Annotated in this window: 46 protein-coding genes, 1 tRNA gene, 3 pseudogenes, 1 CRISPR repeat array and 1 riboswitch (1 of these 52 running past the window's edge); of the genes and pseudogenes, 15 read left to right on the forward strand and 35 right to left on the reverse strand. The window is 51.7% G+C overall.

Translation table 11 applies throughout. From position 1 onward, the window contains the following. Both FKW19_RS10520 and FKW19_RS10530 read right to left on the reverse strand, forming a co-directional pair. Window positions 1-1,402, reverse strand: partial view of an ABC-F family ATP-binding cassette domain-containing protein gene (locus tag FKW19_RS10520; protein WP_089179166.1) — the 5' portion only. The gene continues 221 nt to the left of window position 1, outside the view; 1,402 of the gene's 1,623 nt are visible here — the first part of the coding sequence; its start codon is at window positions 1,400-1,402; its stop codon lies off the left edge, out of view. A gap of 414 nt (window positions 1,403-1,816) precedes the next feature. After that, window positions 1,817-1,975: a hypothetical protein gene (locus FKW19_RS10530; protein ID WP_238331205.1), complete on the reverse strand. Its 159-nt coding sequence runs from the start codon at window positions 1,973-1,975 to the stop codon at window positions 1,817-1,819. 123 nt (window positions 1,976-2,098) lie between these two features. On the opposite strand from FKW19_RS10530, the gene FKW19_RS10535 reads away from it, so the two are divergent. Further along, complete coding sequence (locus FKW19_RS10535; RefSeq protein ID WP_089179167.1) at window positions 2,099-4,612, forward strand: TonB-dependent siderophore receptor; 2,514 nt, start codon at window positions 2,099-2,101, stop codon at window positions 4,610-4,612. Between the two features lie 100 nt (window positions 4,613-4,712). Here FKW19_RS10535 and FKW19_RS10540 read toward each other — a convergent pair whose 3' ends face one another. Continuing rightward, the gene (locus FKW19_RS10540; RefSeq protein ID WP_089179168.1) at window positions 4,713-5,783 is read right to left on the reverse strand and encodes an NAD(P)-dependent alcohol dehydrogenase; all 1,071 of its coding nucleotides are present in this window, start codon (window positions 5,781-5,783) and stop codon (window positions 4,713-4,715) included. Window positions 5,784-6,089: 306 nt separating this feature from the next. On the opposite strand from FKW19_RS10540, the pseudogene FKW19_RS10545 reads away from it, so the two are divergent. Next, a pseudogene (locus FKW19_RS10545) lies at window positions 6,090-6,554 on the forward strand (DUF1348 family protein). A gap of 379 nt (window positions 6,555-6,933) precedes the next feature. Continuing rightward, window positions 6,934-7,278 (forward strand): alpha/beta fold hydrolase, encoded by a 345-nt coding sequence (locus FKW19_RS15730; protein ID WP_238331206.1) that lies wholly within the window; start codon window positions 6,934-6,936, stop codon window positions 7,276-7,278. A 64-nt stretch (window positions 7,279-7,342) separates the two neighbouring features. On the opposite strand, the gene FKW19_RS10555 is transcribed toward FKW19_RS15730, so the two are convergent. From FKW19_RS10555 to FKW19_RS16025, 3 genes and pseudogenes are all read right to left on the reverse strand, one after another. Then, window positions 7,343-8,698 (reverse strand): MFS transporter, encoded by a 1,356-nt coding sequence (locus tag FKW19_RS10555; protein WP_089179169.1) that lies wholly within the window; start codon window positions 8,696-8,698, stop codon window positions 7,343-7,345. A 284-nt stretch (window positions 8,699-8,982) separates the two neighbouring features. Next, window positions 8,983-9,375, reverse strand: a complete 393-nt coding sequence (locus tag FKW19_RS10560; protein WP_089179170.1) for a hypothetical protein — start codon at window positions 9,373-9,375, stop codon at window positions 8,983-8,985. 121 nt (window positions 9,376-9,496) lie between these two features. Next, a pseudogene (locus tag FKW19_RS16025) lies at window positions 9,497-9,653 on the reverse strand (3-oxoacyl-ACP reductase); the annotation flags it as partial. A gap of 436 nt (window positions 9,654-10,089) precedes the next feature. On the opposite strand from FKW19_RS16025, the gene FKW19_RS10570 reads away from it, so the two are divergent. After that, window positions 10,090-11,163, forward strand: a complete 1,074-nt coding sequence (locus tag FKW19_RS10570; RefSeq protein WP_089179171.1) for an alkene reductase — start codon at window positions 10,090-10,092, stop codon at window positions 11,161-11,163. Between the two features lie 35 nt (window positions 11,164-11,198). Then, a CRISPR array of direct repeats spans window positions 11,199-11,532; the repeat unit is 29 nt; unit sequence CGGTTCATCCCCGCGTGTGCGGGGAACAC. 71 nt (window positions 11,533-11,603) lie between these two features. Here FKW19_RS10570 and cas2e read toward each other — a convergent pair. From cas2e to FKW19_RS10625, 11 genes are all read right to left on the reverse strand, one after another. Further along, window positions 11,604-11,945: a type I-E CRISPR-associated endoribonuclease Cas2e gene (gene cas2e / locus FKW19_RS10575; RefSeq protein WP_089179172.1), complete on the reverse strand. Its 342-nt coding sequence runs from the start codon at window positions 11,943-11,945 to the stop codon at window positions 11,604-11,606. Beyond that, window positions 11,926-12,885 (reverse strand): type I-E CRISPR-associated endonuclease Cas1e, encoded by a 960-nt coding sequence (cas1e, locus tag FKW19_RS10580; RefSeq protein WP_089179934.1) that lies wholly within the window; start codon window positions 12,883-12,885, stop codon window positions 11,926-11,928. The genes cas2e and cas1e overlap by 20 nt, the downstream gene beginning before the upstream one ends. Window positions 12,886-12,901: 16 nt before the next feature. Continuing rightward, complete coding sequence (gene cas6e, locus FKW19_RS10585) at window positions 12,902-13,591, reverse strand: type I-E CRISPR-associated protein Cas6/Cse3/CasE (RefSeq protein WP_089179173.1); 690 nt, start codon at window positions 13,589-13,591, stop codon at window positions 12,902-12,904. Beyond that, window positions 13,588-14,370, reverse strand: a complete 783-nt coding sequence (gene cas5e, locus FKW19_RS10590; RefSeq protein ID WP_089179174.1) for a type I-E CRISPR-associated protein Cas5/CasD — start codon at window positions 14,368-14,370, stop codon at window positions 13,588-13,590. Before cas5e ends, cas6e begins: the two co-directional genes overlap by 4 nt. A 5-nt stretch (window positions 14,371-14,375) precedes the next feature. After that, the gene (gene cas7e, locus FKW19_RS10595; RefSeq protein WP_089179175.1) at window positions 14,376-15,431 is read right to left on the reverse strand and encodes a type I-E CRISPR-associated protein Cas7/Cse4/CasC; all 1,056 of its coding nucleotides are present in this window, start codon (window positions 15,429-15,431) and stop codon (window positions 14,376-14,378) included. A gap of 19 nt (window positions 15,432-15,450) precedes the next feature. Continuing rightward, a complete protein-coding gene (casB, locus tag FKW19_RS10600; protein ID WP_089179176.1) occupies window positions 15,451-16,011 on the reverse strand; it encodes a type I-E CRISPR-associated protein Cse2/CasB in 561 nt (186 codons plus the stop codon). Next, window positions 16,011-17,663 carry a type I-E CRISPR-associated protein Cse1/CasA gene (casA, locus tag FKW19_RS10605; protein ID WP_089179177.1) on the reverse strand — a complete coding sequence of 551 codons (1,653 nt, stop codon included), beginning with the start codon at window positions 17,661-17,663 and terminating at the stop codon, window positions 16,011-16,013. The genes casB and casA overlap by 1 nt, the downstream gene beginning before the upstream one ends. Window positions 17,664-17,731: 68 nt before the next feature. Further along, window positions 17,732-20,446, reverse strand: a complete 2,715-nt coding sequence (locus tag FKW19_RS10610; RefSeq protein ID WP_089179178.1) for a CRISPR-associated helicase/endonuclease Cas3 — start codon at window positions 20,444-20,446, stop codon at window positions 17,732-17,734. A 305-nt stretch (window positions 20,447-20,751) separates the two neighbouring features. Continuing rightward, window positions 20,752-21,033 (reverse strand): hypothetical protein, encoded by a 282-nt coding sequence (locus FKW19_RS10615; RefSeq protein WP_231621198.1) that lies wholly within the window; start codon window positions 21,031-21,033, stop codon window positions 20,752-20,754. A gap of 27 nt (window positions 21,034-21,060) precedes the next feature. Then, window positions 21,061-21,462 carry a hypothetical protein gene (locus FKW19_RS10620; RefSeq protein ID WP_193561040.1) on the reverse strand — a complete coding sequence of 134 codons (402 nt, stop codon included), beginning with the start codon at window positions 21,460-21,462 and terminating at the stop codon, window positions 21,061-21,063. Next, a complete protein-coding gene (locus FKW19_RS10625; protein WP_089179179.1) occupies window positions 21,459-22,553 on the reverse strand; it encodes a Rieske 2Fe-2S domain-containing protein in 1,095 nt (364 codons plus the stop codon). Before FKW19_RS10625 ends, FKW19_RS10620 begins: the two co-directional genes overlap by 4 nt. 326 nt (window positions 22,554-22,879) lie before the next feature. Then, window positions 22,880-23,112, reverse strand: a riboswitch (cobalamin riboswitch). Between FKW19_RS10625 and FKW19_RS15965 the strand changes: the two genes are divergently transcribed. The 3 genes from FKW19_RS15965 to FKW19_RS10635 all read left to right on the forward strand — a co-directional run bounded on the left by FKW19_RS15965 (window position 23,096) and on the right by FKW19_RS10635 (window position 25,512). Further along, window positions 23,096-23,224, forward strand: coding sequence for a hypothetical protein (locus FKW19_RS15965; RefSeq protein WP_255446457.1), 129 nt, complete (start codon window positions 23,096-23,098; stop codon window positions 23,222-23,224). Its footprint overlaps the riboswitch before it by 17 nt. A 245-nt stretch (window positions 23,225-23,469) precedes the next feature. Beyond that, window positions 23,470-24,453 (forward strand): DUF1852 domain-containing protein, encoded by a 984-nt coding sequence (locus FKW19_RS10630; RefSeq protein ID WP_089179180.1) that lies wholly within the window; start codon window positions 23,470-23,472, stop codon window positions 24,451-24,453. A 27-nt stretch (window positions 24,454-24,480) separates the two neighbouring features. After that, window positions 24,481-25,512: a methionine synthase gene (locus FKW19_RS10635; RefSeq protein WP_089179181.1), complete on the forward strand. Its 1,032-nt coding sequence runs from the start codon at window positions 24,481-24,483 to the stop codon at window positions 25,510-25,512. 19 nt (window positions 25,513-25,531) lie between these two features. Here the strand turns inward: FKW19_RS10635 and FKW19_RS10640 are convergent, their stop codons facing one another. From FKW19_RS10640 to metF, 3 genes are all read right to left on the reverse strand, one after another. Then, window positions 25,532-26,020 carry a hypothetical protein gene (locus FKW19_RS10640; RefSeq protein ID WP_123809140.1) on the reverse strand — a complete coding sequence of 163 codons (489 nt, stop codon included), beginning with the start codon at window positions 26,018-26,020 and terminating at the stop codon, window positions 25,532-25,534. Between the two features lie 196 nt (window positions 26,021-26,216). Beyond that, window positions 26,217-26,774 carry an epoxyqueuosine reductase QueH gene (locus tag FKW19_RS10645; RefSeq protein WP_238331207.1) on the reverse strand — a complete coding sequence of 186 codons (558 nt, stop codon included), beginning with the start codon at window positions 26,772-26,774 and terminating at the stop codon, window positions 26,217-26,219. Between the two features lie 13 nt (window positions 26,775-26,787). Further along, the gene (metF, locus tag FKW19_RS10650; RefSeq protein WP_089179183.1) at window positions 26,788-27,840 is read right to left on the reverse strand and encodes a methylenetetrahydrofolate reductase [NAD(P)H]; all 1,053 of its coding nucleotides are present in this window, start codon (window positions 27,838-27,840) and stop codon (window positions 26,788-26,790) included. A gap of 226 nt (window positions 27,841-28,066) precedes the next feature. Here metF and FKW19_RS10655 point away from each other — a divergent pair, with 226 nt between their 5' ends. Then, window positions 28,067-28,954, forward strand: a complete 888-nt coding sequence (locus FKW19_RS10655) for a LysR family transcriptional regulator (protein ID WP_089179184.1) — start codon at window positions 28,067-28,069, stop codon at window positions 28,952-28,954. A 420-nt stretch (window positions 28,955-29,374) separates the two neighbouring features. On the opposite strand, the gene FKW19_RS10665 is transcribed toward FKW19_RS10655, so the two are convergent. The 5 genes from FKW19_RS10665 to FKW19_RS10685 form a co-directional block, all read right to left on the reverse strand. Then, complete coding sequence (locus FKW19_RS10665; protein ID WP_089179187.1) at window positions 29,375-29,659, reverse strand: LysR family transcriptional regulator; 285 nt, start codon at window positions 29,657-29,659, stop codon at window positions 29,375-29,377. 39 nt (window positions 29,660-29,698) lie between these two features. Further along, window positions 29,699-31,171, reverse strand: coding sequence for an efflux transporter outer membrane subunit (locus FKW19_RS10670; protein WP_089179188.1), 1,473 nt, complete (start codon window positions 31,169-31,171; stop codon window positions 29,699-29,701). Window positions 31,172-31,173: 2 nt separating this feature from the next. Next, window positions 31,174-32,352, reverse strand: a complete 1,179-nt coding sequence (locus FKW19_RS10675) for an efflux RND transporter periplasmic adaptor subunit (RefSeq protein WP_089179189.1) — start codon at window positions 32,350-32,352, stop codon at window positions 31,174-31,176. Continuing rightward, window positions 32,342-35,533 carry an efflux RND transporter permease subunit gene (locus FKW19_RS10680; protein WP_089179190.1) on the reverse strand — a complete coding sequence of 1,064 codons (3,192 nt, stop codon included), beginning with the start codon at window positions 35,531-35,533 and terminating at the stop codon, window positions 32,342-32,344. Before FKW19_RS10680 ends, FKW19_RS10675 begins: the two co-directional genes overlap by 11 nt. Before the next feature lie 256 nt (window positions 35,534-35,789). Continuing rightward, window positions 35,790-36,533 carry an SDR family NAD(P)-dependent oxidoreductase gene (locus tag FKW19_RS10685; RefSeq protein WP_089179191.1) on the reverse strand — a complete coding sequence of 248 codons (744 nt, stop codon included), beginning with the start codon at window positions 36,531-36,533 and terminating at the stop codon, window positions 35,790-35,792. A gap of 150 nt (window positions 36,534-36,683) precedes the next feature. On the opposite strand from FKW19_RS10685, the gene soxR reads away from it, so the two are divergent. Beyond that, window positions 36,684-37,133: a redox-sensitive transcriptional activator SoxR gene (gene soxR, locus FKW19_RS10690; protein WP_089179936.1), complete on the forward strand. Its 450-nt coding sequence runs from the start codon at window positions 36,684-36,686 to the stop codon at window positions 37,131-37,133. 83 nt (window positions 37,134-37,216) lie between these two features. Further along, window positions 37,217-38,119: a LysR family transcriptional regulator gene (locus FKW19_RS10695; protein ID WP_089179192.1), complete on the forward strand. Its 903-nt coding sequence runs from the start codon at window positions 37,217-37,219 to the stop codon at window positions 38,117-38,119. A 98-nt stretch (window positions 38,120-38,217) separates the two neighbouring features. Here FKW19_RS10695 and FKW19_RS10700 read toward each other — a convergent pair whose 3' ends face one another. Then, entirely contained in the window at window positions 38,218-39,423 is a 1,206-nt protein-coding gene (locus FKW19_RS10700) for an MFS transporter (protein WP_089179193.1), read from the reverse strand. A gap of 465 nt (window positions 39,424-39,888) precedes the next feature. Between FKW19_RS10700 and FKW19_RS10705 the strand changes: the two genes are divergently transcribed. From FKW19_RS10705 to FKW19_RS10715, 3 genes are all read left to right on the forward strand, one after another. Further along, a complete protein-coding gene (locus FKW19_RS10705) occupies window positions 39,889-40,236 on the forward strand; it encodes a cyclophilin-like fold protein (RefSeq protein WP_089179194.1) in 348 nt (115 codons plus the stop codon). 52 nt (window positions 40,237-40,288) lie between these two features. After that, a complete protein-coding gene (locus FKW19_RS10710; RefSeq protein WP_089179195.1) occupies window positions 40,289-40,645 on the forward strand; it encodes an MmcQ/YjbR family DNA-binding protein in 357 nt (118 codons plus the stop codon). Window positions 40,646-40,750: 105 nt separating this feature from the next. After that, a complete protein-coding gene (locus FKW19_RS10715; protein WP_089179196.1) occupies window positions 40,751-41,494 on the forward strand; it encodes an SDR family oxidoreductase in 744 nt (247 codons plus the stop codon). A gap of 30 nt (window positions 41,495-41,524) precedes the next feature. Here the strand turns inward: FKW19_RS10715 and FKW19_RS10720 are convergent, their stop codons facing one another. The 3 genes from FKW19_RS10720 to FKW19_RS10730 all read right to left on the reverse strand — a co-directional run bounded on the left by FKW19_RS10720 (window position 41,525) and on the right by FKW19_RS10730 (window position 44,179). Beyond that, a complete protein-coding gene (locus tag FKW19_RS10720) occupies window positions 41,525-42,742 on the reverse strand; it encodes an MFS transporter (protein WP_123809141.1) in 1,218 nt (405 codons plus the stop codon). A 28-nt stretch (window positions 42,743-42,770) separates the two neighbouring features. Next, window positions 42,771-43,505 (reverse strand): carboxymuconolactone decarboxylase family protein, encoded by a 735-nt coding sequence (locus FKW19_RS10725; protein WP_089179198.1) that lies wholly within the window; start codon window positions 43,503-43,505, stop codon window positions 42,771-42,773. An 89-nt stretch (window positions 43,506-43,594) separates the two neighbouring features. Beyond that, the gene (locus FKW19_RS10730; protein ID WP_089179199.1) at window positions 43,595-44,179 is read right to left on the reverse strand and encodes a flavodoxin family protein; all 585 of its coding nucleotides are present in this window, start codon (window positions 44,177-44,179) and stop codon (window positions 43,595-43,597) included. Window positions 44,180-44,346: 167 nt separating this feature from the next. On the opposite strand from FKW19_RS10730, the gene FKW19_RS10735 reads away from it, so the two are divergent. After that, window positions 44,347-45,267 (forward strand): LysR family transcriptional regulator, encoded by a 921-nt coding sequence (locus FKW19_RS10735; RefSeq protein ID WP_089179200.1) that lies wholly within the window; start codon window positions 44,347-44,349, stop codon window positions 45,265-45,267. Between the two features lie 300 nt (window positions 45,268-45,567). After that, on the forward strand, window positions 45,568-46,551 hold the full coding sequence (locus tag FKW19_RS10740; protein WP_089179201.1) for an aldo/keto reductase: 984 nt from the start codon (window positions 45,568-45,570) through the stop codon (window positions 46,549-46,551). A 74-nt stretch (window positions 46,552-46,625) separates the two neighbouring features. On the opposite strand, the gene FKW19_RS10745 is transcribed toward FKW19_RS10740, so the two are convergent. The 6 genes and pseudogenes from FKW19_RS10745 to FKW19_RS10765 form a co-directional block, all read right to left on the reverse strand. Next, window positions 46,626-47,513 carry an aldo/keto reductase gene (locus tag FKW19_RS10745; protein WP_089179202.1) on the reverse strand — a complete coding sequence of 296 codons (888 nt, stop codon included), beginning with the start codon at window positions 47,511-47,513 and terminating at the stop codon, window positions 46,626-46,628. Between the two features lie 61 nt (window positions 47,514-47,574). Further along, entirely contained in the window at window positions 47,575-47,916 is a 342-nt protein-coding gene (locus FKW19_RS15735; protein WP_238331351.1) for a cytochrome c, read from the reverse strand. 641 nt (window positions 47,917-48,557) lie between these two features. After that, window positions 48,558-48,935 (reverse strand): annotated as a pseudogene (locus tag FKW19_RS15740) (cytochrome c); the annotation flags it as partial. Between the two features lie 57 nt (window positions 48,936-48,992). Then, the gene (locus FKW19_RS10755; RefSeq protein ID WP_089179203.1) at window positions 48,993-51,248 is read right to left on the reverse strand and encodes a xanthine dehydrogenase family protein molybdopterin-binding subunit; all 2,256 of its coding nucleotides are present in this window, start codon (window positions 51,246-51,248) and stop codon (window positions 48,993-48,995) included. A 2-nt stretch (window positions 51,249-51,250) separates the two neighbouring features. Then, window positions 51,251-51,715 (reverse strand): (2Fe-2S)-binding protein, encoded by a 465-nt coding sequence (locus FKW19_RS10760; protein WP_089179204.1) that lies wholly within the window; start codon window positions 51,713-51,715, stop codon window positions 51,251-51,253. A gap of 751 nt (window positions 51,716-52,466) precedes the next feature. After that, window positions 52,467-52,543 (reverse strand) — tRNA-Met (locus tag FKW19_RS10765). Between the last annotated feature and the right edge of the window lie 3 nt (window positions 52,544-52,546).

Consider the following 52,546-nt stretch of genomic DNA (forward strand, 5'->3'; position numbering starts at 1 on the left):
CATCAAGCACCAAAAAGTTCGGCGGATCGTACAGCATCAATGCCAAAACCAAACGTGCCTTTTCCCCTCCGGAAAGGACGCGGCATAATTTATCAATATCATCGCCAGAAAAGCCAAAACTTCCCGCTAATGACCGCAATGATCCTTGAGATGCAAGCGGAAAAGCATCATTGAGAGTTTCAAAAATAGTACGGTCACCATCCAATAGATCCATGGCATGCTGCGCAAAATATCCCATCTTGACGCTACCACCAAGGGTAACCGTGCCAGCATCTGGTTCTGTGCTTCCAGTAACAAGCTTCAACAAAGTTGATTTCCCTGCCCCGTTGATACCCAGCACGCAACAACGCTCTTGCCGACGGATCAACAGATCAAGGTTTTTGTAAATCACTCGGCTGCCATATGCTTTATCCACACCACGCAAGTTAACAACAACATCACCGGAACGTGGAGCAGGAGGAAAAGTGAAGGAAAGCGTTTGGCGGCGTTTTGGTGGCTCAATACGGTCAATCTTATCTAATTTCTTAACGCGGCTCTGTACTTGTGCAGCATGAGAAGCCCGTGCCTTGAAACGTTCGATAAATGCCACTTCCTTGGCCAGCATAGCCTGTTGGCGCTCAAACTGAGCCTGCTGCTGCTTTTCATTTAAGGCACGCTGCTGTTCGTAAAACTCGTAATCACCTGAAAAACTGGTGAGCACACCGCCATCAATTTCAATTACTTTATTGATAACGCGGTTCATGAAAGCACGGTCATGCGAGGTCATCAGCAAAGCGCCATCATAACCAGCCAGAAATTGTTCCAGCCAGATCAGGCTTTCCAAATCAAGATGGTTGCTTGGTTCATCCAACAGCATGACATCTGGTTTCATTAACAGAATACGTGCAAGTGCCACACGCATTTTCCACCCGCCAGAAAGACGGCCTACGTCACCGTCCATCATTTCCTGACTAAAGCCTAATCCATGCAAAACTTCGCGCGCGCGGCCATCTAGCGCATAGCCGCCTAACTCCTCAAACCGCCCTTGCACTTCGCCAAACCGTTCGAGAATGGCATCCAGTTCATCCAAACGTTCTGGATCTGCTAGCGCAGCCTCCAGCTCGGCCAGTTCAGCTCCAACCTCGGCAACCGGGCCAGCACCATCCATAACCTCTGCCACAGCGCTGCGGCCGGCCATCTCCCCCACATCCTGATTGAAAAAACCGATTGTGATGCCCCGATCAATCAAGACATTCCCTTCATCGGGCTCTTCCTCTTTTGTAATAAGACGGAATAGTGTTGTCTTACCGGCACCATTTGGCCCGACTAACCCGATTTTCTCACCTTTTTGGAGCGAAGCAGAGGCATCGACAAAAATGACACGATGGCCATTGTACTTGCTGATAGTGTCAAGACGGATCATTGGGCCTCAGATAACTAAATGGAATAAGCAAAACCGGAGGCCCCTTATTGCGTAACCCTTGCTGAGCGTAAATAGGGAAGCTCAAATTTACATATGGAGGGGCGTAACTGCGCGTAATCTGGCCCAATTACCAAGAATATCAACAGAACAATGAATATATATTTTCTTAAATTGTTTTTGTTATTTTATTAACTATAAAATCACTGGCATATTGTGCCGCAGCGCTAAGTTGCGTTTCCTGCAAATAGATCATTCCTGCTTCCAACTGCATCTCAGGTAAAAATCATAACTTTGTTTTGGGATCAATAATATCGCGCCAAGCTCTCTTAGCATCGTTACGGAAAGCAGGGTAAATGCATCTGCAAGATTTACAAAAACAAAATCATAATATTTGGTCACTAAGCCAGACAAAAATTATTGGCAGGATGCAAGATTTTTAAGTTCAGAATCAATTCTTCTACCCGCAATAATAAAGCGTTCACAAATAGGATCTGCAATCAGACCGCCTTTATTTCTAATAAAACAGTTTATACCTACCAAAGTGGGTTCTCTCAAATGTTGCAAATCCGCCACAAATTTAAAGTTCCTCCATATAATACAAAAAAATATGTTGAAAACATTAATCTACTTATATGATCGTGTATATGAATTCTATGCGTTTTTTAGGAGCTTATTGTGCGTTCATCCCGTTCGATCATGGCTCGTCCAGCTAACATCACACGCCCTCTCTTTTTGGGAACAACCTCCATATTCTGCTTATTGGCTGAACCAGTACATGCCCAGAATGAAAGCAGCTCCTTACCTAAACAGCATCAAACCACAGGGAAAAAAGCCCCTTCGACTTCCCGCGCCCGGCAATTAACAGTATCCGATCCGCATCCTGTTGCTGCACAACCCGCAACTGGCGGTACTGAAGCTGTTATTGTGACTGGCACCCGTGAAATTGGCAAAAAAGCACGAGATAGTATTTCGCCTGTAGATATCATTACGGCACGCCAGCTTTCAGAAACAGGCATGCCCTCCCTCCGTGAAGCACTCACCCAACTTGCCCCTTCTTTAACCATGCCAACCAGTGGTTACGATGCAGGAGCCCTTACATCGGCCTTCAGTCTGCGCGGGCTAAGCCCGAATGAAACTCTTGTGCTTGTGGATGGTAAGCGTCGGCACACCACAGCCAATATTTATGCAGACCCCGGCCCTCAACAGGGAAGTACGCCTGTTGATGTAGACATGATTCCACTTGCTGCCATTGATCATGTTGAAATTCTGCGAGATGGCGCATCAGCCCAGTACGGGTCAGATGCTGTGGCTGGTGTGGTGAACATCATTCTTAAAAAGCAGGATCATGGCTTTCATGCCCAATCCCTTACGGGCATCACGGCCTCAAAGGATGGGTTTGAGCAAGGCATTTACATGGATGGTGGCGCAAAGCTGACAGATCGCGGGTATATCCATGTCAGCGGTGATTATGTGCATGAAGATCACACATATCGCAGTGCGCCAGACCTGCGCACGAACACAAAAATCAACAAACTTCTAGGCCAGCCTGAACAAACGCGCGAGACTGTAGCTGTAAAAGCCGGATATCATATACTGGATAATCTGGAAGCTTATGCGGTAGCCACCTATGCGCACCGCCATGCTGAATCCTTCCAGAATTATCGGACAGCCAGCTCTTTGGATAATTACCCGGCTTATGCCGCCATTTATCCAAATGGTTATTCCCCTGTCATGACGATGGATGAAAATGATTGGGAAGTAACGGCAGGCCTACGTGGCGAAATTGATAACTGGCACTGGGATCTGTCATCCGTTTACGGGCGTGATTATGACCGGATCGGAATTGCCAATTCAGCCAATCTTGCCCTTTCAACAGATACAGGCCGCACACCTACAAATTTTAATGCTCAGGGCTACAATAATGAGCAATGGAGCAACACGTTTGATCTCAGCAAAGCCTTCCATATTCCCGGCTGGCCGTATGCTATCAACGTAGCTGGAGGTGCATCCTATCGCTATGAAAGCTACAGTATTGGCACAGGATCTCCAGATTCCACCTATAGTAGCGGGTCTGATGCATTGCAGGGCACAGTAGCTGCCAATGCAGGCAATTATAGCCGCGATGTTATTGGTGGTTATATTGATATTGCCACTCATCTTGCCAAGAACGTGCAACTCGATCTGGCGGGCCGTTACGAACATTATACAGATGTAGGCGATACAGAAACAGGCAAGGCAGCGCTGCGTTATGATCCTCTGCCATGGCTTGGCCTACGTGCGACAATATCAAACGGGTTTCATGCCCCCACATTGGCGCAAGAATATTACAGTGCTGTTGCTGTTTCTCCCACAGCGGCTCGCGGCATTATTGCAGCAAACTCACCTGGTGCGCGTGCAAATGGCGCCAGTGCGCTTAAACCAGAACGCTCCACCAATGTTTCTGGCGGTATTGTGCTTGAACCCGTCAAACGGCTGCATATCACGGCAGATGTTTACCAGATAAACCTACGCGATCAGATTCTGCCGGGCGGTAACGTATATGGTACGGATGCTCTTTCTGCTTTGCAAATGAACGGATTTACACTTCCGGCTGATGCCGCCACGTGGGGCAGTTCTCTTTCCACCCACTGGTTTGCAAACGTGGCCAGCACGCGCACGCAAGGGCTGGATATTACCGCCACGTATCCAACGGAATTAAGCCCTACAATAGGCCGTATTGACTGGGATGTGGGTATCAACCTGAACCGCACGCGCCTGACACACCAAAGCAACGCAGCAGATGGCACGCCCCTGCTTACGGCCCAAAGTATTGCCTACATCACAACAGCTTATCCACGTAGCAAAATGATCTGGGGTGGCCGCTTTACCAGCAGTGATGGCAAATGGACTGTAGGCGTGCATGAAATACGCTGGGGGCAAACCACTTCAGAACTTACTGACTATACAGGGCCAACCAATAGCGCCAGCGTAAGCGCTTATTCCTTTACGCAATTCCATAACACGCCCAAATTTGTAACTAATCTGGACATTACCTACCGGGTTATGCCGCAACTGTCCTTTACGCTTGGGGCAAACAACCTGTTCAATGCCCTTCCCTCACGCGTGCCAGACAGTAACCGCTACCTCGGTGTGCCTCAGTATTACATGAGCACATCACAACTTGGTATTAATGGTGGTTTTTACTACTTAAAAGCGGATGTGAGGTTTTAGAAATATCGCATCCATCCCGCATCTACGGGGCCACTATGATCTGGCCCCGTAGAAAAATAGCTGCAAAACTATGCTGCACGAAAGCTGTAATACCCTCGTGTTAGGCTGCAGCACTGTTCGGCATAGAAGCCATATCTATAACAAAGCGGTATTTTACATCAGAACGCAAAACTCGCCCATAAGCCTCGTTAATCTGATCTGCGCGCACAACTTCGATATCACTTGTAATATTGTGTTTGCCGCAAAAATCCAACATTTCCTGTGTTTCCTGAATGCCACCGATTGCTGAACCCGCAAGGCTTCTCCGCTTAGCCACAAGGCTGAATGCGCCTATAGACATCGGCTTTTCTGGCAGACCAACAAGAACCATGTGTCCGTCCTGCTTGAGCAACGCAAGATAGGCATTAATATCGTGCTCGGCAGAAACAGCATCCAAAATAAAATCAAACTGGTTGGCTTCTGCTGCCATGGCCTCTGCATCCCGCGAAATAACTACGTGATGAGCCCCCAAGCGTTTGCCATCTTCCACCTTATTTGCAGAGGTGGTGAAAAGCGTTACTTCCGCCCCCAGTGCCACAGCAAACTTTACTGCCATATGGCCAAGCCCACCTAACCCAACAATGCCAACCTTATGGCCAACCCCCACTTTCCAATGCGACAGCGGAGACCATGTGGTAATGCCCGCACAAAGCAAAGGCGCTGCGGCAGCCGGATCCAAATTTTCTGGTACGCGCAGCACAAAACGTTCATCCACCACAATTGCGCGTGAATATCCACCAAACGTATAGGCATCCGTTTTGGGAAAATCTGGGTCTGGGCTATTGTAAGTCCACGTTGGTCCGGCATCGCAGTATTGCTCTAACCCGGCTTCACAAGAAGCACATGTCTGGCAGGAATTAACCATACACCCCACACCCACCAACTCACCCAGCTTAAAGCGCGTAACATCCACACCCACGGCAGCAACTCGCCCGATGATTTCATGCCCGGGCACACATGGATAAGACGCAGGGCCCCATTCGCTCCGAACAGTGTGAATATCAGAATGGCAGATACCACAATGGGTGATATCAATCTGCACATCGAGAGGGCCGCAATCACGACGCTGGAAGGTAAAAGGAGCCAGCGGAGTAGTCGCGCTGGAGGCAGCGTAGCCGACGCAAGTAAACATAAAACACCCCTATTAAAACTGAAAACAGGTTTCAGATAACCAGCCAAAACTAACAGAAATTTCCTGCCTGATGTAAGCACATCAACTTGACCTCTGCATTGTCATTTTGGACAGGCATATAACATCGGCGCTTCCTGTGTTGTATGCGCAGCAAAAATTGCTCCCGTAAAATGAAATACATATAAATAATAAATTCTTTTTCAAAACATCCATGTTCAGACTATAATTCTTACTCACTAGATAACCTGTGAATTCAAACACTGTGCTGTAGCAACGTTAAATGCTGCATCAGATCAGGAGTCCACTATGTCACGACCGCCCTTTCCACCTTTTGATATCGAGAGCGCAACACGCAAAGTCCGCCTTGCCGAAGATGCTTGGAACTCCCAAAACCCTGAACAAGTGGCACAGGCCTATACTGTAGATAGTCAATGGCGCAACCGAACGGAATTTATTCATGGCCGTAATGAAATAGTAGATTTTCTAAAGCGCAAATGGAAAACAGAGCATGAGTATCGTCTCATCAAGGAACTCTGGGGTTTTCGCAATAACCGCATGGCTGTTCGCTTTGCGTATGAATGGCATGATGACGCGGGACAGTGGTTTCGATCTTACGGCAATGAGGTATAGGAGTTTAACCCCGATGGCCTGATGCTCCGCCGCTTTGCATCAATTAATGATTTACATATCGAAGCAGAAAACCGCTTGTTTCATTGGCCCCAAGGACGTCGGCCGGACGATCATCCTGAGCTTTCCGATCTTGGACTTTAGCAGCATAAAAAGAGAACATTTTCCAAACTGCTATTTAATAAAGTCGAGTTTCTTCATAAAATTAGCTACTACCCCACAGGATACTTCTGTTTATGGTTCTGAATTACAGGGTTTTTCATACCCATGGCCTGTTTGGGAATTTTCGTTTCAGTCCCAGCAACAAACATTACACATGGCTTACATGAATATCTAACCGGGGCATCCTAAGGAACAGGTGGTTGTGCTTCTGCATGGTAAAAACTTCTGTACAGCAACATGGGAAAACACAATTCATGTTCTTACTAATCGAGGATATCGGGTTATTGCTCCAAACCAGATTGGGTTTTGAAAGTCCAGTAAGCCACGAGCCTATCAGTTCAGTTTCGGGCAGCTTGCCTGCATGTACCGGAGGCCTGATGCCGATATTGTCGCATGGAATTCTGCTTTGCTGTACGACATGACCGCAACACAGCCGGTTATCTATGAGCTGCCACGCCTCAAATCCCCTACAACCTTGATGATCGGGGACAAGGATGTGACCGCAATAGGGAGTGATAGCGCGCCTTCTAACGTAAGTGCAAAGTTGAGGCATTACCCTGAACTTGGCGGGGCAGCGGCATCCGCCATTCCTAATGCAAAACTGGTTGAATTTCCCAATGAAGAGCATACACCCCAGCTACAGTATCCAGAGGTCTTTCATAAGGCGTTTCTAGGCACTCATCTAAATGCTCACAGTCTTCAATAACCGATCCTCACGGACAAAGCGTGGTTTATTATCTGGCTTTCACAACCTCTTCTGTTTTTTGGTGCTATTGCTTATCCCGGATAACACGGCGAGAAACACTGAGAAGAGCACCGGTAAGGGCAAATCCTGTTGCCAGTTCCAGGCAATGAACAGCCCCAGAACTTCCTTCTGATAAACCAAAAACCAGTGCCACCAAAGCTGAGCCCAGCGCCCAGCCCATCGTACGCGCAACAGCTAACATGCCACTGGCCGCGCCACTGCGCGTTGTCGGGCCAGAAGTCATGACTGTAAGATTATTGGGTGTTTGATAAAAACCAAACCCAATGCCGCACAACCCCATCCGCCAAGCGACATCCCAAAATGGTGGGTGAGCAGGCATAATGCTCAACATGGTTAATCCAGCCGCCAGAATAGTCAGCCCAATACTGCTTAAAACAGATGCGGGGTGGCGGGCTGCCAACCGCCCAGCAAAAGGTGCGGCCACGGCAACAAGCAACGGCCAAGGCGTAACAAGCAAGCCAGTTGTAACCGCAGACTGATGCATAACTGTTTGAAACAGAAATGGCAGAGCAACATAGGCTAAAATTTGTGCTGCATAGGCACAAACAGATGTGAGGATTGAGAGCGAAAACAGGGGGATGGCTAGAAGATCAAGGGGGAGCATAGGGGCCTTCTGGCGGCGCTGCTGCATATACAGCATAACGGCGCACAAAAAGCCTGTTCCAATCTCAATACCCGCCCATCTGGGCTCTTTCTGCCCAAGCGCATCAACACCAAGAACACCGAGCCCCAGAGCACCAACATTTAGCAAAGCGCCCAGCCAATCAAATGTAAATGAACGGCGCGGGCTATGTGGTGCTACCCGGAGGAAAAGTGGAACCGCTATAAGACCGATTGGTAGATTGATCAGGAATAACCAAGGCCAGGTGGCAACAGATAAAACCGCAGCAGCCAATGTGGGGCCCGTAGCGGCTGAAATAGCAACTGCAAGTGCAATTGTTGCGAAGGCTTTATGCAAAAATTCTCGCGGGTAAACGCTTCTTACGAGTGCGCCGCTTAATGCTGCCATACAGGCACCACCAACGCCTTGTAAAACGCGTGAACCAACAAGAAGACCAATGGACCCTGAAAGCGCACAAGCCAGAGAAGCCGCAGTAAATAGGGCAAGACCAAAAGCGTATACTCTTTTAAGACCAAGAGATTCAGCCAATGCCGCAGCAGGTAGCAAACTGACCGCAACAGCAAGTTGATATCCGTTAACAATCCAGACAGTCAGCGTTTCGCTACATGAAAGATCTCGTGCAATGGTAGGAAGGGCGATATTGGCAATGGCGCCATCTAGCCCTCCCAACACAATTCCGAGCACAGCGCAAAGCATCACCAAGCGGCGTTGCGTATCGGAAACCGGTTGGTTATTCATGAGATGAAAGCACTATGTTTGTGAGTGTTTGCACGTGATGTGGCTTAAGTATTGAAGGGGCCATGAAAGCTACCGGTTTCCTGATCATGCATATGCTGCTGTGAGCCGTGAAAGAAAATACGAGCATTTTATCATATTCGACAATTCGTATTTACAGACAGCACATGTCACATTGCTTCTGTGGCTCATATTTTTAAAGAAAACAGCCAAAACTTGTATCATCTACGATACTGCGCAGCAGGCACGATTTTCCTTTGTGTGTCCCCAAAAATAAATTCATAATGCTACTGTCTTATTCCGCTACTGGAGCTAAAATTCGCAGTGGAAAAACTATGGTTCAGCACAATACCATTGTTGAATACGATAGTAAGTGTTTTGCTTTTGTTGTTTGTTCTTGCTCCAAGCATACCCAGACCAACAACATCCTGAGCTATTGAGAGACCATCTTCTCTCCCGACCGTAAAACTATAAACCCAGAACTCATAGCCGTTTTCGTAACCTTTCTGCCCCGGTTCACCATAAATTTGATGTACTTGGAATGAAGTTGTCACGCCATCATGAATATTCTGGTTAACTTCCGTAAGTGTTGTATGTTTTATGGAAGCATCACCTGTAGATGTGCAGGCACCCGTAATGGCAATAATAACCATGGCCACGGCGGTTCTGATGATCTTCATTCTGTAATCGGTCCTTTTAGATGTGTATTTTCTGTATACTCTATTGTGTTATATCAATACAGATGGTCTATCTGGATGTTACCATTGGCTTGCTAAATGTGATTTTCTCACCAACTCATTCCCCCAGTTCCTTCGCCATGCAGAGTGAGATGACTTCGGTTGTGCCTTTCATGGCCGAGTAGAGGCCATGATCCGGTAGGTAGAAACGTGTGGCGGCTGGGGTGATGTTGAGAATACGGCCCCTTGAAATGAATATTGCACTGATTGTCGCGCTGCTCCTGAACTAGAAATGTTACAAAAATTGTGTGGTCTGAAATATCCAGTTACAGCATGTACAGTTTTGCTGTGTCAGTGCCTATCTGCTCGGTATCTGGCAGACAGAGTGACCCACATTTTTCAGATTGGGCAAAAAGTAGGAAGATAACCCTGCTCTCTCCAATTCTAGAACTTCCTGCTGGCAGTAGTTAACGTTGATAATTATAACAATAACAAAATTTTATTATTTATTTTTCATGTAAAAACGCTGTTATGAAGCAAGCGTTTCTCTCCAACTTCGGAAATATGAAAAAATTTAATACTTTAGAATTGTATTAAAATGGAACGAGCATCCATCTACAAGTTCAGACAGCATCGCTTCGAGACTAGCGCCATGTTGTAATCAACGAGAGATTTCCCCAACTCATAAGAACTGCGCTTTTTAGGAAGGATAATGTCATGCCCAGCCTGTTTGAACCGATTAAATTGGGAAGCATTTACGCTAAAAACAGAATTCTCATGGCACCGCTAACGCGCGGTAGAAGCACCCGCCAGCATGTTCCAACCCCCATTATGGCCGAGTATTATGCGCAACGTGCCACCGCTGGTCTGATCATCTCGGAAGCAACCGGAATCAGCCAAGAAGGTCTTGGATGGCCCTATGCGCCGGGCCTGTGGTCACAAGAGCAAATAGAAGCATGGAAGCCCGTTACTGCGGCAGTGCATGCAAAGGGCGGAAAGATTGTGGCCCAACTCTGGCACATGGGCCGCATGGTGCATTCCAGTGTAACGGGCCAGCAACCTGTATCCTGCTCAGCAACAAAGGCACCTGAGCCACTTCATACATATAACGGCAAGCAGCCTCCCGAAGTTGCCCGCCCCCTTACCAAGGATGACATTGCCCGTATTCTGAATGATTACGAAAAAGCCGCCCGCAATGCACTGGAGGCTGGCTTTGACGGTGTACAAATTCACGCAGCCAACGGTTATCTGATTGATGAATTCCTGCGAGACGGCACCAACCATCGCTCTGACGAATATGGTGGCTCTCCTGAAAACCGTATTCGCTTTCTGCATGAAGTCACGAAACGAGTAATCGCCACGATTGGCGCGGACAGAACATCTGTCAGGCTTTCACCAAATGGCAATACACAAGGCTGCATCGACACCCATCCCGATCAGGTTTTCGTACCCGCCGCAAAGCTTCTGAACGATCTCGATATTGCATTTCTCGAACTGCGCGAGCCCGGCCCTCATGGCACATTTGGCAAGACCGATCAGCCGAAGCTGCATGCTCCGATCCGCAAAGTTTTTACAAAACCATTGGTTCTGAATCAGGATTACACACGGGACGAAGCGATTGAAACGGTCGCAACCGGTATTGCCGATGCCATTGCATTTGGCCGACCTTTTTTAGCTAATCCGGATCTGGTGCACCGTCTGGAAGATAACCTTCCCCTGAATAAGGATGATATCCAAACCTGGTACACACAGGGGGCAGAAGGCTATACCGATTACCCACTTGCTCGGTAACCCCCATGCCTTTTCCACTAGAGTAAGGGTTTCACCAGTTCATCCCCGCGTGTGCGGGGAACACTAGCGAGGTTCCTGCGGTTCCCATGTGGTTCCCGGTTCATCCCCGCGTGTGCGGGGAACACTGTTTCACGCCTTCTCTCCTGCGCGGGTGTTCCGGTTCATCCCCGCGTGTGCGGGGAACACAGCCTCCTCAGCCACCACGCGCTGTCTCACGCCGGTTCATCCCCGCGTGTGCGGGGAACACATCAGGCAGCAGATCTGTCAGGCTGTAGGTATCGGTTCATCCCCGCGTGTGCGGGGAACACTGCCCATCCCCATATTGAGGGCGCCACCAAGGCGGTTCATCCCCGCGTGTGCGGGGAACACTCTTTGTGGAACCAATTGATTTTAAAACATTATTTTACTATCAAAGAATCTACCAGACGAATGACTGTTTTTTACCCTCTTCCACGCCGTCTTGGAAGGGTCATTACAGCAGGGCCTGGTTGCATCGGAAGAGCTGCTTCACGACCAAAAGCAACTAACCGCAAACCATCCAGATCTACCGGCACCCGACGGTTCTCCCCACAAGTATCAAATTCAAAACCGGCGTCATTTGGAGCCGCCCAAGCGATCACAGCATTGCCATCTTCAATATAGGCGCAGACCTGCCCCCATATCATTTCCCGCACACGCCGCCCGTAGCTGCCAATATAAACACCAGCCCGCACTTCCAGAAGCCATACAGCCAGCCGCCCGCGTAAACGCGGGGGCGCATTTTCAACCACGATGACCAGCATCACCCAGCCCTTTCGGATCAGCAAACGCAACGGGCATCGCCTCTTTCTGCACTGGTGGCGGCCCCGCTTCACCGGCAGCCAGCACATCCTCTATTAAAGGAATAAGACGCCCTAAAATATTCGTTTTACGAAACTGATCCCGGCACCGATGCCGCACGCTTGCCACTGGATCTATAACCCGCTGCCCATCCAGAGGTCGATCCCGTTGCACTGCGGCTGCCACGCGAAATGCCTCTGGCACCACAACTTCAAATTTCACAATATCTGCAATATCATACACAAAGCTTTGTGGCTTTCCTGTATGCAAAAAACCTATTGCAGGCGCATAACCTGCGGCCAGAATTGCAGCCTCCGTAATCCCATATAATGCGGCCGTTGCGGCAGACAGGCATCGGTTAACCACATTTGCCGTATCCCACTCATGAGGATCATACCGACGGCCATCCCAATCGGCTCCATGTGAACGAGCCAGCAAGCGATATGTTTCCCGAACCCGCGCTCCCTCAATGCCACGTAACTGATCTACAGACCGCCTCTCTGGCGCATCTTCTCCAAAACGTAGCGCATACATCTTGCGCACTACTTTCAAGCGGGCCGTATCATCAAGCGCCAACCGCGCCTGAAACAACAACCTGTCCGCCCGCGCTCCTCCGGGTTGACCAGAGGCATATAAACGCACTCCAGCTTCTCCTACCCAGATCAGCAAAGTCCCTGCGCGTGCTGCCAATGCCGCCGCCGCATGACTTACCCGCGTGCCGGGTTCCAGCATGAGACAAACCAGCCCGCCTATAGGAATGTGAGTGCGAATGCCATTCTGATCAACAAGAACAAACGCACCATCCAGTACATCAAGCTGCCCCATCGCAACGAACAGGATTGATGAGCGCTCTTTCAAAGGAATGGGCCGGGGCGGCGGTAACCCTGGCATGGGACGAGACACAAGCTTGCCCTCCTTGTTAAAAAGCACGCCGAATAAGCATTAATCCACATCCAAAAGCCCGTGCCCGCCCAAAGCCTTGCAGAAGAGCAGATGTAAAAAGCGCAGGATCTGTAACACGCAGCACACCCGTTACATCAACTACACCAAGTGTTGCTTTCCCCTGCCCTTGCGCACGCGGAATACGCAAAACGTCGCAACTCTCAATACCCAGCGCTTCTGCTGCCAGATCAAAACCGGTTCGTGCACCTTGTCGTGTTAGCCATGCCGCCATAACCGCAGGCACTACACTTTCACGCGCAACAGCACGCTCTTTAGATGGAAGTTTATGCAAGGCATCCATCACAATATCATGGCGCTGACTACGCGTGCGCCCCGGCACCTTACGATCAACAGTCGCATTAGCTCGCAAAAGAAAACGTAAAGAACTTTCCTTTTTCAACCGAGGAGCAAATTCACGGCTTTCAATATCAAATAGTCCATGCTGATCTACTGGCTCCCTGATCGACAGCACCATAAAATGGCCAGGTTCCGTCTGCCGCCACAGAAAATCACGTGTGCGATCAGCGCTATCCCCAAACAACGTCCACAGCAAATGATGTGCAGCACCATGCTGCTGCCCTTCACCCTGCGGTACCAAAAGCCGAGCAATAGCTTGAACAGAGGCATCGCGCCGCAATGCAACGCGGGAAAGAAAACCCGCACTCATACGCCTGCCTCCTTTGCACACAAAATCAACGCTTCTTCCCTCAGCCCAAATTGCCAACGTGTGCGTGAAAGAGGATGATCACGGCGTATCTCTCGCCGAATGATAGTATGCCCTGCTCCGTGTTCAACCACGTCTGCGGCATCCAGCACAACAAGCGTCTCCGTACGTGAATTGCGGCCTGCAAGCTGATCCCTGAATAAGCCAAAGCGGTTACGCATACTACTTTCTGGCCCACTGTCTTGGCGCTCCAGAAGAACCGCTGTGGCACTCTCCCCCTCCACAAGTTCTGGGGCTAGAGGCAAGCCTGGAGGGCAGGATTTACGACCCAATGAAGGAGTAAATACCGGCTCCTGCAAGGCATCCTGTATCTCTGCCAGTGACCAGCGAGGGTTATCCCCCCGCACCCAGAGAGCACCCAGATGCCAACTTCCCATCCGGTAATCTCGGCGTGAAAGGATAGTTGCCACTTCCCCCGGTGCCTCGGCTAATTCCTGCGCACGCGTTGCAGGACGCCAGTTCCGGCGAGACGGTGCGGTCTGGGCTGTATGATAATCCGTCAGAAGCCGACCTGAAGCATGGCAAAGCACTGCAAGGCCATACCCTTGAGCCAGAGCATTTTGTCCGGCCTCGTCCTCACGCGTGAGTCCTAAACAGGCTCCCAGCAATCCCAGCACAGCAGATCGAGCAGGCCGATCCCCTCCGTCCCGCCTCTCACCCACAGCAAGCGTACCGAACGATGCCATAGGGGCCACCATGGCAAATGTCAGAAAGTGCCCCATATCGCTCAGGTCCGGCAAAACGCGACAATATCAGCCAGCGTCGCGCTTTTCTTATCTCCTAAAGCCAGTTCACATGTTTCATCCGCACTGGCGCCATAAACCCGAACCAGTTCTGCCCGGAACTCTTTCAGCGCTTTAATGGACTGTTCCATCAAATCTGCACCGCCAACAGGCCGAGCAAAAGCCCCAGCCAGTGTACGGGGTTGAGCATTCCCTTTTTCAGCCAGCACATAACCTGCGCGGGCAAGAGCAGCGAAACTATTCTGCTTCCCAGATGGTGAGACTGTCATAGCCGCTTCTACCAATGAGCCGAGAGCGGCTTCCGCTACACCTGTTTCACTCTCGTCACCAAGATTTTTCTTTAGCAGGTCACGATTGATGCAAAGATATAGATAAAATACCCCTGACCCAAAACCAGCCTCCCCCAGAAATCCTGCTCCTGCGTCCTCTTCATCCTTCAGATCGTCAACGGCTGTATAATAATCATCCTCAACCGTGACACGATGCGTTGTGATAGCATGAGCTACCTGTACGGCGGCTTCACGGTTAAAGGCAGGAGCGCTCGCCAACATCCGACCAAACAGAGCAATATCCGCCGCTGAATCTGTTCTATGCAGGAGCGTATCCTGCTCTTTTTTTAGATCAACTTTTTCCCCAGATGCCAGACGATCCGCCACCGCAAAAGCAGCCTCACGCTCGGAAGGAGAAATGAACACAAGCTGCTCGGTGCGCGTAGGATTAACGTCCTTTTCTCCCTTCACCTTGCCATAGACGCCAGCAATCTCGCGTGCAATGGCAACAGCTTTTTTCTCTTCCACACCACCTTCACGCAAATGCGCCAGAACTTCTTCCCCCAAACGCTGGGTTCGCTGGCCCATGTGCCCCGTTAGCGCGGTTTCAAAAACGCCTGATGTACGCCATGCACGCTTGAGAGCCTGTGAGGAAATACGCAGGCGTGTCACACCACCCACTGTAGCGGTTTTGGGATTACCCGTATCATCACGGTTGACATTAGAAGGAGGGTAAAATGTTAGAAGATGAAGCTGAAGAAAACGATGCATTCCAATATTCCTTTTCAAATCAATTCTTTTTATCGAACGCAGAGTCTGGATGACCTGCGTTCCAGTAATCATAGACCCACTGCCGCCGCACCTGATCACCTACGAGATCATCCGGCATATCTTCACGCGGCCACATCATGACAGAACGAGCCAGATCGGCGACATTCAACGCGCCGCCCGCCAAAACAACGAGCCGACGAAAAACCCGCAGACAGTCATCATAAGTTTCTGCGTCCAGCACCTTTCGAAACCGAACGGGTTTACACAGCGCAGTTGCATCATCGTTTGTATCAACAGGACCAATCTGCCGGGCTATGCTGACATCAGCCTTGTTTGACCGCACATGCGCTAGAACAGATGCTGCCAATGCCAATCGAGACAGTTCAGAACCCCGCTTGGCGCCGCATTTACGTACAAGCGCCTGAGTTTCTGGCTCGAACAAGGCTTCCGTAATAGTTGCACATCGTCGCAAACGCGCCAGCGCTGCACGATCACCCTGCTGTTTTTTCTCCGGGTTGGGTTGCAATCCGTACCACCAGCTTACAACCTGCTGAACGGTTTCCTTATCACCGACGAACATCAGGACACCTTCTCTGTTGCCTTTTGTTTCTTTTTGACAGGAGCAGGAATACCCAGATTATCTCGGATCTTTTCTCCCTCCTTCCCCCGTCCCGATACTGCTGCTCCTAGACGCCTGCGTGCTAGTGCAGAGCGCTGAGCCTCAGTGATACCCATGTCAGGTTCAAGGATGACCGTGGCATCAAATTCCTGGAGAGCCACACGGGCAAGCGTCTGAAGCCAGGATTTCCTCAGGGCTATGTCTTCACTATCTACACCCGCAGCATCCTGCAAAAGAGCAAAGAAAGAGACTTCTGTTTCTGCCCAAAACCGCTCCCGCACATTGGAAAGTAACGTGACATCAACAGAAACCGTGCCTTTTCCAAAGAGGGCCTCCCGCACACTTCCGCGTAAAATATCAGCGATCTGCGTGGCGGCGCCCACACACTGAAGAGCCAGACTATCAATATTCTTCTGCTGATCTGGATTCTGTGAACCAGGTAGTGGCATCTCACTTTCTACAAAGCTACGCGCCTTCATATTATCCATATCAAATCCGGCAGCCAGCAAACGTGCATTTGGCAAAAGCCCTACCTCATCTGCGCGCTCATTCCGCCAGTTTGCCACGCAACTTGCAGGAAGTCTGTTTTGATCAGCACTTTCAACCACCACCCCAGCCCAATGCCGATAACCAATACCTCCTGGCTGTGGGTGTACGGCCAGCCATTCAGTTCCCTTTTTTTGGCGATACCGCGGCGTTAGAGGATGAATTGCGCATCCTGCGCCATATGGCATTCCGATCCAGCCAGCATATTTTGGGCCATATGGCCTTTGCCGCCAGCCTGACACCAGAATATCATCAGACATCCCTGTAAGATTACAGACCTTGCCATTACTTTTTCCAAAATCAAGCCGTATCCGTCTTGGCATTCCCCACCAGCATTGGAGCGGATGTACGTTTTCTTTCGCGCGCACATCCATGCCAGCTTTTCCTGAAATCACCGTTGGTGCCATCCATGGAAAAACCTTTTCCATATCCTCAACTGTTACAGGTTTTCCGGCAGGAACATTTGCCCATATAATTTCCCACAAGCTTGCATCTTCTGATGGCAAAACCAAAGTTGTTAACGGCCCACCACCGCGCAGACCTGTCATATTGCCGGCTCCACCGCTTGGCGCCCATGACTGCAAGGTGAATAATGCCATAGCTGCTGCTGCGCGGCCCAAATATTCAATCTGCCCTCGATGCACAAAGAGATCTGCATTCCGCTTTACGGTGCTTTCCCCCGGCGCATCGATTAACAGCCTTTCGACAGGTTCCTGCCCGCTCTGGATATCTTCGTAATCCTGAAGAAAGCGCGGCCCCGGGCCATCAAGCCAGAATGCATCTGCAACACGCGCAAATGCTTCATCTAGCTTTTCGACAGATGGAGGAACGCGCCAGCCTTTCGGCCACACTCTATAATCAGCAGGTGGACACGCCGTGGCCACAAGCCCGATCAAAAACTCAAAGGACGCAATACGAAAATCAGCCCTTGGCCAAGCAAATCCAACAATCGGATCATCCTTAAGCCCTTCTACTATCTGGGCTGGTCGAATAATGCTGCACGCCCCGGACTTATGGCACACAGGTAGCCATGATTCTGAAATAAGATTTAAAGGCACTGATACCATCTATTCTTTCCAATCAATTAACCTAAAAATTAAATACCCAACAAAAAAAATACAAACATGACTAATATTTATGTTAGCGTTTCTTTTAATATCTGAAACCCATATTTCTTGTCATAACAGACCACAACATCTTGCTCAGCTTCATTACGCCCAACGCCTCTCCAGCCTTCTTCTGCTTCCTCAAGCAGCAACAATAAAAACTGATCCTCTGCATCACGCTCCCAACGTGGCCACTCTGCACGAGCTGCCGACACAGCCTCCTGCTGACTGCCCACAACAGGACAAGCTGCAAGAACATGCCGCGCTGCGGAAACTTCTGAAAGCGCCCAGGCACGCTTCCGCTCATGAGGGACTGCCAAAGCAACGTCTTGCAATGCAGCCCAAGGACACACCTGCCCATCTTTCATGATGCCCAAACGCACAGTTACATAAGGGCGCTCTTCCAACCGTGTTGATGTACGAACTTCCCGTTCCCACAAAGCGCTATCCGGTGCGTATCCTGCTTCATAATCCAAAACATTTCGCATGGCTTCGCCACGTGCCGCCCGGCCTTTCCCTTCCGCTTCATCACTTGCCGCCATCAACCCATCCGGCACATCAGAAACGTTACCGGCCTCCTCAATCAACTCCCGTATTGCGTCAGGGCTTTGGATCTTTCCTTTGCGTTGCAGCACTTTTGCCGTGCGCCATAACAATGCGTGATCACGATACACCGCAGCTGTGCCTGGCAGAAGCCGACTGATCCACTTCGGGTCTGGGTTCGCCACGGGATCAGGTGAAAAAATGTATATTTCGTCGCAATCAACAGGACGTTGCTTGCGTGTGTGACGACGCAACCGGCCCGCTCGTTGGATAATCAGATCCATAGGCGCCAGATCTGTGCAAAGTACATCAAAGTCCAGATCTAGAGACTGCTCAATAACCTGACTTGCTATGAGAACAGCCGCGCGCTCAGTTGCTGTTCCGTTTTTCCCAAATCGCGCCAGCACCGCGCGCTCAATCGCCAAACGATCCACCATGGCAAAGCGCGCATGAAACACCATGATTTCAATGCCTTGTTCCTTCAGTGCTTTTGCCGAAGCAATCACGTCATCTACCGTATTGCGCACCCATGCAACCGCAGCCCCTTTGGCGGCTGCCAAAGAAACTTCAGCCATAACAGCAGCTTCTTCCCGCACTTGCCGAACGGTGATGCTGCGCTCCAGACCAGGCCGCGGCGCACAAGGTAATTCTTCCACCTCCGCCTTTCCGACAACTGTGACAAGTGGATAAGCCATGCAGGATAAACTAACAGACTTTTCCTGCCGCAGCCCTTCTCGGAATGCATCTGTCAGTTTCTGGCGTACAGCTTTGGTCAATGTCGCGGAAAGAAGAATAGCAGAGCCTCCCATGGCAGCGTGGAAACGGAGCAATGCCACCATCTCCTCCTGCATATAGGGATCATAAGCATGGCACTCATCGACCAGCAGCACCTTCCCCGCAAGACCTGCCTGCCGCACTGTGGCAAACCGAACGGGTAAAACTGCCATCAATGCCTGATCGATCGTTCCCACTCCGACCTGCGCCAAGAGCGCCCGTCGCGCTTCACGCCCCAACCACGCTGAACAGCAAATTTCTGCGGCTTGATCACGATCTTTTTTCAATTCCGCGCCATCCAGCACATCATCTGGTGCCAAAACCGAGACAAATCGCTCATCAAGTAAGGCACGACCATGCGCCAATGCCAGAGAAGGATGAGAGGACGGCTGAAATAAGTTCCGATATGCCGTGGCAAGCCGATCAAACATGGCATTGGCGGTAGCCATCGTCGGCAGTGCAACAAATAGTCCAGATGCACGCCCGGATGCCATCAGCCGATGCGCCGCCACCAACGCCGCTTCAGTTTTGCCGGAACCCGTCATATCCTCAATCACCACCAGAGTTGGTCCGGCAGGAAGAGACGTAACGTCCAGCAGCGCCTGAACTGGCGAAGGCGTCCTGATATGCGGAAACAAATGTGCAATGCCTTGGAATGGTGAAATGCTTGCGGGAGCAAGCCCCGCATGCACAATCGCACTTTGAGCACGAGGAAGGGCTTTGTTCCAAAAATAGCCTGAAAGATCATCAACATCATCCGGCCTGACATATGGAAACCATTCCTGCCGTGAACCAATCCAATCCGCCTGAACTGTCAACCCAGCTAACTGCCATTCCAACTGGAGTAGATGATCTAATGAATGATAAGGCTTGATAGGAGGAGGACGAAAAACATCAAATAACAGACTAACAAGTTTATGAGCATATGGTGCCGATAGCTTAATATCAGAAGCACGAGTTTGATAATCGTTTACTGAGACTGGCTGTCCATGATGCCCTGCCACAGCACGCCATAACCGCCTTTTATCCGAAAGCAGCCAGCCTTCCCCTTCGGAATCAGTGCCAAATAGCGGCGCCAGTTCCTCTCGGCAAATGCGATCAAGAAATAATACGCCATCCACATCATGACGTGATGCCACGACTTCATCAGGACACTCTCCCAATGCCTGCTCTGGCCAGCACTCCGGAACTTTTGCCTGAAAAGCTGGCGTTAGTTTGCCAATATCATGCAAAGCGACCAGCATCCCCAACTGGCGATTGTCCAACCCTAACCGCTGACTACCGGGCAAAAGAATTGCTACTGCCGCCACATCCAGCATATGCGCGATAAGCGGATGTATTGAAGAGTCTTCCCCCAAGCCGACTGATGCCGGGCGAGCCTTACCCCAGAAAAATTTTAGCCCTTTCCCTTCTTGTGTGTCCGGCATGTTTCATTCCTTTTTTCAACGATCAGCGATGCAGCTATTCTTGCTAAAAACATAGCGAAATTTACCACGGACCGGCACAAAACCGTTGCAAGTCCAGTTTGGTTGCTGCGCGCTAAGCGGATCTCCCGCTTTCGCCGTCATGTCGGTCTTAAGAAAATCGTTTCAGACGTCCAAAAAACCGACATTGTTTTATCAGTGATCGCCTAATTTCAGTTCTGACAATATTGCATAGTTTCTTAATTCGAAATTCAAGACAGCATTCAAATGACAAGTGTTCGCTTTTTCTATTCAGATCCTATTCCACTTCACCAATGATTTTCACGAGACATCAATTCCCGATGCATGCTTCGTCCTCGACTGGTAAGACGAGCGGCAGCACTGCCCCAGCGTACGGAAAATCCGGCTGCGACATATCCCATCAATATCAATGATCCGCGAATGGCACCGCGATCCGCTATGGGGATGCCATACTCGCCGCTTATCGGTAGAGAGAGAATAAAACGGCACTGTTCTTTTGTGAGATCTTTTGCCGCCAGATAGGGCCTGCCTGCCCCATTCTGGGTGGGGAAATCTATGACATTACTCATGGATCTGTCTCTTCAGGTTCACACTGTTCAAGAAATCATAAATTCAACTTGCACACGACAATACAGATCCATCGCAGCTTTCTGTGCACCAATCAGATTCTGAACCGCTATATAGGTTTGCACGTAACTTGCTTCCGGCACGTGCGCTGGCCTGTCAGTCAGCGCCATCGCCATTTCTATCGCTGTATCGAGAAGCGGCCTGAAATGTGCTTCCAGATAGTCACCACGTATCTGATGGTCTGTTGGTAGATTGGAAACAGTCATCTGGAAAAGATCATAGCCATTCTGCTGCAATTGTTCTTCTTCAGGTAAAGCTGCATCTGTCCCCAGCAAAGAAATGACACAGGTTCGATCAGGTGCCAGAAAAATGATCTTTTCCAGCAAAGGATGAAAAGCATGGGAAGGTGGCGCGATAAAAGGCAATCTCATGGGACCGTCTTTTCTACACTCTCTGGCGCCTGACCACATCGCCTGAGCAGATCACGAAGTTGATTGATAACCGGGAAGACTTCCCGATTGTGATCTCCACCGAGGTCTTTCCATGCAGCCTGTTCCAGCTCGACAATCTCGCGATCTTCAAAGAAGACGCGCTCCGTGAATGCGACCAGTATTGGCCAGGCAAGATCCAGTAAAAAAGGCACTTTCAGTCGTTTGATCGACAACAGACCGAAAACACGGTTGGTCAACTCCTCACGATCCTGCGGCACATAAGAGATCCATAACTCCATCACGGGTTCCTCAATCCCTTGCGTTTCAATACGCAGGATCTGGTAAGGATATTGTGTCCTGATGGTCATGACATCCCGGTAGGCAAAATCCCGACCATCACGGCGTCTCTGGCCGTAGATCAGCGCCTCGCTCAAAGGCTGTTTGCCGCCGGTTCGTGCAAAGGTGTAGCGGGCCTCCACAAAATCCTCTCCGTGATCCATTCCGAGGAACCGAGGCTTCATTTTCCCGACCAACCGACTGTGCAGAACCTGATGATTCATATCCATCAGGTTTTCATGCATGAAACTGTAATGACAGTTCACCACCTGCCCGAAGCGCCGCGTGCGATAGCGCCTGTCTCTCACCCTTGGAAAATCAGGAAGCGCGGTCGTCGCCGCAAGAGACTGGTCTCCCATGAAAACAAAAATAAGCCCATCTTTTTCGCGGCAGGCCCAACTTTTGAGACGCAGACATTGCGCTTCGGCTGAAACATTCGGCGAAACACATTGGCCGTCCCGGTTATATCTCAGACCATGAGCAACGCAGCTTATCAGGTCACCATGGACGTTTCCTTTGCCAAGCAGAACCTGCCGATGGGCGCACAGGCCATCCAGAGCATAAGGAATGCCGCTTTTGGGGCGCACGACGACGATATGCTGCCCTGCAAACCGGACATCGATTGCCTTTTCCCGTCCCAATTCACGGGACCATGCGACAGGATACCAGAAGTTCGGATTGGTTCTGACACGTCTTAAATCAATCTGTACCGCGCACGCTGAATGATCTGAAATTTGGTGAAGTTCGTTTTCCATTGCCTCGGCTTTTCAACTGGCTCAGCGCAAAGGAAACAATACAACCCCTCGTCATGGAGCATCGTGTCGTCTCTCACATTTTGTCTGAGCAAGTGTACCCGTTATCAATTATCGGACAGAATGCATGATTGTCCGGTGACTGACTCTGAAGTGTCTAACGGATCAATGCTGTTTGCAGCACAAAAGCGTCATTCGTATATCGGCCAGAAATGATGGGGTAAGTCCCCCTGACCTGAAAAGAGTCCATCGCCTGATTCATCAGGAGTGACCGAGGCATGAGGCAGACAGGCATATATTCTCTCCTCCCTTCGGTCATCCCGCCCGACGGTTGGTGGCTGAGCAATGGCAGGTCTCCTGGCTCACGGATCATGGCCAACTGGTTCCAACCTTCCCGTTCCTATGAGAACAGTGGTTCACGTTCAAAGTGAACGAACCAGCGGCATACCGCCTACAGTTGCGGGAGCAGCCTCCGACTTTGCTTCCGGCCGATTGTCTGACCAGAACATAACGGAGTTCCCTATTAACCCGCTCGCGCGGGACCATTGAAGCGTTTGCTCCTGCACCATGCCGCCAAACGCATCCCACGTGCAAGCTGGAACATTCTGGAGCTGCGAAAGGCAGATATCAGTTTTTCGCATGTAGACCGAGACCGGATTGAGCTGATGTCCTGAAAACAAACATTACGCCAATCAGTTTCTGACTGCGTCTTTTCCCGAAGCAATGCAGCCACATTAGTCCATGAACAATATTGATGTATTGATGAAATCAAATCATTTCTGCTCACGGGTTCGTTCAGGCATAAAGCTACCATGACGATGACCACCACCGCCTAAAAAACTCAGAAGACAAACTTGGGGACGCCATGCCCCCGTGCCCGCATTCTGGTTTACGGTGGAAATAGGGATGCAGAACAACAATGATTCAGGATTCGACATTCAGTATCCATCGGCTTCGTTTCGATGAAAACTATCATCCTTCCGACAGAACCCGCCTTACGACCAATTTTGCCAATCTGGCGAGAGGGAAAAGCCGTCAGGAAAACCTGCGCAATGTCCTGCGGATGATAGACAACCGGTTCAATGATCTGGCGCATTGGGATAATGCCAACAGAGATCGTTACACTCTTGAACTTGAAATCGTTTCTGTGGAGATGGATCTCGCCTTTGCAGGCAAAAGCGGCAGCTTTCCTCTGATCGAAGTCCTCTACACAACAATTGTTGATAAAAACGCCAACAAACGGATAGAGGGCCTCGCCGGAAACAGTTTTTCCTCGTACGTGCGGGATTACGACTTCAGCGTGTTGTTACCGGCTTACAATAAAGAAAAAGCCAAATTCAGTGTTCCCCATAATTATGGGAACCTACATGGAAATCTCTTTAAAAGCGTTATGAACTCGTCTGCTTACAAGCAGAATTTTAAAAAATTACCGGTTATCTGCCTCAGTGTCTCGACCAATCGCACCTATCATCGAACGGAAAATCAGCATCCTGTTCTCGGCGTTGAGTATGAACAGCGTGAATTTTCTCTGACAGACCAGTATTTTAAAAAAATGGGAATGCAAGTTCGTTATTTCATGCCGCGCAATAGTGCTGCGCCACTGGCCTTCTATTTTTTTGGCGATCTGCTGTCTGACTACTCTGCTCTTGAACTGATCAGCACCATCAGCGTGATGGAATCTTTTCAGAAAATTTACCGTCCTGAAATTTACAATGCCAATTCTGCTGCGGCTGACTGTTATCAACCGAGCCTAAAACATCAGGACTATTCCAACACCCGCATTGTCTACGATCGGGAGGAGCGTACACAACTGGCGATCTCACAGGGACACTATACGGACGAGCATTTCATCAAGCCATATCACGACATTCTCGAAAAATGGTCTGCCGGTTACGTCGCCTGATCCATCAGAAATACAAGGTTACCTCTCATGAAAACACTCCTCCCCACCTCAACGGCTGGCAGCCTGCCGAAACCCTCATGGCTCGCACAGCCTGAGACACTCTGGTCCCCCTGGAAATTGCAGGGGGAAGAGCTGGTCGAAGGTAAGCAGGATGCGCTTCGCCTGACGCTGGACGATCAGAACCGTGCTGGCATTGATATCGTCAGTGACGGCGAGCAGACGCGTCAGCATTTCGTCACGACCTTTATTGAGCATCTCAGTGGTGTCGATTTCGAGAACCGTCAGACAGTCAAAATTCGCAACCGCTACGATGCGAGCGTACCATCCGTTGTCGGCGCCGTAGCGCGTGAAAAACCGGTTTTTGTCGAGGATGCAAAGTTTTTACGCACCCTGACAAAGAAACCTATCAAATGGGCGCTCCCCGGCCCCATGACGATGATCGACACGCTCTATGATGGCCACTACAAAAGCCGTGAAAAACTCGCTTGGGAATTTGCCAAAATTCTCAATCAGGAAGCAAAAGAACTGGAAGCGGCTGGTGTCGACATCATCCAGTTCGATGAACCCGCCTTCAATGTTTTCTTTGATGAGGTCAATGACTGGGGCATTGCCACATTAGAGAAAGCTATTGAAGGGCTGAAGTGCGAGACAGCAGTTCATATCTGTTATGGTTACGGCATCAAAGCCAATATCGATTGGAAAAATGCTCTTGGGGAAGAGTGGCGTCAGTATGAAGAGATCTTTCCCAAACTGCAAAAATCCAATATCGATCTGATTTCATTGGAATGTCAGAACTCCCGCGTTCCAATGGATCTGATCGAACTCATTCGTGGAAAAAAGGTCATGGTTGGCGCCATTGACGTGGCCACCAAAACCATTGAGACGCCTGAAAAAGTCGCCGATATTCTGCGAAAAGCACTTCAGTTTGTTGATGCTGACAAGCTTTACCCCTGCACCAATTGCGGTATGGCACCGTTACCGCGTGATGTAGCGCGTGGAAAACTGGGTGCTCTGGGCGCAGGTGCGGAAATTGTTCGAAAAGAACTTTCGGTCGGCTAGGTAGCTCTGCGGGTTTCTATCATGGAGGGCAGGACACAGGTCTTGCCCTCCATGATGCCAGAATTTCCGGAGCCATCAGCAGTCTCACCACGTCTTCCGCACTGTATAAAGCCAGCGAGAAACGCCCTCGATCCTTTATCATTTTCGTTCCAATCGGCCGAAGCTTGCCGTCACGCGTCCATCTGATACGTTCCCGACTGGAAACTCCCAAAGCATCCTGAAGAGTGGCTGGTGTGAAAGGGTGTGTGCAGATTTCCTCCACCGTCGTGATCAGTTTTCCAATATCGCGCGCTTTATTGGTCGTGGGGCACGCCATGTCCAGAATGTGCTCGAACCGACGCAGTCGTTTCCGACATTCCTGCTTTCGGCAAACAATAATCCTGTGATGTTCTGAAAGAAAATCCACAAAACGGGTGAGACGTTCGCCCTTTGAAAGGGCCAGACGTTCAGGTGCTTGGAGATAAGACAGAATATCTCTGACAAGGGCATGATGTATGGATCGTTTCACCGTTCAAACAGTATTTTGTCCAGATCAACGGAACCACGGGTTTATACAACACGGACAGCCGAACTGACTTTCCTCATCAGAGACGCTGTCCTCCGGCTCATCACATCTCAGAACTGGTTCGTGCTGTGGTTTATTATCACGTGTCGTAGTAGGTGGAACTTCGCCGAACAAACAAGCTCCGTCATCTTGTGTGTGATCAGGCCTCATCATCAGTTCCATAATAGAGCTTGCCAAGCTCGATCGGCGAACGCCCCTGACTGCGGCGGTGAGCATTGGTATCACGCAGGGAATAGGCGCAGCCGCAATATTCCTGCTGGTAAAACTTCTCCTGCTTGCTAATCTCGATCATTCGCGCGGAGCCACCCCCTTTGCGCCAGTTGAAATCCCAGTAGGAAAGTCCTTCATAAAGGGATACGGCGCGTTGGCCGCAGTCATTGATCTGCGCCATGTTCTTCCATCGTGAAATACCGAGTGAACTGGTCATCACCGGGAAGCCATGTTCATGAGCGTAAAGCGCTGTGCGCTCGAAGCGCATATCGAAGCACATGGTGCAACGCACACCGCGTTCCGGTTCCCATTCCATGCCTTTCGCACGGGCGAACCAGTTGTCCCTGTCATAATCGGCATCGACAAAGGAGATACCATGCTTATCAGCAAACCGGATGTTTTCGTCCTTGCGAAGAAGATATTCCCGCTCGGGATGGATGTTCGGATTGTAGAAGAAGATCGTGTAGTCGATACCCGATGCGGTCATGGCCTCCATCACCTCACCCGAACAGGGTGCGCAGCATGAATGGAGGAGCACCTTCCTGTGCCCATGCGGTGGAGTCAAAATCTGCCGGGGTTTCTCGTTCATCGGGGACTTCCGTTTTTTCCAAAAGGCCTGTCACATTATGAGATGCGTTCGTCTGCATCGGACGCACCCCAAGGATATGGGCAATCGCGTACGTCAGGTCAGCACGGTTCAACGTGGAGACATGAAACTCGTTAATCCCATAGGTCTGCAAGGTACGGATCTGTTCCACCGCCACCATACTGGCAACGATACGACGAAGTTCAGGATTCTTCGCCGTCCCATCGAACAGATGCCTCAACCATGCCGGAACAGTTACCCCACACACAGCCGAGAAGCGCACGATCTGCTCGTAATTTGAAACCGGCATAATGCCAGGAATGATGGGGGCAGTAATTCCGGCCGCCAGACACCGATCCAGAAACCACAGATAAATTTCACTATCAAAGAAATACTGCGTGATGGCCCGTGTGGCCCCCGCATCAAGCTTGCGCTTGAGGTTATCCAGATCAGCTTCCGGGCTTAACGCTGTAGGATGGGTTTCGGGATAAGCGGCGACAGAAATATCGAAATCCGCGATACGACGCAGACCGGCAACAAGATCACTGGCATAGGTATAGCCACCTGGTCGCGGACTATCATCAACAGCGCCTGCGGAAGGATCGCCACGCAGGGCCACAATATGATGAACACCAGCATCCCGATAGCAACGGGCAAGATCATCTACGGCCTCGCGGGGCGCACCGACACAAGTCAGGTGGGCGGCGGAGATAAGGTCTGTATTCCGCTTCAGACGCAACACCGTGGAAAGAGTGCCGACCTGCGTGGTTCCGCCAGCCCCATAAGTGATTGAGACAAAGCGGGGTGCGAGAGGCGCCAGACGCCAGATACAGTGCCAAAGCCGTTGCTCCATTGCGTCAGTTCGCGGTGGGACAAACTCGAAGGACAGAATTGGGGTTTCGGAATTACACGACAACAGTCTGTCGATACGCTTTTCCGACAGCCATGTGCTCAAAATGCCTGTCATGTCAGCCGGAAGTTCTCACCGCGTCCAACTTTTCCTTGAAAATGTCGGGAGAAAGATTGAAGCCACCGTTCGATCCACTGTGAAAGTGGTCGTGAATGTCGTTGGAGACCATGGTCTGCATCCGCATGAATGAATGATTGATCCTTCATAGTAGAAGTTTATAAAAATGAACTGAAATGATATATTTTTATGGCTATATGAATTTCGTGCATTTATCGGACAAAACATGGGCATTCTGGAACGCAGCCATCTAACAATCATTCGGGAAGTTGCACGGGAAGGTTCGCTGACGGCTGCCGGAGCGCGTCTGAATCTGACCCAACCAGCACTCAGCCATTCTATCCGCAAGATTGAACAGCAGCTTGGTGTCAGGATATGGCGGCGGGAGGGGCGATCCCTTGTTCTTACGCAGGCTGGTGAATGGCTTTTGTCTCTGGCAAACCGTCTGCTCCCTCAGTTTGAACTGGCGGAAAGCCGTATTGAACAATTCGCAAATGGCGGGCGCGGTACATTGCGCATCGGAATGGAATGCCATCCCTGTTATCAATGGCTTCTGAAAGTCGTTTCACCCTATCTGGAAAGATGGCCAAAAGTCGATGTGGATGTACGACAGAAATTCCAGTTCGGCGGGATCGGCGCACTGTTCAGTAATGAAATCGATATTCTGGTGACCCCTGATCCACTTTACAAACCCGGTCTCAAATTCACGCCAGTATTTGACTATGAATTGGTTCTGGCTGTCGGCCCCGAACATCCTCTTCGGAAGGCCAAATTTGTCTTGCCGCAGCAACTCGCAGACGAAACATTGATTACCTATCCAGTTCCATCTGAACGGCTCGATATTTACACGCAGTTCCTGCAACCGGCGGGAATTGGACCACGGCAGCAGAAGCAGATTGAAACGACGGACATCATGTTGGTGATGGTGGCGCATGGAAGGGGCGTTGCAGCACTTCCTCGCTGGCTTGTGGAAGAATATGCCACACGCTTTGAACTTTATCCGGTGAAACTTGGCAAACAAGGCATTGCGAAACAGATATTCCTTGGTCATCGGGAAACCGATGAAGATATTAAATACCTTGAAGATTTTATAACGTTTGCTTCAGAAAGCTGATAAATTCAATTCAGAAATAATTGAGCATTCTGCGGATGGAACAGCTTACGTCGGGGTATCCCTAGTGAAAATGCGCTGCGAATTGATAGAAACATTTCTGAGAGAAACGCATGGTCTTTTCATGGCGCGCCCCATAATGGTGTTGAATGTCTTCAACATTATGAAGTTGGCTACATCGAACAACATAAGAAAGCACTGAACATAGCACCCATCTACAAGCAGGAAGTTTACGTACGTTTAGAAAATTATTGGCTTCCTAAACTGATCCGCGACGAATAGTCAGGTCATATCGTTCGGCAACAAAATTATGGTCTGTATCCGAAAAACGAAGAGCCAAATTCAGGTTTTGATATTTCTCTGCCCAATCGAGCAGTAATGGTGCCACACAATGCCCACCAAACGAAGCCGGTATCGCAACTTTCAATCTACCTTTGACATTAAAGTGTCCGCACTCCAGATATATTCACAAGCTCGAAGTTCTTTGAGGGTACGAACACACCGTTCGTAGTAAAGATGCCCCTCTTCCATCAAACTGTTGAGACGGGTCATACGATCAAACCATTTTACGCCCAACCGATGCTCAATGCGACCAATTGTTTTCGCAACGGCGGAGCGCGAGAGGCCCAAACATTTAGCAGCTAAGGCAAAACCTCCGGCTTCGACCGTTGCGAGAAAGACGCTCACTCCTTCGAAAGAGTTTTTCATAATAGTATCGCTATGCAGGACAGTATCTCTCTCGAATTTTTACAAAATATGTTCCTTGAAAGATGACTTACGCTTGGGGGGCGTATCATTCCAACCTCCCCCCAACACCTTGTATAAGGTGACACTGTTAGAGAGCGTCTGAAGCTGTGTCGTAATCGCGCTCAATTGCGCTGTATAAAGTGTCCGCTGTGCCACGAGAGTCTCCAGATACGGATCGTATCCTGCCTTATAACGCTGCAACGCCAGGTCATATTGCCGCTGGTTGGCTGCAACGGCTTTCTGCTGCGCGCTCGTCTGTCGCTCATATGTTTCACGTCCGATCAGAGCATCCGCAACTTCTCGGAATCCCTGCTGAACTGTTTTTTCGTATCGCGCCACTTCCTCGCGTTTGCGGCTATGGGCCTGCTTGAGCTGGGCAGTCAGGCGGCCTGCATCAAACAGTGGTAATGTGATCTGAGGCGCCACATTCCACGCTCCCATCCCACTCTGGAACAGGCGCGTAATATTGTTGCTTGCCGTGCCATTGGCAGCCGTGATCTGGATTTTCGGGAAAAATTCAGCACGGGCTGCGCCAATATCATCGTTAGCGGCGCGCAGATCCGCTTCTGCTGCGCGGATATCTGGTCGACGCGCAATCATCTCTGAAGGCAAACCTTCGGGAACCTCGGGAAAAGCACTGACCGCTTCAAGAGATGCTTTCGCGTTGAGCGACTGGACAGTCGCGTCCGGTAACGGCATCCCGACAAGCAGGGTCAACTGGTTAAACGCTTCGGCTTTCTGACGGGTGTAAATTTCAACATTCGTTTCCACATCATGCAGAGCAGATTCAGCCTCGGCGACATCGAGTTGCGTTCCAGTGCCCACGTCCGCCGTCTGCCTGACCAGATCGTAGGTACGCTGTCTGTTGGCAAGAACGGCCTGTGTCAGGGTCAGCGCCTGCGCATTTGCCACCCAGTTCAGCATGGCCGTCGCAACACTGGAAATAATGCTCAGCCGCATGGCCTGCTGGTTCAGCGCGCTGGCCATATAGCGGTCGAACGAGGCTCTCGATGCACTTCGTATGCGGCCCCACAGATCCACTTCATAAGCGGAAACGCCGAAACCAACCGCATACTGCCGCATGTAAATCGGTTCGTCCGTGCGGGACAGGCTCCAGATATGAGAGTTCATTTTCTGGACATTGGCACCCGCCGTTCCGTTCAAAGTCGGGAACAGGGCTGCGTTCTCAATGTCGAATTGTGAACTGGCTGCGGCCGTCTGCTGCTGGGCAATACGCAGATCGCGGTTGTTCTCCAGCGCTGTGGCGATAAGGGTCTGCATGACGGGGTCGCGGTAGAAATCGCGCCAGTCCTGCAGAAGCGCTGTGTCATCCTTCGCCTGCGTAGAGCGTTCACCGCTGGATGGCCATGTCGTGGACACCGGTGCAGCCGGTCTGTGATAATGCGGGATCATGGTGCAACCACCGAGCAAAGCCGTCAGCGCGATCCCGTGAAGAAGGAATGAAGCCCGCACGCTCAGATCACCTTCAGGTTCTTGTCGAGTTGTGGCGCGACAACACTGCCTTCATGCAAGGCGGACGGGGGATGCACGACAAGCTGGCTGCCATCTGGCAATCCCTCCAGAATTTCCAGATGATCGCCATAATCCCGGCCGATCTTGACCTTGTGAACCGCGATTTTATTGTCAGCCGTGACAGTTTCAACAGACAGACCATCAGCCTCATAATTGAGGGCTTCTGAGGGCACCATGATGACAGAGGCCGCCCGTGGCAGGTCAAAATGGATTTCCGCATAAAGCCCGGCTGTCAGGCGATTATCGTGGTTATCAATTTCAATCTCGACGGGCAGCATACGGCTTCCCTGTTCCAGCGCGTGCCCAGTTCGCGTCACTGTGCCTTTGAAAGTCTGACCAGGTCGTTCCGGCACCACGATCGAAGCCGGCTCACCCACTTTGACTGTCAGAGCTGCATCCTGGGGAACATGGACACGTACGCGCAACCTGTCGGTGCGGGTGACCACAAACAGGGGACGTGACGTGGCATTATCAGCACTGACCAGATCTCCGGCCTCCACGTTCCTAACGGTGACAACCCCGTCATAAGGGGCGCTCACCGTCGTATAGGCCTGACGCTGCGCGGTTTCAGCCAGCACGGCATCAGCGGCTTTTTGTTCGGACTGCCGGGCATTCTGTGTCAGGCGGTCCACATCGAAATTCTGCTTGCTAACAGCCCCGCCACCGACAAGTCCGCCGGACCGCCGTGCTGTAATCTGGGCCAGAGCCAGATTGGCACGGGCCTGCGCCAGTGTGGCCTGCGCCTGCTCAACGCGATGATCGAGTTCCGGCGCATGGATAATGGCGAGAACCTGTCCGGCCTGCACAGGAGTTCCAATATCCACAAACCGCTTGTCGATATAACCTGAAGCGCGGGCCCCAATGGGTGTTGTCTCAATCCCCACGGTTTCGCCTGGCAGATCCAGCGACAAAGATTGTGTCGAAGCACGCGCGATCATGGTCCGCACATCCGGAACCTGCTGATCGCGTTCTCTGGCCGTTGCCGTGACCGCGTGTGCGCGTTCGACATGGGTATAAACGCCATAACCAACTGCGACGATAACAGCCAGTCCGGCAACAATGCCGGTGGAAAGCCGCCTGCGTTCGTGGCCAGAGTGGGACATGACAGGCTCAGACGACATTCTCATATTCCTCAAGCATGCGGGATTCACGACGGCGCAGGCGGCTATAGAGCCAGGGGACAACAAAAAGCGTGGTGCAGGTGCCAATCATCAGCCCACCGATTACGGCGCGGCCCAGAGGTGCGTTCTGCTCGCCGCCGTCTCCGAGGCCCAGCGACATCGGCAACATACCAATCACCATCGCAAGGGAAGTCATCAAAATTGGTCTCAGACGTTCCCGGCCTGCTTCCATGGCAGCCTCCATGGCGTTCATGCCATGCGCGCGGCTTTCCTTGGCGAAGGTGACAAGCAGGATGGAATTGGCACTCGCCACGCCCACGCTCATGATCGCCCCCATGAGTGAGGGCACGGAGAAGGTTGTCCCCGTGACGAAAAGCATGAGCACGATGCCACACATGGCGCCGGGCAGACCCAGTATGACAACCAGCGGGTCCATGAAAGATTGGAAGTTCACAACCATCAGCAGATAGACAGCAACGGCAGCCACCAGCAGGCCGATTTCAAGGCGCGTGAACGAGGTGTTCATGCTGTCAATCTGCCCTGCCACTTCGATGTTGTTGCCGGGTTTCAGGTCGGCTTTATGCCGGTCCACGATCCGCCCGATATCGCGCGCAATGCTTCCTAGGTCGCGATCCTCGGCGCTGGCGTCGATGTCCAGAACCGGCTGGATGTTGCTGTGTGAAATCACGTCAGGCGCTACCGCGCGCTCGATGGTTGCCACGTTCCTCAGCAGGGTCGGGATCGCGGCCGCCTGCGATGCATTCCCTGCCACCACCAGCTTGCCCAGATCATCAACGGTGTTGACCTGATATTGCGGCGTCTGCACGGCAACCGGGTAAAGCGTTCCCATCTGCGGATCGGGCCAGAAGTTCGGCGTGACGGTGTTGGAGGACGCCTGCGAGACCATGACGCTACGGGCTACGTCGTTCAGAACGAGATTGAGGTCCTGTGCCCGTTCACGGTCGATCGATACGTTCAGGGCAGGTGCTGCAAGCTGCTGATGCAGGTGCACATCCACCAGACCGCGCACATGGCGCATGTCCTCCATGATCTTGCTCATAACGGCACGATTATTGGCCTGATCATACCCCGTAATCCGCACATCAATCTGGGATGTCAGCCCGAAGTTCAAGATCTGTGTCACCATGTCGGCAGGCTGGAAATAAAACACGACATCGGGGAAACGCTTGGCCAGAACTGTGCGCAGGCGGCTGATATACTCCGCTGTCGGGCGATGCTTTTCCTTCAGGGCCACCATGATCTGTCCGTCATTCGGGCCGATGGTCGAGCCATCATCAAAGGGCATGGAATAACGGAAGGGGATGCCAATATCGTCAAGCACCAGTTCGCGCTCATTCTTGGGAACAACTTCGCGAATGGTATCTTCCACTTGATCGAAAATCCGTTCGGTCGTCTCAATTCGCGTGCCCGCAGGCGCACGGACGTGCAGCTTGAACTCTCCGGCATCAATAACCGGGAAAAAGTCCTGCCCCACCTGCGTTGCAAGAAGGACCGCGCCCAGAATAAAGATACCGCCCAGAGCCGGCACTTTCCATGCGCTGTGCAGAAGGCCGGACAGCGTCTTTTCATAACCATTTCGCAGACGCTCAAACCGGGCATCAAATTTCGCGCCGAACCGTTCAAAAATCGTGGGGGGCTTTCCAGCCTCTTCTCGGCGTTTTTTGGCCTGTTCTTCCGAGCGGAGAAGCAGCGCTGCGAAGATCGGCACCAATGTCCGGCTAATAACGTAGGAGGCCAGCATCGCATACACAACGGCCAACGCCATAGGCGTGAACAGGAAGCGTGATGGTCCGGTCAAGAATTCCACAGACACAAACACACAGGAAATAGCCAGCGTGGATACCAGTGTCGGCAGGGCAATACCTGCGGCGCCATCCAGAACGGCTTTGCGCAGTTCAGCCCCGTCATGATGCAGACGGTGGATATTCTCGATCGTGACTGTCGCATCATCGACCAGAATGCCCACAGCCAGTGCGAGGCCACCCAATGTCATGAGATTGAGCGTCTCTCCGGTAACAGAGAGAATGGCGATGGAAGACAGGATAGCGAGTGGGATGGAGACTGCCACAATCAACGTGGAACGCCAGCTTGCCAGAAAGGCGAGGATCATGGCGGCAGTCAGCAAACCGGCAATCACGGCTTCAGACGCCACGCCCTTGATGGCAGCCTTTACAAACAGGGACTGATCGAACAGTTCGTCAATCTTCATGCCCGGAGGCGCTGCGGCGCGTGAGATGGGCAGAACCGTGTCCCGCATGGCGTTCACCACCGCCAGAGTGGACGCGTTCCCGGCTTTCATGATCCGTAGAAGGACCGAACGCTGCCCTTCACGGCGCACCACGTTATGCTGCACTTCCCAGCCATCACGGACCTGTGCCACATCGCGGATGCGGATGATAGCTCCGGTGTTCGGATCTTTGCGTAGTGGAATGTTGTTGAGCTGCTTTGAAAAATACGGGATGCCGTTCATCTGGATATTGTATTGGGACGGTCCAAATTTCACCGTGCCGCCCGGAAGCGTCAGGTTCTGGGCGTTGATGGCGTTGGAGACATCCAGCGGGCTGATTTTCATCGCCTGCAACTTGGTCGGGTCAATATCGACCATGATCTGCCTGATCTTGCCGCCATGCGGCGGGGGCAGGAGCGTGCCGGGGACAGGTGCCATCTGCTGCCGCAGACGATACACGCCATAATCGTACAGTTCGCTTTCCGTCAGCTTGTCAGAGGACAGGGAGAGCTGGAGCACCGCCACGCTGGAGGCGCTGTACTGCATGATAATGGGTGGTTGCACGCCCGGTGGTAGCTGGGCACGGATGGATTGCGTGGCGGCAACGGTCTGCCCAAGAGCAACACCGATATCCACTCCCGGCTGGAAATACAGCTTTTGAAGCACAAGACCGGGTGTGGTCTGGCTTTCGATCGTCCGCAGATTGTTGACAAAAAAGCTGTGAGAAAACTCTGTATAGGTACTAATGCGTTTTTCGGTTTCCGGTGCAGATAGGCCATCATAATACCAGACGACGGTCACGACCGGGATATCGATATTGGGGAAAATATCAGTCGGCGTTCTGAAGATGGCGGAAATGCCAAGAAGAAGAATCAGCAATGCTCCGACGATAAAAGTATAGGGCTTTCGGAGCGCAAGACCAACAATGCCCATATCTTCTGAAAATCCTGCTTTTAACCGGGAGCGCACGCGACCACGATGATTTTGACATCGAGACAGTCAATCATCTTGGAATGTACACTGCACATTTATCGAACAATTAGAGGAGCAGAATATTCATAAGCTCCATATTGAGACTAGTCGGTTTTTTCCGAACATGATTATGAGACAAATTCATCAATGATCTCATGAGGAATGCCTTATCGAGGCACCTCATGAGATTCAAAAAACTATCCCGGTCGTCCTGAAATTACCAAGGGAGATGACCGTCTTCATTCTGGAACGTCCCGGTTGGTCCATCTTTCCCGATCAATGCCAGTTTGATGGCGATACCAGCGGCTTGTTCAGGTTTGCGCGTTGGAGCAACCACAGCGTCTTTCGTTGCATCCGTTGCTGTATATCCAGGGCAGACGGCATTCACCTTGATGTCCTTCTCGGACAACAGTGTCGCATAAGTGAGTGTGAGTGAATTTACAGCCGCCTTTGAAGCCTGATAGGTCGGCAGAACAAAGGCTGAATACTGCCATGCCTTGTCACTCCGAAGACCAAACGAACCCAGTTCCGAGGAGACATTCACGATGGTCGCAAAGGGCGCTTCTTCGAGGAGCGGAATACAGGCATCCATCAAGCGAAGCGTGCCGACGACATTGAGGGCCAAAGTCTGTTCCATACGCTCAACGAGCGTCAGATCCTGGGCAAAATCTAAACCTATACCGGCATTGTTAACCAGAATATCCAAGCGTCCATAGTCACGCTGGATAAGGCCACAGGCTTTCCACACGCTTGCATCGTCTGTCGTATCAAGCTGGACAGCACGGACATCCAGCCCCTCCTGCCTTAAAGCGGCGCTAACCTCATCCCCCTTTTCCAGATTTCGGCTCCCTAAAAGAACCGTTACGCCTTGCCGCGCCAGACCTTCGGCGATTGCAAAACCGATGCCCCTATTTGCACCACTTACCAGAGCTATTTTTTTCTGATTGCTTGATTGAGACATTGTCAGTCTTCCAGAATGTGATCGGATATGAGCAGCAAATTTGCGGCATATCCTGAAGAAGCGAACCCGATCATAAATGAGCGAGAGCCTTGCGGAATCAGGCTGACAACCCGTATAAAACCTCAAGCTAACTTGAGGTCAAGCGTTAAAATGACAGGACAAAAATCATCTGCGACTTTTCTAACAGTCGGGGAAGTCTCGCGTCGTAGTGGCGTTGCCGTGTCGGCTTTACATTTTTACGAAAGTAAAAATCTAATTTCTTCAATCAGAACACAAGGCAACCAAAGGCGATACGCGCGGGATATGCTGCGGCGAATTGCGCTAATTAAAGCCGCGCAATCCCTGGGTATCTCTTTAGCGGATATTACAGCCATATTGGCTGCGTTTCCGCTCACTGACAAAATTTCCGCCAAAGATATTGATCAAATGGTACGGAAATGGTCTGTAATGCTAGATGAGCGCATTGCAGGACTGACAAAACTCCGTAATCATCTTGATAAATGTATCGGATGCGGATGCTTGTCCCGAACCGATTGCCCCTTGGTCAATCCTTCAGACTGTCTTTCCAAGAAGGGTCGCGGCGCGGTCATTCTCTCCTGATCATTGAGTTCATTACATCAGGGATTTCTTCGCATATAACGCGTCTATTTCTTAACTAAAATACGGCGGATCGGGACGATTACATGGCACGCGAAAACTTGAATGATTTGACCGCTCTGGTCGCTGTTGCACGGGTAAAAAGTTTTACAAAAGCTGCCGCGAAATTAGGCGTATCACAATCGGCACTCAGCCATACCATTCGTCTTTTGGAAGAGCGCCTTGACTTGAGATTGCTGACCCGCACGACAAGAAGCGTTACGCCCACAACTGCTGGACAGCAACTGATCAGCGGCATCGCACCACATTTAGACCAAATAGAAAATCAACTGACATCATTAGGAGAATTAAGAAATCAGGAATCTGGAAATCTTCGAATTACAATGCCCGATGATGCTCTGGCTTACGTTGTCCTGCCTAAGATAAAAGAATTCGTCCAAAAATACCCCAAAATCAATGTGGAATTTGTAGCGGATCTTAAACTTATTGATATTTTTTCTGAAGATTTTGATGGAGCAATTCGACTTGGTGAAAATATAACAAAAGAAATGACATCTGTCCCTATCACACCAGATATTCGTTTTGTTGTGGCTGGATCACCTGAATATTTTTCAAAAAATCCCAAACCGAAACACCCAAAGGATTTATTAAATCATAATTGTCTAACCTTACGGCTTCCAACGCATGGTCGCATTTACGCCTGGGAGTTCGAGAAAAAGGGGAAAGACATAACCGTGAAAGTAGAAGGATCTTTAATTTTTAATAGCATTTTTCCTATTCGAGATGCCTGCCTGGAAGGCTTAGGGTTGGCTCATATGCCTGAAATGGTAGCACGAAAATACATTCAGGAAGGACGCCTCCTGCAGGTTTTAGAAGACTGGTGCCCCTACTGGTCCGGGTATCATCTCTGCTTCCCAAGACACCATGAAAATGTTGCTCCACTTTCTCTTTTTATTGACGAAATGCGCCTTCATAAAAGCAACCGTTGAATTTCAAAAATCTCCCCATTTTCAAGATAAAAATGGGGAGATTTTAAAATTAAGGTTCAAATATTATGTTAGATTTTACTTTAATATGGCGACACGCACTATACTCCGCATTTGTAGATGCGGTTTGCCATTAACGCGCTGAGTGACGCCGCTATAAGAATGAGTGCGCTCACACCAAAAGTCGCACGATAGCCACTTCCGTCGAAGAGAATTCCCCCGCAGGTTGCCCCCATGGTAATAGCCAATTGTACGACCGCAACCATAAGCCCACCTCCTGCTTCCGCATCATTGGGAAGCGTTCTCGCCAGCCAGGTCCACCAGCCAACAGGAGCAGATGTCGCAAACAGCCCCCAGATAGTAAGAATGACGGCAGACATCACGATCGATTTACCCAAGCAAAGAAGCCCGACAGCCAGCAACGCCATAATAAATGGAATGATGATAAGAACCGGATAAACGCTGTTCTTCAACAACCCACCAATCAACAGAGTTCCAACAAGACCGGAGACCCCTATCAGCAACAAAATAAACGACAGAGTAGAGACGTTGACGTGAGCAACAATTTCAAGAAATGGTCTTACATAAGTAAACAGACTAAATTGTCCCATAAAGAAAAGACCTGCTCCCGCCATACCAACGGCGACCAAAGGCTTTTTGAGCAACCTGAAAACGTTTGGTGACGCATGGGTCTTGCCGGACGTCATCGGCGGCAGACTTACCAGTTGCCAAAAGAAAACAATAACAGCAACTGGAACAACACAAAAAAATGCTCCACGCCAACCGATCAGACCGCCAAGAAAACTGCCTGCAGGAGCGGCGATAACGGTTGCCAGGGCATTTCCGCCGTTCAGAATGGCCAGAGCCCGTGGAACATGATGTTCTTCGACCAACCGCATGACTGTAGCAGCCGACATCGACCAAAAGCCGCCAATGACCACCCCGATCAAAGCGCGGCCGAGCATGAAGAGGAGATAATTTGGTGCGACGGACACCACACTCCCCGAAACAATCATCACACCAATTAGCCCTAACAGGAGCCTCTTGCGATCGAGCCCTCTGGTCAGGGAAGATATGAACAGGCTCGTCAATACGGCAAAAGCACCAGAAACTGAAATGGCCTGCCCAGCCTGCCCTTCACTGATCTGTAAATCAGCTGCAATCGGGGTCAAGAGACTGACGGGCATAAATTCTGATGCAATGAGAGCGAATGCGCCGAGAGACATGGCGAGCACGCCACTCCACGAGCCAGATCTCGCTTCTGGCTCCACTTCCACATCAGGTGATATGTCAGATACTTCTTTCATTATACCTCAACTGAGCGGCCCACTTTCGGAATATAAAGGCCATTTTTCTGAATTCATCAGTATTTTTAAGTATATTGTGACCAAAGATAATAAATAATTTTAATCACAATAAAAAACTCATCAAGAATGTGCTGAATAAACCAGATGACGTGCCAGAACTAGACCGTATAATATCATGATCAAAATGAGCAGATTTCATGAATTAGACTAAGATCCCGCCCAGCAGCATTCATGAAATATACTCATCTCTATATTCTAAATATCGCCTCTAAACCCAAGCTTTTTACATCGCTATAATGGTTGAGTCAGGTGTACCAGATGAGTGATTCTCAGCGGCAAGATCACAGCGTATTTTGTTTCTACAAAGCTCGGTGAGACCATCCTACTGCGTAAGTCGGTCTGAATGTGTCACCCACGTTACGGGTTTTCGCAAGAGTTTCATCTCCAGACGGGAGAAAGATAAATATGAAAATACGTCTGACATTTGGAGAACAAGTGATCTTTGCTTCGTTGGAAGACACTCCTTCGGGGAGAGATTTTCTCTCTCTTTTGCCAATGACCTTGATGCTTGAAGATTACAATGCGACTGAGAAGATCTGTGACCTTCCCCGGCATTTGTCGAGCGACAAAGCACCCAAAGGATATGCTCCTTCCGCAGGTGACATTACCTATTATACTCCTTGGGGAAATATCGCCATCTTTTATCGTAATTTTGAATATTCATCTGGTCTCATCAAGCTAGGCCAGATTGAAGACAACCTTGAGGGGCTTGCTCTTACCGGTCACATAAAAATGCAGGTGGAAGCTCTTTAAGCAAAATACATAACACCATTGATGTATTAAGGAATGCACGGGGGATCACCATATGAACCAAAAACAGCTTATTTTATCCTACGTCAGAAGAAAATACGATACGATCCCAGACCATCCCTTTCATTACTTTCCTGACTATATCGCACTCCGGCACGAAGATCGCGAGACGTGGTTTGGACTTATCATGAATGTGCCCCGCCAGACACTCAAGCTGAGTGAAGGCAGGAATGTCGATATTCTCGACGTCAAATGCCGCCCAGAAAATATACAGGATTATCTTACGACAGAAGGAATTGTTCCAGCCTATCATATGAACAAATCCCACTGGATCAGTATCCTGCTGGATGGCAGCGTTTCTGATGCTCTCATCAAAAATCTTATCGACGTCAGTTTCAAACTGACGCTCTAGAGATTTTTTCCCATGCACGAGGCTTCAGACAGACTAAAATCGTAGTCTCTGAACACTCTGTCGATTGCTGCGTGGCAACACTCAAACCGCTTAGGATTACCATAAATGATTAAAGATAAAGTCATCATCATCACGGGCGCATCATCGGGGATCGGCGAAGCCACGGCAAAGCTACTGGCCGCAAAAGGGGCAAAAGTTGTCCTCGGTGCGCGCCGGGAAAGCCTGCTAAAACAGATCGTGACCGACATTGAGAAAGCCGGTGGTCAGGCTGCCTATCAGGTTCTGGACGTCACGAAGCCATCTGATAACGAACGCATCGTACAATTTGCCAAGGACACGTTCGGTCGTGTGGATGTCATCTTCCTGAATGCGGGCCTCATGCCCAACTCCCCGGTTTCGGCACTCAAAACCGATGACTGGAACAGGATGGTCGACGTCAACATCAAGGGCGTCCTGAACGGCGTCGCAGCCGTCATGCCGACTTTTCTGGAGCAGAAATCCGGACAGATCATTGCGACGTCATCCGTTGCCGGCATCAAGGCCTATCCGGGATGCGCCGTCTATGGCGGCACGAAATGGTTCGTGCGCAATTTCATGGAAGTGCTGCGTATGGAGTCCGCATCCGCGAACAGCAACATCCGTACCGCAACGCTCTACCCCGCTGCGATCAACACCGAGTTGCTTGATTCCATAACGGACCGTGCCGTGCAGGAACAGATGCAGGGTCTTTACAAGACGTATGGCATCTCGCCTGATCGCGTTGCCGAAGTCGTTGCGTTTGCCATCGACATGCCGGAAGACACCACTGTCAATGAATTCACGGTCGGTCCTGTAAACCAGCCTTGGTAACAGGCAGGCATAGTGTCAGGCTCGCTCCTTTTACGAGCCTGACATTTCCGCTTCGTTTTTCCGGTTTGAAAATATCCGCGCGTTCACGAGAATAATCATCAACGCCGCAGCGATAAAACTCACGGAAAGCAACGGAATACGAGCAGCCCCGAGGCGGTCAAAAACCAGACCTCCAAGCGCGCCTCCACTGAAAATTCCAGTGTTGTAAACTGTCGTCAACATCGCTGTCGCCAGTTCCGCATGAGCACGCCCGGCAATCCGGGCTGTTGCCGATTGCAGGATCGTTGGCAATCCGCCAAATGAGCACCCCCACAAGAAAATCATCACAACTTCGATTGCCGGGGAACGGACCAAAAACAGGGCCAGAAGCGACACCACCGTCAGTGCAGGCGCCGTAACCGCGACACCAAACGGAGATTTGTCAGTCAGTCGCCCTACCGTCGTCACTCCTATCAGGGCGCCACTCCCGAAAAGCAGCAAGGCCTCGGTCGTTCCATGCGTCAAACTCAGCATTCCGGCAAAAGGTGCGATATAGGTGTAAAGAGCATAATGCGCGATGATGCCCAGCAGCGTCACCAGCAACACCTGCCGCATTCCCGGAATACGTGCGGCATGTTTTATGGAAGACGCCTGCTCTTCCTTCAGGCTGGAAACAGACGGAAGAATAACCAGCATCCATGCGACAATGCCGAGCGCCACAGCCGACAGCAACGCGTAACTGACGCGCCAGCCCAACACTCCCCCCATCATGGTCCCGAGAGGCAAGCCCGCGACCATGGCAACCGTGCTCCCCACAAGCGTCATTGCAACGGCCCGCCCGACATTTCTGCCGTCGCTGATCCTGACTGCGAACCCGATCACGACAGGCCATGCAACGCCCGCCGCAAGACCAGCAATGATCCTTGCTGCCACTGTAAGAGCATAAGACGCTGACAGCGCCGTCACACTGTTCGCCAGCGCAAAACAGAAAAGCAGGCCAATCAGGAGAGGTCTACGTGGAAGGCCTCTGGTCAGCGCCACGACTGGAATGGCAGCCGCCGCGGAAGCCAGTGCATAAACAGAGACCAGCAGACCAATCGCAGAGGGCGCGACATCAAGATCCTGCGCCATCGCCGGCAGGACACCCGCCGGCATGGTCTCGGTCACAATCATCAGAAAAGCTGTCGTCGTCAGCGGGAGCAGAGCGCCAATCCGCATTCGACCACCGGGAAAGTCATGATCCAGTCGGGCGTTGGGGGATGTTGTCACACTCTGGTTTTTCCTGAACGAAGGGCCATTACGTAGGGGCTGATGGCTCCTGGATGCTTTGTGCCCTGATAAACTCGGCGAGGACACGGGCTGAGGAAATCGCCCGCGGCCAGCCAATATAGAACGAAAGATGCGTGACAAGTTCGGAAAGTTCGTCCCGCGTCACGCCCATCCTGACGGCTTTTCCAAGATACATCGCCAGAAACTCATTCTGCCCGGAGCCAATCATGGCACTGACAGTCACGAGATTTCGGTCTCTTGGCGTCAGGCCAGGACGCAACCACACGTCTCCATACAGCAGATTGTTCGTAATCTCGACAAGGCCCGGCGCAACCGTCCCGAAACGCTCCTGAAGCAGGGCAACTCGGGCCGCATCCCCCGGAAGCGCCTCATCAACCGACAACAGATCCGGACTCACGGGCGGCAACTGATCCGCTGACACGCCGCGTTGCGCAAAAATCCCCTTCAGGGAAACAACCGCATTAAACGCCGTTGACCACCCCGCATAAAAAGCGACATGCGTGATGAGTTCAGACAGTTCACCTGGTGTCACCCCACTGTCGAGCGCCCTGGTGAAATAATGCGCGAACCCGATTGTCCGCTCCCCAGCCACGAGAGCGGAGACGGTCACGAGACTTCGGTCACGTGCGGAAAGACCGGAGCGCGCCCACAGATCCCGAATGATTGCGGTTTCCGTATAATGCGCCAGAGCAGGAGCCACACCGCGCACATCTTCCAGCGTCAGAGACGGAGTATTGGACATCGTCTTGCTTCCTCCATGACACCGCTCGAAGCGAAAGAGACGATGCTCTTCCGCTGCCGCATACGCGGCATAGCCGAGCGTTCCAAAAGTTACTTGCTCTGTGTTGAACCCGAGACAAAGCGCTGGGTGATTTCTACCACGCGCTGCCCAAGATGTGCCGCTGTGTCGAGATCGCTCTTGATCGGCGTCACATCCGGGGCCTGATCATTGTTGGACTGCGCCATGGCGCCCAACCAACTACCATGGCGATTCAGGTCGTTCACGCTACCAGTACTGGTGCTATTACCTGGCATCAGGCCGAGATTGACCCACGTCATGCCATGCTGGGCAGCGAATAGCGTGAGAGAAACCAATGAGTTGAGTTTGTCGCCATGCTGGGCGCCCGAGTTGGTGAACCCCGCCGCAATCTTGTTAAGCCACTTCTGCTCAAACCACGCAGTTTTGGTGGAAGCTTCCATGAATTCTTTAAATTTCGCGCTGATCGCACCGTTATAGGTCGGCGAACCAAAGATAATCGCGTCACTGGCTTCCAGCGTGTCCCAGGGAATCTCTCCGTCACCGATCGAAATCAACTTCACATCGGCGCCTGCCACGCGACGCGCGCCTTCCGCAACCGCTTCTGCCTGCCTGGCAGTATGGCCGTAACCACTGTGATATACGATAGAAATCAGCATGATAGATAATCCTGCACTATGTTTTTGCCGCAGAGGGCGGGCAAAGAGCGACACTCTTCCGACCAACTCCACACTGGGCCTCGGTAAGTTTATAATGTAGAATTATATGAGCGTGTGGCGAAATATATTCCCATAATATGAGCGTATAATTCTACAATAAGGGTACCATGCACCACCGCCTTGAAAATATATCCGTCTTTGTCGAAGCCGTTGAGGCAGGCGGTTTCTCCCGCGCGGCAGAACGTCTCGGTCTGTCGCGCTCTGCTGTGGGAAAGGCCGTGGCACGACTGGAGGAACGGCTTGACGCCAGGCTCTTCAACCGGACGACGCGCGTTCTCACCCTGACCGAAGAAGGGCAGATTTATTACGATAAATGTCGACGCGCCCTTAAGGAATTACGCTCGGGAGAAGAACAGCTCCACGCGGGTCGTACCGACGTTGCTGGCAAGGTTCGCATGTCGATGCCAATCTTGTTTGGTCGTCATTGTGTCACACCGATTCTTTTGGAACTGGCTCGCCAATATCCCAATCTTGATCTTGATTTGCGCTTCAGCGATCTCCTTGTGGACGTGATAGGAGAAGGTTTTGATCTGGCAATCCGCCAAGGTCCGATCGCAGATGGAAGCGGATTGCGCATTCGAAAAATATGCAGTCAGAATAAAATTGTTTGTGCTGCACCGTCATATTTTTCCGAACGTGCCAAACCTCAAACAATTCATGATCTTGAGATGCACGATGCCCTGGTTTACTGGCGTTCAAACAGGCTTTTTCCGTGGCAGTTAAGGGATCTGGACGGCAATCTACAGAACTGTAAATTAAAGTGGCGTCTTCAGTTCGACAATCTCGAGGCGATTGTCGATGCTGCCGTTGCAGGACTAGGGATTGCGTGGTTGCCTGACTGGCTTATCAGACCTCATCTGAATGATGGTCGCCTTCTCTCTCTCCTGGACGGATTTCCCTCTACTGCTGTTGACACGTTCGCTGTCTGGCCAGAAACGCCAACATTACCCAAACGCCTGCGTGTAATTGTCGATACTTTGGCTGAAAAATTGCCCGGTATCAGTCAAGAAGATCCGATGCCCCACTAATGTAATTGAGTAAAAATGGCCCTGTGTAAGGATGCTTTAAACCATACACAGTTTACTCACACTCATGAGAATACCTCATGACCATGTATATAATGAAAGGGCTAATCCCTGCCTGGGAAAAGGGCTATCTTTTCCCTCATTAGCGCCTTCATCAAGAGCTGATCGATAGACAGAGCTGTTTCAACGGATAATGGGCGGCCCAAATAGTTACCTGAAAGGTCGCTTCAGGCTCCTGTCATTCGAAAACAGAAAAGAATTTACAGCGGTAACGAGGCGCGACCACACACGGAAGGATTGACCATGCACTATACATATCTTGGTCGGACAGGTCTGAAAGTCAGTAAGTTCTGTCTGGGCACCATGAATTTCGGTATGGTTACGGATGAGCCAACGGCTTTCACCATCATGGACACTGCGCTGGACTCCGGGATCAATTTCTTCGACACCGCCGACGTTTACGGTGGGCCACAAACACCGGACATGGCACAGGGTTTTGGCACATCCGAAGAGATCATCGGCAACTGGCTCTCAAAAGATACAAGTCGCCGGAACCAGATCGTCCTGTCCACCAAGGTGTACCAGCCGATGGGTCTGGGTCCGAACGACAAATATCTGTCAGCCTATCACATCAGAAAGGCCTGTGAGGACAGCCTGCGACGCCTCAAGACAGATCATATCGATCTGTATCAGATGCACCACATCGATCACCGGACGCCCTGGGAAGAAATCTGGCAGGCAATGGAACTGCTCGTTCAGCAGGGCAAAGTAATTTACGTCGGCAGCAGCAATTTCGGCGGCTGGCACATTGCCACCGCACAGGCCGCGGCCAAGGCCCGGAACTTCATGGGGCTGGTCTCGGAACAGAGCCTGTACAACCTGACCGCCCGCATGATCGAACTTGAGGTCATTCCCTCCTGTCGGCACCATGGTCTCGGCATCATCCCGTGGAGCCCACTTGGCGGCGGTCTGCTCGGTGGCGTTCTGGGCAAAGAAAGCGGGACGCGCAGAGCCAGCAAACTCAAGGAAATCGAGAAATACCGACCACAGCTTGAAGCCTATGAATCCCTCTGCGCGGAACTTGGCGAACAGCCCGCTGACGTCGCACTGGCCTGGCTGCTCCACAACCCTGTCGTGACAGCCCCAATCGTCGGCCCCCGCACGCAGGAGCAGTTGGCAAGCAGTCTTAAAGCACTGGACGTTAGTCTCTCTCCAGACACATTGAAGCGTCTGGATGAAATCTGGCCCGGCCCCGGCGGTGAAGCACCCGAAGCTTACGCCTGGTAACAACCGGCCCTCTTCCAACTGCTACTTCCCCCTGACACCAGCACGCCTGCCTGTGTCAGGGGGATCATACCCTTTTATAGACTTCTCGATGCGGCATCGAGCTGATCGAATTCTTCATCCGAAAGCGTGATCGCAGCCGCAGCAACGTTCTCTTCCAGATGGCTGACACGGCTAGTTCCCGGAATGGGCAACATCACGGGACTACGCTTGAGGAGCCATGCCAATGCGATCTGACCCGGTGTCGCAGCATGTGTTCTTGCAATGCTATCGACAATCCCGCCCGGCTTTGCCAGTTCGCCGGCCGCCAGAGGAAACCAGGGCATAAAACCGATGCCATTGGCTTCACAGTATTCCAGCACATCTTCGTCCGCACGGTCGGTCAGATTGTACCGGTTCTGAACAGTAGCGACCGGGAATATCTTTCTGGCAGCCTCAATCTCCGCGACCGATACCTGACTCAGCCCGGCATACCGGATGAAGCCCTGATCGATAAAGGAGCGAATGGTCTCAAACTGTCCCTCTGCGGGAAGTTTAGGATCAATCCTGTGAAGCTGCCAGAGATCGATCCGTTCAACCTTCAGCCGCCGAAGGCTCAGACGAACAGCCTGCCCGAGATAGTTTGGGTCCCCGACCTGCGGCCATTGTCCTTCCGTCCGGCCAGGACGAACCAGACCGCCTTTCGTCGCAATGGTCAGGCCCCTGTAAGGCGCCAGAGCCTCGGCAATCAGATCCTCGCTGACGAAAGGGCCATAGCTGTCCGCGGTGTCGATGAAATTGACACCGATTTCCGGCAGGCGGCGCAAGACGCGCAGGGTCTCTTCCCGATCTTCAGGCTCTCCCCACACACCCGGTCCGGTAAGGCGCATTGCACCAAACCCTAGACGATGAACGGAAATTTCTCCGCCTAGCAGGAACTCTCCGGAAAGACTGGCATTAATTCGTGTCATGTCGGCATCCTTCATCACGCATTCGGCACCTGCACTCGGGCATCATAACACTCGTTTCTTTCAATCCCCGAGAAATTCAACGAGTTTTCAAAATAACCGGACTGCTGCTGGCAGGAACGGTCTGCTCCCTGAGTTTTTTCACATCCGGCTTCATCACGGGAGACTGCCGGTTTCCCCACGAGGATCGGATAAAAGTCAGCACATCTGCGATTTCCCCGTCGGAGAGCTGCTCGCGATATGACGGCATTCGGTAGGAATCCGGCACACCGGCCGCGACGACACGGCCAGACCCGTTGAGTGTGACGTTGATGGAAGAGGAACTGTCCGGCACCAGAGACGAAGCTGCTCCTGCCAGCGGAGGAACCCACTGCCCCTGCCCGCGCCCATCCGTGCCATGACAGAAACTGCACTTTGCCATATAGGTCTGCGCGCCCGGGATACCCTGCCGTCCGGCGGGTTGGACAACCGCAGCCTGTGTCGGCTCATACTGCCACGGCGTTCCGTCATGTTGCGCGTTGCCAGGCAGAGACTTGAGATAATGCGCAACTGCCCGCAGATCATCATCCGAGAAAACTGCGTCGAGTTGTTGAAAGCCTCCGTCATGGAGCCGAACACGACGGCATGTTCGTTCCGGCCGGTCTTGAGAAAACGGAAGATATCGTCCTCGCTCCACCGACCCAGACCCGTGTTGGCATCGTTGCGCAGGCTGGGCGCAAACCAGCCATCAATCAGAGCGCCGGAGACAAAGGCCGCACTATGACTGTCTGTCCCCTTTTCGTTGAAGGCCAGACTTCGCGGCGTATGACAGGCCCCGCAGTGCCCCGCCCCTTCAACAAGATAGGCCCCCCGGTTCCATTGGGCATCTTTCGACGTGTCCGGGCGATAAACGTCTGACGGGGCAAAAACCACATTCCAGAAAGCCAGAGGCCAGCGCATGTTCAGCGGCCAGGGGATCGTGCTTTCACGGTTTTCCTGATGAACGGCTGGGACGCCCTTCATGAAATAGGCATAAAGCGCTTTGACATCATCGTCAGAAAGCTTGGCATAGGACGGATAGGGCATGGCCGGATAAAGACGGTGCCCATCCTTTGCTACGCCGGAACGAAGCGCCCTGTCGAAATCCGCCAGCGTATAGGCACCGATCCCCGTCTCACGGTCAGGCGTGATGTTCGTGGCGAAGATTGCGCCCATCGGCGTCACCATCTTTAGGCCCCCGGTATAGGCTGCCCCACCCGGCACACTGTGACAGGCGACGCAATCCGTCAGACGGGACACATACTCCCCTCGTGCCACGAGTTGCGCCGACGGCTCCCCCTGAGAACCGGTTTTCTCAAAGGACGACGCAGGGAGACGGGTCACGAACCATGCCGTTCCCGCAGCCAGAACAGCCGACGCAGGGATCACGACTGCGAAAATTTTCTTCAGGCGGTTAGTCATGTTCAGTTCCGCACTCTTTCTGCTGCACGCGGGACGTGCCAGACGACGATCAAAGTCTCAGCTTGCAAAGTCATGACGTGACAGCGGCATGCTTCGGATACGCCGCCCGGTCAGGGTCGAAACCGCGTTCGCCACCGCGGGTGGGATGGCAGGCAGCGGTGGCTCCCCGACGCCACCCATCTTCTCGCCACTCTCGACAATTTTCACATGCACACGAGGCATCTGATTCAAAGCGAGAATTGGGTAGCCATCATAGTTCCGCGCACGCGGCATACCGTTCTCGTAAACAGTCTCTTCAAGAAGCACCTGAGACAGTCCGAGAGCTATGGCTCCATTGACCTGCGCTTCCACAATCGCGGGGTTCACGACCTTTCCAGGGTCGATGGTTTCCCAGACCTCGTGCACCCTGACACGCCCGTTTTCGAGCGACACTTCCGCAATCGCCGCAGCTTCAGACCCGAAAGGTGACGCCATGCCAATCCCGCGCGCGCGGCGTGAACCATCTGCAGCCGTAAACGGGCCACGCTTCCAGCCACCGGACAGATCTGCGACCGCCCTGAGCAAAGTCGTCAGGCGCCTGTTGTCCCGGAGCAGGTGCAACCGAAGCTCGTAGGGGTCCTGATGTCCCTTGTCCGCAAGTTCGTCCAGAAATGTTTCATAAAGAAAATCATTCATGGAATTCCCGACGGAACGCCAGTATCCCAGCGTCGCCGGATTTCTGACGAACAACTGGGCGATCCGACGGTCGGGAATATCGTAGGCCTTGTTGGTCAGTCCTTCGAGGGCTGTCGGGTCAAGGTCTTTTCCACGTTTCGTTCCGAGACCTTCCGTGGCTCCTTCGGTGGCGCTGACGACGTCAAGCGCAACAGGACGACCAGTCGCATCAAGCCCCGCACGGAACCGCACGGCCGCCATGGGGCGCAGGGCATCACGCAGGAACTCTTCCTCACGGGTCCAGATCAGCTTGATGGGCCGACCCGTCGCTTTGGCGAGCGCAATAGCCTGCGGATAGGGGCTACCATGGTCGTAAAGGAAATGACGTCCAAAAAACCCACCCAGTAATGGCGAATGAATCGTGATCTTTTCGGCATCCATCCCGGTGCGTCTGGCCATATCGGCACGGAACATGTCGGGCGCCTGATTGGGGAGCCAGATGTCGAGTGTTCCATCGGAATTATACCGTGCCAGTGCGGAAGGAGGCTCAAGCTGCCCGTGGTTCACGTACTGGCTGAAATACGTTGCCTCGACGACTGTATGGGCGTTTTTCAGCCCACGGGTCACATCACCTTTGGTTTCCGCGTTCTCTTCTTTCCCGGATACTGTCGCAAGATGTTTCCTGAACTCTTCCGTCGAAAAATCCACTGGCATCACACGAATGTCTGAGGCTGCCCCCGGTTCAGCCTCGACCCAGTTCACCAGCAGAGCTTCAACCCCGCGTTTGGCATGCCACCACCGCTCGGCCACGACCGCCACCGCCCCCAGCAGACGATGAACGGAGTGAACACCCTTCATCTGGCGCACCTGTTCTTCGTTGCGGATGGAACCAACCGTCATGCCAAGACGCGGCGCGTGCTGGACCGCTGCGTGCAGCATGCCATCAACCCGCACATCAATTGCGTAGTCGACCTTGCCTGTCGATTTCTCGTAGATATCCAGCCGCTTGACCGATTTGCCGATCCAGCGGAACTGCGACGGATCTCTCAGCTTTACGCTGGCCGGATCAGGCACCGGGAGATCCATGGCCACATGCGCCAGTTCTCCATAATTGACCGTTCGGCCCGATGCGACATGAACGACCTGTCCCGGCTGAGTGGTCAGCTCTGACACGGGAACACCCAGATGCTGCGCCCCGGCCTGAAGCAGCATCTCACGTCCGAGCGCACCGAGACGCCGCATGGCCGGATAGCCGTTCCGCACCGACATGCTCCCGCCCGTGATGCGCATACCGCTATCCATCACAGCGTATTCATCCCCTGCCGGGGCATTTTCAACAAGGAAAGTCGAAGGGTCCGCGTCCAGTTCCTCGCCGACGATCTGCGCCATGGCAGTAAACGTTCCCTGGCCGCCTTCAATGAAGGGGCTTTGCAGGCGCACTGTATTATCCGGACGGATTTCCAGGAAGGCTGGGACCTGTGTTCCCCGATATTTTGGTCCCTTCGCGGCCTGGGCACGCGCCTGTCGGGTCGGCAGGCCGAAACCCAGCACGAATGCGCCCGTTGCTGCCCCTGCCGATGTCAGCATAAAGCGCCGTCTGGACAGATTGACCGGACCCTGCTGCATCAGGGGAGCATCATCAAAAAGACCGTTCACCATTCTTACGCTCCCCCGTCCGTTGAACTGGACGCCAGATCATGAATAGCGGCACGAATGGCGTTATAGGTTCCGCAGCGGCAGAGATTGACCATCGCTGCGTCGATATCGGCATCCGTGGGGTGGGGAACCTGCCTGAGCAGTGAGGTCGCAGCCATGACCTGCCCGGACTGGCAGTAACCACACTGCGGCACCTGATGTTTCACCCATGCAGCAACCACACGCTTGCCAAGATCATCCTGCTCGATCGCCTCGATGGTCGTGATCGACGCTCCTGCCACTTTTTCAACAGGTGTCACGCAGGACCGCACGGCCTGTCCGTCGACCAGCACAGTGCAGGCCCCACACTGCGCCAGCCCACAGCCATACTTGGTGCCCGTCATCGCAAGGTCGTCGCGCAGAGCCCAGAGCAAGGGAGTATCAGGTTCGACATCCACATGGTGCTGAATACCGTTGATGTTCAACTCCATGTAAACCTCCCATTATTGATTTTGTACAAAATCATTATGAATGGTGACGTAATTCACCAATCCAGATTTTTGTTTTCAGTCCATTCAACGGCGTGAACTCTTATGTTATTATTTTTCAAAATAGAAAATTAGCCCTAATTTAATGCATATAATCATGAGCGCAGCACATAAATGTATAACGATTTGAAGCTGTAAAACTTAAGGAATTCTATGTCTTCCCAAGAACTGGGCTTTGAATTGAAGTGAAGTCTGTGCCCTGAAAACTGACAGTAAAAAAATACCCAGGATCATGTCATCGGGATCCTGAAGGGGATCAGGCATGTTCTGCGGGTACATATTTATGCCGCAGGCTCAGGACCAGAGATACAATGTTTATACGTGGCAATCAAAATACGACGGAATAGTGGAATGACCGCTTAACGTTTTCTGTGAAGAGCTTGCTAGCGGTCTGATCACTGGAGACACTGACGGCAAAACACTCGCAGCACCCGGTGTGCACCGAGAAGCTATGATCTGTGCTCCCCGGGTAAAACGTATTCGCCATTCACTCACCGGTTGACCCGCTTCTTAAGTGGCTTCTCGTGCCTATTCTAGGTTGGCTCCAGAACTCACGCAGACGTGAAAACCGACAAAAATGCGCCTGATTACCTTTCCGACTGTTTCCTATGTGCATCCTGCGCGTGGATTTTAGGCACGAAAAAACCCGCCGATGAAGGCGGGTTTTAATTTGTGATATCAATCACTTAATTCGTGGTTGCGGGGATAGGATTTGAACCTATGACCTTCAGGTTATGAGCCTGACGAGCTACCGGGCTGCTCCACCCCGCGGTT

Source organism: Acetobacter sp. DmW_125128 (genome assembly GCF_008704325.1).
GTDB classification, from domain to species: Bacteria; Pseudomonadota; Alphaproteobacteria; order Acetobacterales; family Acetobacteraceae; genus Acetobacter; species Acetobacter oryzifermentans.

Coding starts and splice junctions, on each gene's coding strand:
- FKW19_RS10745 (WP_089179202.1), bottom strand. CDS start 47,513: ATGAAGGATGCCGACATGACACGAATTAATGCCAGTCTTTCCGGAGAG.
- FKW19_RS10570 (WP_089179171.1), top strand. CDS start 10,090: ATGCCCAGCCTGTTTGAACCGATTAAATTGGGAAGCATTTACGCTAAA.
- FKW19_RS10665 (WP_089179187.1), bottom strand. CDS start 29,659: ATGAAAAACTCTTTCGAAGGAGTGAGCGTCTTTCTCGCAACGGTCGAA.
- soxR (WP_089179936.1), top strand. CDS start 36,684: ATGACAGGACAAAAATCATCTGCGACTTTTCTAACAGTCGGGGAAGTC.
- FKW19_RS10725 (WP_089179198.1), bottom strand. CDS start 43,505: ATGTCCAATACTCCGTCTCTGACGCTGGAAGATGTGCGCGGTGTGGCT.
- FKW19_RS10540 (WP_089179168.1), bottom strand. CDS start 5,783: ATGTTTACTTGCGTCGGCTACGCTGCCTCCAGCGCGACTACTCCGCTG.
- FKW19_RS10730 (WP_089179199.1), bottom strand. CDS start 44,179: ATGCTGATTTCTATCGTATATCACAGTGGTTACGGCCATACTGCCAGG.
- FKW19_RS10655 (WP_089179184.1), top strand. CDS start 28,067: ATGGGCATTCTGGAACGCAGCCATCTAACAATCATTCGGGAAGTTGCA.
- cas7e (WP_089179175.1), bottom strand. CDS start 15,431: ATGCATCGTTTTCTTCAGCTTCATCTTCTAACATTTTACCCTCCTTCT.
- FKW19_RS10700 (WP_089179193.1), bottom strand. CDS start 39,423: ATGAAAGAAGTATCTGACATATCACCTGATGTGGAAGTGGAGCCAGAA.
- cas5e (WP_089179174.1), bottom strand. CDS start 14,370: ATGGGGCACTTTCTGACATTTGCCATGGTGGCCCCTATGGCATCGTTC.
- cas6e (WP_089179173.1), bottom strand. CDS start 13,591: ATGAGTGCGGGTTTTCTTTCCCGCGTTGCATTGCGGCGCGATGCCTCT.
- FKW19_RS10555 (WP_089179169.1), bottom strand. CDS start 8,698: ATGAATAACCAACCGGTTTCCGATACGCAACGCCGCTTGGTGATGCTT.
- FKW19_RS15730 (WP_238331206.1), top strand. CDS start 6,934: ATGTACCGGAGGCCTGATGCCGATATTGTCGCATGGAATTCTGCTTTG.
- FKW19_RS10735 (WP_089179200.1), top strand. CDS start 44,347: ATGCACCACCGCCTTGAAAATATATCCGTCTTTGTCGAAGCCGTTGAG.
- FKW19_RS10635 (WP_089179181.1), top strand. CDS start 24,481: ATGAAAACACTCCTCCCCACCTCAACGGCTGGCAGCCTGCCGAAACCC.
- FKW19_RS10710 (WP_089179195.1), top strand. CDS start 40,289: ATGAACCAAAAACAGCTTATTTTATCCTACGTCAGAAGAAAATACGAT.
- FKW19_RS10705 (WP_089179194.1), top strand. CDS start 39,889: ATGAAAATACGTCTGACATTTGGAGAACAAGTGATCTTTGCTTCGTTG.
- casB (WP_089179176.1), bottom strand. CDS start 16,011: ATGTTCGTCGGTGATAAGGAAACCGTTCAGCAGGTTGTAAGCTGGTGG.
- metF (WP_089179183.1), bottom strand. CDS start 27,840: ATGACAGGCATTTTGAGCACATGGCTGTCGGAAAAGCGTATCGACAGA.
- FKW19_RS10615 (WP_231621198.1), bottom strand. CDS start 21,033: ATGAGTAATGTCATAGATTTCCCCACCCAGAATGGGGCAGGCAGGCCC.
- FKW19_RS10535 (WP_089179167.1), top strand. CDS start 2,099: ATGGCTCGTCCAGCTAACATCACACGCCCTCTCTTTTTGGGAACAACC.
- FKW19_RS10695 (WP_089179192.1), top strand. CDS start 37,217: ATGGCACGCGAAAACTTGAATGATTTGACCGCTCTGGTCGCTGTTGCA.
- FKW19_RS10630 (WP_089179180.1), top strand. CDS start 23,470: ATGATTCAGGATTCGACATTCAGTATCCATCGGCTTCGTTTCGATGAA.
- FKW19_RS10715 (WP_089179196.1), top strand. CDS start 40,751: ATGATTAAAGATAAAGTCATCATCATCACGGGCGCATCATCGGGGATC.
- FKW19_RS10610 (WP_089179178.1), bottom strand. CDS start 20,446: ATGCCGGACACACAAGAAGGGAAAGGGCTAAAATTTTTCTGGGGTAAG.
- FKW19_RS10625 (WP_089179179.1), bottom strand. CDS start 22,553: ATGGAAAACGAACTTCACCAAATTTCAGATCATTCAGCGTGCGCGGTA.
- FKW19_RS10685 (WP_089179191.1), bottom strand. CDS start 36,533: ATGTCTCAATCAAGCAATCAGAAAAAAATAGCTCTGGTAAGTGGTGCA.
- FKW19_RS15735 (WP_238331351.1), bottom strand. CDS start 47,916: ATGGCAAAGTGCAGTTTCTGTCATGGCACGGATGGGCGCGGGCAGGGG.
- FKW19_RS10620 (WP_193561040.1), bottom strand. CDS start 21,462: ATGAGATTGCCTTTTATCGCGCCACCTTCCCATGCTTTTCATCCTTTG.
- FKW19_RS10560 (WP_089179170.1), bottom strand. CDS start 9,375: ATGAAGATCATCAGAACCGCCGTGGCCATGGTTATTATTGCCATTACG.
- casA (WP_089179177.1), bottom strand. CDS start 17,663: ATGGTATCAGTGCCTTTAAATCTTATTTCAGAATCATGGCTACCTGTG.
- FKW19_RS10760 (WP_089179204.1), bottom strand. CDS start 51,715: ATGGAGTTGAACATCAACGGTATTCAGCACCATGTGGATGTCGAACCT.
- FKW19_RS10755 (WP_089179203.1), bottom strand. CDS start 51,248: ATGGTGAACGGTCTTTTTGATGATGCTCCCCTGATGCAGCAGGGTCCG.
- cas2e (WP_089179172.1), bottom strand. CDS start 11,945: ATGCTGGTCATCGTGGTTGAAAATGCGCCCCCGCGTTTACGCGGGCGG.
- FKW19_RS10680 (WP_089179190.1), bottom strand. CDS start 35,533: ATGGGCATTGTTGGTCTTGCGCTCCGAAAGCCCTATACTTTTATCGTC.
- FKW19_RS10740 (WP_089179201.1), top strand. CDS start 45,568: ATGCACTATACATATCTTGGTCGGACAGGTCTGAAAGTCAGTAAGTTC.
- FKW19_RS10645 (WP_238331207.1), bottom strand. CDS start 26,774: ATGACCGCATCGGGTATCGACTACACGATCTTCTTCTACAATCCGAAC.
- FKW19_RS10675 (WP_089179189.1), bottom strand. CDS start 32,352: ATGTCGTCTGAGCCTGTCATGTCCCACTCTGGCCACGAACGCAGGCGG.